The sequence below is a fragment of the Nocardiopsis baichengensis YIM 90130 genome (genome assembly GCF_000341205.1).
Taxonomy (GTDB): domain Bacteria; phylum Actinomycetota; class Actinomycetes; order Streptosporangiales; family Streptosporangiaceae; genus Nocardiopsis_A; species Nocardiopsis_A halophila.
In genome coordinates, this window is record NZ_ANAS01000022.1 from 112,918 (window position 1) to 169,359 (window position 56,442).

Here is a 56,442-nt window from a genome sequence, read left to right on the forward strand (position 1 = left end):
TCCGGGTCCCGCGACGGCGACGGCGACGGCGACGGGGGCGAGGGCGAGGGCGGCCGCCGGCGCTCGGTGCGCCTGTCCGAGCTGTTCGGGCGCAAGGAGGCCGGATGAAGGCCCCGAAGATGCGCTTCCTGCCCACCCTGCGCCTGGGATGGCTCTCGGCCCGCTCCTTCCTGCGCCACCCGCTGACCATCGCCGCGCTGTGCGCCCTGACGATCGTGCCGCTGCTGTACACCGGCATGTACCTGTGGGCGTTCTGGGACCCCTTCGGCAAGCTGAGCAACCTGCCGGTGGCGCTGGTCAACGAGGACGAGCCGGCGACCGCGGACGGCGAGACCGTCACCGCCGGGGACGACCTGACCGAGGAGCTGGTCGAGCGCGGCGACCTCGCCTGGCGGGTGACCGACGCCGACGACGCAGCCTCCGGGGTCGCCGACGGGCGCTACTACGCCTCGGTCACCATCCCCGAGGACTTCAGCGCCGACCTGGCCTCCCCCGCCGACACCGGGTCCGACCCCACGCGCGCGCGGCTGGAGGTCCACTACAACGACGCGACCAACTACATCGCCTCGGAACTGCTGTCGATGGGGCTCACCGAGATCGAGAAGGCGGTCGACGCCACCGCGATCTCCCGGTACCTGGACACGATGTTCGTCGGCTTCAACGAGATCCACTCCCGCACCGAGGAGGCCGCCGACGGGGCCGGCGAGCTGGCCGGCGGCGCCTCGGAGGCCAAGGACGGCTCCGGCCGCCTCTACGACGGGCTGACCGACGCCGAGGACGGGGCCGGGGACCTCGCCGACGGCGCCGCCTCCGCGGAGGAGGGGGCGGGCGACCTCGCCGACGGCGCGGCCACCGCCGAGGAGGGCGCCCAGGACCTGGCCCAGGGCGCCTCCACCGCCCACGACGGCGCCTCCGACCTGGAGTCCGGGCTGGGCGAGCTGCACTCGGGGGCGGCGGAGCTGGCCGAGGGCGCCGGCTCGGCCTCGGAGAGGGTCAACGCCAAGGCCGAGGAGGTCGATGCGCTCGCCGACGAGTGGATCCCGCTCGTCAAGGAGCACTCCCCCGAGATCGAGGAGGGCGCGGGGGACGTCGCCGACGCCGCCGACGCGCTCGCGGCCGCCCTGGACGAGTGGCCGGAGATCTGCCACAAGGACACCGCGCGGCTCAACGCCTTCGAGGAGGAGCTGGACGACCCGGCTCTGCACCCCGACATCCCGCCGGAGGTCCGGGAGACCCTCAAGGAGGCGATCGACCTCGCGCTGAAGGCGGACCGGTACGTGGAGGAGCACCGGGACCGCATCGACGCCGTCGCCTCGGACGCGCGCGACGTGCGGGACCTGGCCCGGGAGCTCCAGAATGAGGCCCCGCACCTGGCCGACGACGCCGAGGACGCCCGGAACCAGGTCGACGAGCTCGCCTCCGGGCTGGAGGAGCTGGCCTCCGGGGCACGCGGGCTGCGCGACGGACTGGCCACCGCCGAGGACGGCGCGGGCGACCTGAACGACGGGCTGGGCGACCTGGAGGACGGGGCCAACGACCTCTCCGGCGGCCTGGGCGACCTGCGGGAGGGCGCCGACGATCTGGACGCGGGCCTGGGCGACCTCGCGGGCGGGGCGGGGACGCTGGACGAGGGCGTCACCGAGCTGCGCATCGGCGCCGGCGACCTGGACGACGGGCTGGGCGACCTGGAGGACGGCTCGGACGAGCTGGCCGGGGGCCTCCAGGACGGGGCGGAGCAGATCCCCACCTTCGACGAGGACTCCCGCGAGGCCCGCGACGCGATGATGAGCTCGCCCACCCGGCTGGACTCCACCACCTCCAACCCCGTCGCCGACTACGGGACCGGGTTCGCCCCGTTCTTCCTGGGGCTGTCGCTGTGGGTGGGCGCCATGGTGGTGTACATGGTGCTGCCGACCGCCTCGGGCCGGGCGCTGGCCTCCACCGCCCCCTCCTGGCGGGTGGCGGTGGCCGGGTGGCTGCCCGGACTGGCGCTGGGCGCGGCGCAGGCGGTGGTCATGGTCGGCGCCCTGCACCTGCTGCTGGGGCTGGACGCGGTGGACTGGCCGGGGCTGATCGGCTTCCTGGTGCTGGTCGCCGCCGCCTACACCTCGATCGTGCACTGGGTGGACGTCCAGTTCGGGGCCCCGGGCAAGGTGATCGTGCTGGTGCTGCTGATCGTGCAGATCGTCTCGGCCGGAGGCACCTACCCGCTGCAGACCAGCCCGGGGCTCCTGCAGGCGATCGCCCCGTACATGCCGATGTACTGGGCGGTGACCGCGAGCCGCCACCTGATCAGCGGCGGGGACCCGCAGACGGTGCTGCACGCCTGCCTGGTGCTGGGCGCCTCCACCCTCGGCGGGCTGCTGCTGGGGTGGGCGGCGGTGGCCGGCAAGCGGGTGTGGAGCATGTCCCGGCTGCACCCGGCGCTGGAGATCTGAACGGTGAGGGGCCGGGTCCCACCACGGACTCCGGCCCCGCCGTACGGGCCCGAACGCGCCCGGCCGGGCCCCGTGCCGCCTGACGGCGCGGCCCCGTATTCCCCGCCGCCGGCTGCTCCCGACGCTATCGGCGCCGCCGGCCGGGCCGCATCGCCCCGGGAGCGTATCCCCGTCTACGACGAAAGGCGGTCCCCTGCTCGTCCAGGAGGAGGGCGGAGCGCCCGAGGCGTCATGGGGCACCTGTCATGGGCCCGGACGCGTGGCCCGGCGCGCACGCAGCGTCAGAGTGCGGCAGGGCACCTACCCGCGGCCCACCGGGTGTTCTAGCCTGTGCAGCGGTATCGCCTGACCCTGTGGAGCAGATCCGCCGTGGCCGACTTCTATCCTCTCCTGCCGATCGCCGCCGGCGTCGGGGTGCTCTACGCCTACTTCCGCCACGCCCTGTGGACCGGGCTGCTGCTGCGCAACGGCCTGCGGGCCGAAGGCGAGATCGTCGGATACGCCGAGTCCAACACCACCGCCCGGATGATCGTCCGGTTCACCACGCACCTGGGCGAGGAGGTCCACGCCCAGCACGAGAGCACGGGGTGGACCGCCTCCAAGCACGGCGACGCGGTGACGGTCACCTACCACCCCAACCGCCCCGAGGTCGCGCGCATCGTCGACGCGCCGTGGCTGAGCAACTGGGTGCACATCATGTTCGCCCTGGTCGGCATGGTCCTGGTCGGGGTCGGCTGCTTCCTGGGCTACCTGCACTGGATCGCCTGAGCCCGGCCGCGGCGCCCGCTCAGCGGTAGCGCACCGGAAGCCGCTTGACACCGTTGATCCAGGCCGAGCGGAACCGCTCGGGCGGGCCCTCGGCGCGCAGGCCGGGCATCCGGTCGGCGATCGCGTCGAAGATCAGGTCGATCTCCATCCGCGCCAGGTTGGCGCCCAGGCAGTAGTGCGCCCCGGTGCCGCCGAACCCCAGGTGGGGGTTGGGGTCGCGGCCGATGTCGAAGGAGAACGGGTCGGTGAAGACCTCCTCGTCGAAGTTGGCCGAGCTGTAGTAGAGCCCCACCCGGCTCCCCCGCGCGATCGGCGTCCCGCCGATCGCGGTGTCGGCGGTGGCGGTGCGCTGGAAGGCGATCACCGGGGTGGCCCAGCGCACGATCTCGTCGGAGGCGGTGGCCGGGCGCTCGGTGCAGAACCGCTCCCACTGCCCGGGGTGGTCCAGGAAGGCGAGCATGCCGTGGGTGATGGCGTTGCGGGTGGTCTCGTTGCCGGCGACGGCGAGCAGGATGACGAAGAACCCGAACTCGTCGTCGTCGAGCCCGCGCCCGTCCACGTCGGCCTGGACCAGCGCCGAGACGATGTCGCCGCGCGGCTCCTCGCGCCGCTCGGCGGCCATCGCCATGGCGTAGGCCAGGATCTCGGCCGAGGCCACCGCCGGGTCGAGGGCGTACTCGGGCTCGTCGTAGCCGAGCATCCCGTTGGACCAGGCGAACAGCCGCCCCCGGTCCCGCTGGGGCACGCCGAGCAGGTCGGCGATGGCCTGCAGGGGCAGTTCCATGGCCACGTCGGCGACGAAGTCGCCGACGCCCTTGCCGACCGCGCGGGCGACGATGCGGTCGGCGCGCTCCTTGAGGGCGTCGGCCATCCGCCCGATCGCGCGCGGGGTGAACCCGCGCTGCACGATCTTGCGGAGCTTGGTGTGCTCGGGCGGGTCGGTGTTGATGAGCAGGTGGCGCCGCTGGACGTCCATCGCGTCGGGGTCGATGCCCTCGAAGTAGCGGACGATGGCGGTATTGGCGTTGGTGGAGAAGAGCCGGGAGTCCACCGAGGCGGTGCGCACGTCCTCGTGGCGGCTGAGGATCCACAGGCCGCCGTCGTCGAAGCCGTGCCCGGGGGGCTGGGGGTTCCAGTACACCGGCCGGGTGCGGCGCAGCCCGGCGAACTCCTCGTGCGGCACGCGGGCGGCGATCAGGTCGGGGTCGGTGAAGTCGAACCCGTCGGGGACGGGGCGCGGGGGCGGTGCGGTCATGGCGGTGCGTCCTCTCGCGACTGGTGCGGGGCGGGACCGCGGCCTTCGGCGGCCGTCGCGCGCGCCCAGCGGTAGTCGGCCTTGCCGCTCGGCGAGCGCTGCACCCGCGGGACGACCCGGTACAGGCGGGGCGCCTTGTAGCCGGCCAGGCGGGCGCGGACGTGGGCGTCCAGGAGCTCGGGGGCGGGGGCGTGTCCCCCCTCGGGGGCCGAGACCACGGCGGCCACGCGCTCGCCGAAGCGCGCGTCGGGCAGGCCGACGACGACCGCGTCGCCGACGCCGGGGGCGCCCTTGAGGACGGCCTCGACCTCTTCGGGGTAGACCTTCTCCCCGCCGGTGTTGATGCAGACCGACCCGCGGCCGCGGAGCACCACGGTGCCGTCGGCCTCCACGGTGGCCATGTCGCCGGTGAGGGTGTGGCGGACGCCGTCGACCTCGACGAACACGGCCGCGGTCTTGTCGGGGTCGTTGAAGTAGCCCAGCGGGACGCGGCCCGCGCGCGCCACCGTTCCCACCTCGCCCGACCCCGGTTCCACGGGGCGCAGGCCGGCGTCGAGGACGGTGATGCGCTCGTCCTCGAACCGGTAGCGCAGCCCGGTCTCGGGGGTGGAGCCGGGCACGCCCCAGGCGACCAGGCCGGTCTCGGTGGAGCCGTAGTTGTCCATGATCATGCGGTCGGGCAGGGCCTTCTGCAGCCGTGCCCGCACCGATCCGGAGAGGATCGCTCCGGTGGAGCTGACGACGAGCAGCGAGGAGAGGTCGCGGCCCCCGCGCTCGACCTCCTCGGCCAGGGGTGCGGCCATGGCGTCGCCGACGATGTTGATCGTCATCACCCGCTCGCGCTCGACCGCGCTCAGCACCTCGGCGGCGTCGAAGGAGGGGACCAGCACCAGGGTGCCCCCGGCCCAGAAAGTGATGAAGGAGGCCAGCTGGGCGGCGCCGTGCATCAGGGGCGCGGCCGGCATCATCACCACGCCCTCGGTGGCCGCCGCCCGGTCCGCCACGTCCCCGGGGGCCGCCGCGGGCTCCCCTCCGGGGTTCCCGCCGCCGTGCCCGGCGAAGAACAGGTCCTCCTGGCGCCACATGACGCCCTTGGGCATGCCGGTGGTGCCGCCGGTGTAGATGATGTAGAGGTCGTCGCCCGAGCGGGCGGGGAACGGGGGCCCGTCCGGAGCGGCGTCCAGGAGCGCCTCGTAGCCGTCGGGCGCCCGCACGGTGCAGCGCAGCGACGGGGCGGCCGGGGCGGCCTCGGCCGCCCGGGCGTCGAAGGCGGCGTCGTGCACCAGGGCGGCGGGGTCGGCGTCGGCCAGCAGCGAGCGCAGCTCGCCGGCGACGTAGCGGTAGTTGACGTTGACCGGCACGGCCCGGATCTTCAGGGCCGCCAGCAGCGCCTCGACGTAGTGCGGGCCGTTGTAGAGGTACTGGGCGACCCGGTCGCCGGGGCGCACCCCGTTCGCGGCCAGGTGGCGGGCCAGCCGCCCCGCGCGCGCGTCCAGCTCGGCGTAGCTGCGGCGCTCGTCCCCGCAGACCAGCGCGGTGCGGTCGGGGACCCGGGCGGCGACGGCCTCGAACAGGTCGGCGAGGTTGAACTCCATCAGGGGCCCTCCGATCCGACGATCCACATGGCGAAGAACTGCGCGCCGGCCCCGTAGGCGTGGCCGAGGGCGGTGCGGGCGCCCTCCACCTGGTGGCCCTCGGCGCGGCCGCGCACCTGCTGGGCGGCCTCGGCGAAGCGGATCAGCCCGGAGGCGCCGATGGGGTTGGTGGACAGCACCCCGCCGGAGCGGTTCCAGGGGGTGTCGCCGTCCGGGGCGGTGGCGCCCTCCTCGGTCAGCCGCCAGCCCCGGCCCGGCTCGGCGAAGCCCAGGTTCTCCAGCCACATCGGCTCGTACCAGCTGAAGGGGACGTAGACCTCGGCGGTGTCGATGTCGCGGCGCGGGTCGGCCACCCCGGCCTGGGCGTAGACGTCGGCGGCGCAGTCGCGCCCGGCCCGGGGGTCCACCGCGTCGCGCCCGGCGAAGGCGATGGGCTCGCTGCGCACCGCCGCCCCGCGGATCCAGGCGGGCGGCCCGGGGGCGGCGCGGGCGGCGCCGGCGTCGCCGATGACCATGGCGCAGGCCCCGTCGGAGGAGGGGCAGGTCTCCAGGTAGCGCAGCGGCTCCCAGAGCATCGGGCTGGCGGCGACCGCCTCGGGGGTGATGCCGGGCATGCGCAGGTGGGCGTAGGGGTTGCCCAGGGCGTTGCGGCGGTCCTTGGCGGCGACGGCCCAGCCCACGTGCCCGGGGGCGCCGGAGCGCTCGATGTAGGCGCGGATGAAGGGGGCGAAGTAGCCGCCGGCGCCCACCACCAGCGAGGCGGAGAAGGGCTGGCCGACGGTGAGCGCCCAGGTGGCGTTGGACTCCGACTGCTTCTCCCAGGCCAGGGCGAGCACCCGGCGGAAGGCGCCGGAGCGCACGTGGCTCGCGGCGACGATGGCGGTGGACCCGCCGACCGACCCGGCGGTGTGCACGCGCAGCAGCGGCTTGCCGCGGGCGCCCAGGGCGTCGGCGAGGAACAGGTCGGGCATGGCCACGCCCTCGAACAGGTCGGGGGCCTTGCCCAGCACCACCGCGTCGATGTCGGCGAAGCCGAGCCCGGCGTCCTCCAGGGCGCGCAGGGCCGCCTCGCGCACCAGTCCGGGCATGGACACGTCGGTGCGCCTGCTGCGGTGGTGCGTCTGCCCGACGCCGATCACCGCGGCCGCTCGGCTCATCGCGGGCCTCCTTCCTCCGGGGCGGGCCCGGCCTCCAGGACCGCCACGAGGTTGTGCTGCAGGCAGGGGCCCTGGGCGGCGTGGGCGACGGCACGGTCGGCGCCGCCGCCGGCGACGCGGCGCGCGGCCTCGCCGATGCGGATCAGGCCGGTGGCCATGACGGGGTCGGCCGCCATGGGGCCGCCGGAGGGGTTGACGCCGGTCTCCTCCCCCAGCCCGAGCGCGGCGCGCAGCAGGACCTCCTCGTGCGGGTGGCGGGCGTGCAGTTCGGCGACCTGCACGGGGCCCTCGGCGACCCCGGCGGCGGCCGCGGCCTGCTCGGCGGAGGCGCAGCGGGACAGGTCGCGGGCGGCGGGGCTGTGCACGTCGATGCGGTGCTCCAGGCCCCGGATCCAGACGGGGCGGACGCCGCGCGCGCGGGCGATCCGGGTGGCGGCGGGGCCGGTGGCCAGCAGCACCGCCGCGGCGCCGTCGGCGGGCGGGGCGGTGTGCCCGGGGCGCAGGGGCAGGGGCGGAACCCGGCCGCCGGTCTCCGGCGGGCCCGCCCGCTCGGCGATGCGGGCCAGCTCCGCCTCGCCGGCCCGGCCGGCGTCGATGACGGCGCGCGCCTGCAGGGCGGCCAGGTCCTCGGCGTCCAGGCCCAGCGGCGCCAGGTAGTAGGGGTCCAGGGTCCGGGCGAGGATGTCGGGCAGCGATCCCTGCGTCGCCTTGCCGAAGCCGTAGGCCAGGGCGATCCCGCCTCCCGCTCCGTCGTCGTCCCCGTGGCGCAGGCGCAGCCAGGCCTCGTACAGCGCCCAGGCGGCGTCCATCTCGACGTGGCTCTCGCTGATCGGGGGCCAGGCGCCGAGCGCGTCGAGCGCGCCGACGAAGGAGAAGGGGGCGCCGGCGAGGTAGTCCAGGCTGCCCGAGACGGTGAAGCCGACCTCGGAGCGGTCGGTCCCGGCCTGCTCCAGCACGGCGGTCACCACCCGGTGCACCAGGGCGGGCTCGGGCGCGCCGGTCCCGCCGGGGTGCACGTCGCGGGCGTAGGCGACGACGGCCACGTCCGGGGCGGGGGCGCTCATCGCTCCTCCTGTTCCGGTGCCGGCTCCGGTGCCGGCTCCGGGGGCGGGTCCGGGGGCGGGTCCGGGACGAACCAGCGGATGCTCGGGCGCGTGCGGCTGCGCTCCTCGGGCGGCAGCCACTCGGCCCGCACCCGCATGCCCGGGCGCACCCGGGCCGGGTCGACACCGCTGACCAGGGCCAGCAGGTCGACGTCGGCGCCGTCGAGGCGGACGTATCCGGTGACGAAGGGGACCTCGGGGGCGCGCGGGTCGGGCACGTGGTTGACCGAGAAGGTGGTGAGCGTGCCGGTGGGCGGCAGCTCCACCTCCTCGGTGACGGGGGTGCCGTCGGCGGGGTCGACCTCGCGCGGCGGGACGTACACCGCGCCGCTGCGGGCCCGGCTGCCGAGGATGCGCCCCTCGGTCTGGGCGTCCAGGTACCGGGCCAGGGCGGGGTCGGCGCGCACCGTGTAGTCGAGGCGCCCGGTGTCGCGGACCTCGGTGACCTCGGGGCGGAAGCAGGCGATGTCGGTGACGGCGCCGGTGCGCTCGGCCTCCGGGCGCAGCCGGGGGCGGACCCGCAGGCCGGCGCGGAGCGCGCGGGGTGGTTCCGCGCCCGCCGCCTCCCCCATGTCCAGGGCGTGCAGCATCGCGGTGTCGGCCCCGTCCAGGAGCACGGCGGCCCAGGCGAAGGGGCGGTCGAAGGGGTGGCGGGGGCGGGGCTCGGCCACCCAGCACCAGGTCTGCACGGTCCCGGCGGGTCCGACCCCGGGGTGGTCGCCGGTGACCGGGGATCCGTCCAGCGGGTCGTACTCGGTGGGCGGGACGAGCACGCGGCCGGAGGCGGTGCGGACCCCGACGAGGCGGCCGTCGCGCAGCTCGGTGAGGAAGCGGCCGATGACGGGGCCGGTGCTGCGGGTGTAGCCGCCGGGGAAGGCGACGCCGTGCGTGCCGATGAGGGGTTCGGGGTCCGCCGGTCCGGGGGCGGCCGGTTCAGGGCCGGTCGGTTCAGGGTCGGTCGGTTCAGGGTCGGTCGGCATTCTTCTCACGGTTCTCCCAGTAGGGGTCCCTGAGGCGGCGCTTGGGGAGCTTGCCGTTGGGCTCGCGGGGCATCTGCGCGATGAAGTCGATGGAGCGCGGGTGCTTCATGCGCGCGAGGCGGCCCTGCAGGTGCTCCATGAGGCGCGCGGCGAGGGCGGGCCCCGGTTCGGAGCCCTCGGCGGGCTCTACGACGGCCTTGACCTGCTCTCCCCAGTCGTCGTCGGGGACGCCGAAGACGGCGGCGTCCATCACCTCGGAGTGGGTGAGCAGCTCCTTCTCGATCTCGGCGGGGTAGATGTTGGCGCCGCCGGAGATGATGACCTCGCTGGTGCGGTCGCTCAGGTAGAGGTGGCCGTCCTCGTCCAGGCGGCCGATGTCGCCGAGGGTGAAGAACCCGTCGAGGCGGGCCTCGTCGGTCTTGCGGCGGTCGCCCTTGTACTCGAAGTCGGGGCCGAGCATCCGCATGTAGACGGTGCCGGTCTCGCCGGGCGGGAGCGCCCGGCCGTCGGCGCCGACGATGCGCAGCTCGGTGATGGGCCAGGGCCGGCCCACCGACCCGGGGTGGGCGTGCCGGTCCTCGGGGCGCTGCACGGTGCCGCCGCCCTCGGTGGCGGCGTAGTACTCGAAGACGCACTCGCCCCACCAGGCGAACATGGCCTCGCGCACCTGCTCGGGGCAGGGGGCGGCGCCGTGCACCAGCCACCGCATGGAGGACACGTCGTAGCGGGCGCGCACCTGCTCGGGCAGATGGAGCAGGCGCTTGAAGTGGGTGGGCACCATGTGGGTGCTCGTGATGCGGTGGCGCTCGACCAGGCGCAGGAACTCCTCGGCGTCCCAGCCGTCCATGTACACCACGGTGTGGCCCATGTGCAGGGCGGTGGTGCTGAACTGGGTGACGGCGGTGTGGTAGGTCGGCGCGGTGACCAGGTGGGCGTTGCCGGGGCCGGGCTCGATGCCGAAGAACCCGAACAGGGCGGTGCCCAGCTCGGCGGCGTCGTCGGGGTCGAGCCCGCTGAGGGCGCGGCGCACGCCCTTGGGGCGGCCCGTGGTGCCCGAGGTGTAGTGCATGGTCTGGCCCGCGGTCCGGCCCTCGGGCAGGTGGTCGGGGCGGCCGCCGATGAACGCGTCGAAGGGGACGAAGCCGGGCACGTCGCCGAAGCCGATGCGCGCCTCCTTGGGAAGCGCCGCCTCCTCCGCGCCGCGCAGGCCCTCGGCGGCGAAGCGCTCGTGGACGAAGAACGCCTTGGCGCCGCTGTCGGCGGTGATGTAGCCGATCTCGGGTCCGGTCAGGTGCCAGTTCACGGGGGTGTAGTAGAGGCCGGCCTGGAGCGCGGCCAGGTAGAGGGTCAGGCCGTCCGACCCGTTGGGGGTCAGGCCGCAGATGCCGTCGCCGGTGCGCAGGCCCAGCGCGCGCAGGGCGTGCACGAGGCGGTTCGCGCGGGCCAGGAGGGCGCCGGCGGTGTGCTCGGCTCCGTCGGGGTCGACGCAGGCGAGGCGGTCGGGGTGGGCGCGGGCCGTTCTCCAGAAGCCGAGGGGGGCGGTGTCCGACATGGAGACCTCCGTCACACCGAAGCTCACTCCCCGGTAAGTAGAGCACGTTCTCTTTTTTGTGACTAGGCCGTGTTCTGCAGCGCATTTCCGATCTAGAATCAGTTCTCACCTCTGCCCCGACACACACCGTTGGAACAGCGCGCCGGCACGGCCGGCGGACCGGGAGGCGAGCGATGGAGGAGAGCACGCGGCTGGACCTGTCCACCCCCCACTGCGAGGTGCGGCGCCACGGCCCGGTGGTCACGGTGGAGATGCGCAGGCCCGAGGCGCGCAACGCGCTGTCCACGGACATGCTGGTGGGGATGGCCGACGCCTTCGCCTACATCGGCGCCGAACCGGGGGTGCGGGTCGGCGTGCTCACCGGCGCGGACGGGGTGTTCTGCGCGGGCGCGGACCTGAAGGGCATGGGGCGGCCGTCGCAGGACGCGCGGGTCAACGCCCGGGCGGCCGGGATCGCCGACTTCCACTGGAAGGGCCTGCTGCGCCAGGACCGCCCGCCCAAGCCCCTGGTGTCGGCGGTCGAGGGCCCGGCGGTGGCCGGGGGCACCGAGCTGGTGGTCGGCACCGACGTGCGCATCGCCGCCGAGGGGGCGGTGTTCGGCCTGTACGAGGCGCGCCGGGGGCTGTTCCCGATGGGCGGCTGCGCCGTCCGGGTCCCGCGGCAGATCCCCTACGCCCGCGCCATGGAGATGCTGCTGACCGGCCGCTCCTACACGGCGCGGGAGGCCGCGGACATCGGCCTGGTCACCCGCGTCGTCCCGGACGGGACGGCGCTGGAGGAGGCCCTGCGCACCGCCCGGGAGATCGCGGCGTGCGGCCCCCTGGCGGTCCAGGCCATCCTGCGCGTCCACCGCGAGACCGAGGGCCTTCCCGAACACGAGGCGCTCAAGGTCAGCGACGCCGCCGGCTGGGAGGTCCTGTCCTCCCAGGACGCCCGCGAGGGCGCCCGCGCCTTCACCGAGAGGCGCGAGCCGCGGTTCACGGGCGAATGAGCCCTGCCTTGAGCCCGGCAGTGCCCCCTACAGCCCCGACAAGGCGAGGATCAGGAGCAGCAGGGCGAAGCCGATGAGGACGTGCGTCGGCCACGCGGAGAACCTGCCGGACGGGCCGCGTGCAGCCACCGGACCTCCTCGGATCGATCGAAGGCGCCCAGCGTGCCCGCGCCCTGCGCGGGAGATTCCGGAGCGGTCGGCCATTGGCCGGTGGCGGCCGCGGGGAGGAGCCGGTCCCGGCCCTGTGCTCAGACGGCGCCCGCCCCGGACAGGGCCAGGATGAGGAGCAGGATCGCGAAGGCGATCAGCAGGTCCGTCGGCCAGGACGAGAACTTGCCGGAAGAGTCGCGTGCGGGCACCGGGGCTCCTTCTGTGTCGGGAAAGGAGCCAGGGTGCCCCGGGGACGCGGGGGAACTTCCCGGGGTGGTCGGTGATTGGCCGGGCGCGGCCACATGGGCCCGCCTCCACGCGTCCACAGCCTCAGGAAACCGTCAATGCGGGCATCCGACGCGCCGGTGACGATGGACCCGTGCCCGCCCCTCACCGGGTCGTCATCGCCGTCTTCCCCGGTGTCGACCTCCTCGACGCCACCGGCCCCGCCGAGGTCTTCGCGCTCGCCGACCGGGAGGCCGGCGGCCGGGGCCGCTACGAGGTGCTGCTGCCCGGCGCGGTGGAGGCCCTGCGCCGGGTGGTGCGCAGACGGACCGGGTCCGCCCCGGCGGCCTACCGGCGGAGCTTCCGCACGGCGCCCTGACCGGCCGCCCCGGTCGACGGCCGCCGCAGCCCGTCCGCCGGGGAACGGCGGCGGACGGGCGGGCAACGCGAACGCCCCGGCCGGAGCGCGGGGGTCAGCCCGAGGGCTGCTCGTCGACGACTACGTCGAAGTCCACGTTCGTGCCCTCGACCGCGGTCGCGGTGATGGTCACACCGAGGGTCTGGTCGCCCGCGGTGAGGTCGCAGCGGATGGAGGCACCGACCTCGGCCGGCAGGTCCTCGGGGCAGGTGAGGTCGTCAGGCGTCTGCCCGACCTCCTCTTCGAGGACCGCGGCGGCCTGCCGGGCGACCTCGTCCGCGGGGACGGCGCCGGCCTCCCCGCCGGAGTCGGGCGCGCCGGACTCCCCGCCGGTCCCCCCGCCCTCCTCGGCCCCCTGCTCCTGGCCCCGGCTCTCCTCGACCGGCTCCATGTCGCCGATGCTGGCGTTGAACGAGCAGCCGGCGGTGAGGAGCACGGCCAGCGCTCCCAGTCCGGTCGCCGCGGCGGCCTGTCTGCGCCCGGTTCCTCGCATCTCGTTCTCCCTGCTCTCACTCGTGGATGGGGTATCCAGCGTGAGACGCCGGGACCCCGCCTCGCGTTCCGTCCGCAGAGATCACGATCGGGCTGCTCATGGTGGTGCGCAGGGCGCGGCGGCACCGGGGCCGGCGTCGGCCCTCCCCGCGGACGGCTCTAAGGACCGCAGTAGACGACGACCCCCACAAGCCTGTTGTTCTCCTCCGGCGACAGGTTGGTCTCCGTCCAGCGCGGGACGTGGCCCCGCGGGGTCGGGCTGAGGAAGATCAGTCCGACGTCGTTGCCGTGGGTCTTCACCGACGACGCCTTGAGCGTCATGAAGTCGGGCACCGGGTGGTGCCCGCAGGACGGGACGTCCCAGCGCTCACCGCCGCCGTGCCATCCGGAGAAAACGCACACCTTGCCCCACGGGCAGTCGCTGTAGTCCGCCTGCGCGGGCGCCGCAGTGAGCGCGAGCGCCCCCGCCGCCATGGCCAGCGCCGCCACCGCGGCCCGGGCCTTCCTCGCCACCGTCTTCATTCGCCACCCCCGGTCGCTCGTCCCCGCCCGGCGCGTGCCCCGGTGGGTCGCGGCACCGGAACGGAGGTTTCCTCCATCCTGCGATGCGCGGGCGAAGGAGAACAACGTCCCCGGTCGGTCCGGTACCGGACCGACCCGGCCGTCAACCGATCGCCACGACGTGCGTGGCGGCCTGCTCGTGGCCGGACCCGGGTCAGCTGCCGACGCGCTGTTGCGGGGGGCCGGTGCGCAGGGAGGGGAAGTACCGGATCAGCTTCGTCGGCATGCGGCCCGTCACCGCCGCGGTCGTGGTGATCCTGGTGCCCGCGATCAGGTCCGCCGTGCCCGCCTGGTCCCGGCGGACCAGCTCCGGGGCGCCGTGCACCAGGGCCACCAGCAGCGCCCACGGCTGCAGGCCGAGCACGAACAGCACCACCACCGGGGTGTACAGCAGCGCGGCCCGCAGGGTCGTCCTCCACCGGGCCGCCGGGCCGGACTCCCCCGGGGACGAGACCGCCAGGCGCATGCTCGCGCGCCCCGGGGTGCCGCGGTCGGTGCGCAGCAGCGGCACCAGGAGGCCGCCCCCCACCGCCGCCGCGACCAGCGCGATCCGGTGCGCCTCGGGCGCGCGCACCAGGGTGATGGTCCCGGTGTCGACGAGCACGGCCACCGCCAGCAGCGTCCCGTTCCACCAGAGCACCAGGTCGAGCGCGTGCCCGCCCAGGCGGCGGGAGAGCCCCGGCGGCATGCTGTCCATGACGGCCCCCGGCCACGCGCGCGGCAGGAGCCGGACGGCGGCGCAGCCGATGAGCCACCCCGCGGCGCCCCCGGCCGCTCCGAGCAGCACGTCGTCCACGGCCGCCACCCGGTAGGCGCAGGGGTACAGCCCGAGCACGCCGGTGTACTGGACCGCCTCGACCACCAGGGCCAGCAGCGCCGCCAGGGCGGCCGTGAAGGGCAACCCGCGCCGGTAGCGGTACCGGAGCAGGGCGCCGACCAGCGCGAACACTCCGGACGCGGCCCCGGCGTGCAGGGCGGCGGTGCGCCAGGACCCGGGCAGTTCCCCCAGGGCGAGGGGGTGCGGCAGCGCCGGGGCGCCGCCGTCGATGGCGCACAGCCCGTCGGCGCCGCGCGGCAGCGGCCACACCGCCAGCAGCCCCACCGCCAGTCCGGCCGCCAGCACCGCCAGGGTGACCTGCCCCTGCCAGCCGGCGATGCGCCCGTAGCGCCCCAGGTGGACCCGGAAGAACAGGGCCGCCCCCACCGCCGCGGCGAACACGACGGCCGGCACGGCGGCCACGGCCCCTCCCGGTCCTGCGCCGAGAATCCCTCCCATAAGGCCCCAAGGCTAGCCGCGGCCGGTGCGGCCGCGCGGGCGAACGGCCGAACCCGGGGCGGAGGGGCCGCGCCGGGGCCGGAGGAGGGGTGCATCCGCGCACGTCTGTAACTATTCGATAATTCTTGGTCAGGCTACGAACGCGTAGCGCGGTCACCGCGATCCGGACAAACCACTCCATCGGTATCGCGGTTGCCCAGTTAAGGACCAAAGTCATCCCCGCCCCGACCCGCTCGTCAGGCCCAGGAGGCACCACCCCCTGCGATTCCGGCCCTTCCCGGGCGAGATACGATCCCTGGGCCGAATCCCCGCGCCTTCCTCCGCGTAGCGCGGACAGGTCGGCCCGGCCGGAGGGCGCCACGAGCGCGCCGGCAGCCGGTCCTCCACATCCGAAGCACCTGGAACGCCCCTTCGCCGTTCCACCGCGTCCATGTGTGCTCAAGGCACGGGCCATAGGAGAGCAGTGCAGGAAGCAGAGAAGCGGCGGGTCCCGAGCATCCGCACCCGGCTCCGCAGGATCGTCATGACCCCCACTGCGGCCCTGGTCGCGGTGTGGCTCGTCGTCAGCGGAGTGCTGTTCTACAACGCCGCCATGGAGCTCGCCCTCAGCAAGGGCAACGAGCGCTACCTGACGCCGTCCGCGGTCGCGCTCACCACGGTGATGAAGGAGCGCACGATCACCGTCGGCTACCTGGAGCACCCCGAGGAGCTCGGCGACGAGCTCGACGAGGCCCAGGCCGCCTCCGATGAGCACATGGGCACGATCATCGCCGACTACGACGAGCTCAAGGCGATCGCCCCGGATTCGGCCGCCGACCGCATCACCACGCTCCAGGACGCCTACGGGGGCATCGACCGGCTGCGCGCCGACGTGCGCGAGGGCGACGCCTCCCGCTCGGACGTCCTCGACTTCTTCAACGGGGTCACCGAGGCCGCCGCCGACGTCTTCGACGAGCTCTCCCGGACCGGCAACAACGTCGAGTCCATGGGTCCCGGCATCAGCGCCACCTCCACCTTCCGCGCGGTCGACCACCTGGGCCGCGCCGACGCCAGGCTGGTGAAGTCCTTCTCCGAGGACGAGCTCAACCACCCCGACATGCACGCCTTCGTCCGGGAGTTCGGCGCCTTCGACGCGCGCATGGAGGAGACCGCCCCCTACCTCGGCCCCGAGCAGCGCGCCCAGTACCGGGAGCTCACCGGGTCCGAGGAGTACGGGCGTCTGAAGGAGTACGTCGCCCAGATCATGGAGCGCCCCGCACAGACGGAGACCGACCCGATCACCGGCGAGGTCACCGAGCGCTTCCCCATGCCCGTCTCCAAGGCGGACTGGGACGAGGCCTACCTGGCCGTCTTCGACGAGATCACCGACATCGGCGCCAATGAGGCCCTGTACGCCGGCGGCATCCAGGCCAACGTCGCCTACCGCTCGCTGGCCTTCGCCGTGCTGGGCAGCGCCGGCGTGGCCGCCCTGGCGATCCTGACCGTGCTGACCGCCACCCGCTCCGCCCACCGGCTGGTCGACCGCCTGCACCGCCTGCGCGACGACACCGAGGAGCTGACCGGGCGCCGGCTGCCCGGCATCATGAGCCGGCTGCGCCGCCACGAGCCGGTCGACCTGGACGAGGAGCTCCCCGACCTGGTCGCCAACCAGCACGACGACGAGATCGGGCAGGTCGCCCGCTCGTTCGACGCCGCCCAGCGCACCGCCGTCGAGGCGGCGATCAACCAGTCCGAGCTGCGGCACGGCGTCAACCGGGTGTTCCTGAGCATCGCGCACCGCAGCCAGACCCTGATCCACCGCCAGCTGCGCCTGCTGGACCGGATGGAGCGCGACCAGGAGGACCCCGCCCAGCTCACCGAGCTGTTCAAGCTGGACCACCTGGCCACCCGGTCCCGCCGCAACGCCGAGAACCTGCTCATCCTCGGCGGCGAGAACCCGGGCCGCACCTGGCACCGGCCGATGCCGCTGGTGGACGTGCTGCGCGGGGCGATCTCCGAGTCCGGCGACTACTCGCGGGTGCAGCGCACCCACATCGCCCGGGTCGCGCTGATCGGCCCGGCGGTGGCCGACGTCATCCACCTGGTGGCCGAGCTGGTCGACAACGCCACCGCCTTCTCCCCGCCGCACACCCGGGTGATGCTCAGCAGCGAGCAGGTGCCCAACGGCGTGACCGTGGAGATCGAGGACCGCGGCCTGGGCATGCAGGACGAGGAGTTCGAGGCGGCCAACGCCCTGCTCGCCGACCCGCCCGAGTTCGACGTCATGCGGCTCAACGACAAGATGCGGCTGGGCCTGTTCGTGGTGTCGCGGCTGGCCAAGAAGCACGGCATCAAGGTGTGGCTGCGCTCCTCCCCCTACGGCGGGGTGCAGGCGATCGTGCTGCTGCCGCCGGAACTGGTCTCCGAGGCGCAGGCGCTGCCCGCGGGCGAGGTGCGCGTGGTGCGCGCGCCCGAGTCCGCCGACGGCGACCTGCTGGGCGGCTCCGAGAAGGCGCCCGCGCCCTCGCCCGCCGCGGAGGACCGCGAGCAGGGCGGCGGCGGGGAGCCGGCCGGGGACAGCGCGGAGGCGCCCGACCGCGCCCCGCTGGAGGTCCGGGCCGAGGAGCGCACCGACAAGGCGATCACCGCTCTGGCCGCTTTCGCCGCCGAGGACGAGGGCACGCCGAACGGCTCCGGCGGCTCGGGCGGCCCGAACGGCTCGGGCGGCCCGGGGGGCGGCGGGGACGCCGCCCGCGACGGCGGCCCCGCCACCACCCCTTCGGGCCTGCCCCGGCGCGGCGCCCGCCGCTCCTCCTCCGACCCGTCCGGCGCACCGCCTTTCGCGGCCGTCCCGGACTCGCGCGACACCCGCCCCGAGTCGGCCCCGGCGCCCGGTTCGGGCGAGCGCCCGGCGCTGCCCAAGCGGCGCCCGCAGACCAACCTCGCACCCCAGCTCGCCGACGACTGCCCCAACGACCCGAGCACGGGCCCCGGCGGGGGCGGCGCACCGGGGTCCGAATCCGCCCCACAGGATCCGGACCGCTCCGAACGGCTCCGCCGCAACATGTCCGCGTTCCAGCAGGGGACGCGCCGCGGCCGCGAGGAGAGCCGCGGAACCGACCGGGGCGCCGCCGGGGACGACACCACCGAGGACACTGAGAAGGACTCCTGACCTTGACGAACAACGCTGCGAAGGACTTGAACTGGCTCCTCGACGGGCTCGTCGAGCGCGCCGTGGGGGCCCGCTACGCGATCGTCCTGTCCGCCGACGGCCTGCTCATGGGCAGCTCGGCCGACCTGGCCAAGGACGACGCCGAGCAGCTGTCCGCGGTCGCCTCGGCCTTCCAGAGCCTGGCCCGGGGCACCGGAAAGCAGTTCAACGGCGGGGAGGTGCTGCAGACCGTCGTGGAGATGGAGCGCGCCTACCTGTTCGTCACCGGCGCGGGCAGCGGCGCCTGCCTGGCCGTGGTCTCCGAGGAGGGGTCCGACGTCGGCCTCATCGCCTACGAGATGAACGTCCTTGTCGAACAGGTCGGCCGGTTCCTCGACGCGGCCCCCCGCCAGGAGGGGCGGCCCGCGCCGGAGTCGGCCGGGTGACGGGAGGCACCATGCCCGATCCCCACGAGTGGAGCCCCGGCCCCGACGATGCCGGGTCGGTCGTCCGCCCCTACATCCTCACCGAGGGGCGGCAGCACGCCGACGGCGTCCAGCTGGACATGGTCAGCGTGGTCATCGCCGCGCGCGCCGAGGTGGACGAGATGGCCCTGGAGCCCGAGCAGCTGCGCATCCTGGAGCTGTGCCGCAGGGCCCAGTCGGTGGCCGAGGTCTCCGCGCACCTGGACATCCCCGTCGCCGTGGTGAAGGTGCTGCTCGGCGACCTCATCGGCCGGGGCTACGTCCTGGCCCGCGCCCCTTACACGAGCGAGAGCCCGGTGAGCCGGGACGTACTGCAGGCGGTACTCGATGGCATCCAACGACTCTGACAGCAGCGGCGAGCGCATCCCGGCCGCCATCAAGATCCTGGTCGCGGGCGGTTTCGGCGCGGGCAAGACCACCCTGGTCGGCTCGATCAGCGAGGTCGCCCCGCTGAGCACCGAGGAGCTGATGACCGAGGCCAGCCTGGGCGTGGACGACCTGTCCGGGGTGGAGAAGAAGAACACCACCACCGTCGCGCTGGACTTCGGCCGCATCACCATCAACGAGGACCTGGTGCTGTACCTGTTCGGCACGCCCGGCCAGCAGCGGTTCTGGTTCATGTGGGAGGAGCTGGCCACGGGCGCGCTGGGCGCGGTGGTGCTGGCCGACACCCGGCGGCTGGAGACCTGCTTCCCCGCGGTGGACTTCTTCGAGCGCCGGGGCGTGCCCTTCGTGGTGGCGGTGAACTGCTTCGAGGGAGCCCACCACTACGCGGCCGAGGAGGTGCGCTCGGCGCTGAGCATCCCGCCGGAGGTGCCGGTCCTGCTGTGCGACGCGCGCGACCGCTCCTCCAGCAAGGAGGTCCTGCTGACGCTGGTGCGGCACGTGGCCCAGCGCACCGCCGCCCCGGCCTGAGGCCGGCGCCGGCCGCGGTCGGCCCGCGGTCGGCCCGCGGCCGGCCGACCGCGGCGTGTCGGGGGCCGCAGGCCCTGTGGTGTGGGCGATCCCGCGCGGGGCGGAGTTCCTGGGCCGCGGGGCCGACGGGTAATGTTCCCTACCGATCGGTACCTACCGGTCACTCGGTGGGCGCCCCCGGCCCGCCCCGTCCCCACACCGCACCGGAGAGGCCCGATGAAACGGTTCGACTGGTACGACGAGATCCACCGCCTCGACGCCGAGGCCGACGCCCGCCGGATCACCTTCATCCTGGGCGCCCACGAGTTCCCCTGGGACATGTCGCAGGCCCTCGGGCTGGCGCTGTACCGGACCTACGCGGTGCCCAGCATCGGCGGGCTGCTGGGAGACACCGAGGAGTTCACCGACCGCACCCAGCACCGCTACGACGACACCGCGCTGCTGCTGGGGCAGATGCTGCAGCACGGCTTCGAGCCCGGGCGGGGCCGCGACGCCCTGCGGCGCATGAACCAGATGCACCGCAGCTACGACATCAGCAACGACGACTACCTGTACGTGCTGAGCACGTTCGTGGTGATGCCCCCGCGCTGGCTCAACGACTGGGGCTTCGGCTGGCGGCGGCTCAGCGAGCACGAGATCCGCGCCAACACCAACTACTACCGCGACCTCGGCCGCCACATGGGGATCAAGGAGATCCCCGGGACCTACGAAGAGTTCTGCACGCTCATGGACGGCTATGAGCGCGAGCACTTCGGCTACACCGAGGGCGGGCGCGCGGTCTCCGACAGCACCCTGGAGCTCATGCTCACCTTCTCCCCGCCGTGGCAGCGCCCGCTGATGAAGAAGTTCACCACGGCGCTGCTGGACGACCGGCTGACCGAGGCCTTCCGGTACGAGCCGGCGACCCCGTTCTGGAAGGGCGCGGTCCGGTTCGCCCTCAAGGCGCGGGCCAAGGTGGTGCGCTTCATGCCGCCGCGCGTGGAGCCGCGCACCGAGGAGGACAACCCGAACATCAAGAGCTACCCGGAGGGGTTCGACCCCAACCGCATCGGCACGTTCCCGACGAAGTGCCCGGTCCCGCACGACCTGAAGACGGTGGAGGTGTCGGGCAGCCGCGACCGCGTCCCGGCCCCGGGCGAGGCGCTGCCGCCGGAGCAGCGCGCGAGCGCGCGACAGGGCGCGCAGCAGGGCGAGCGGGGCTGAGCCCGGCGTGAGCGTACCCCCCGCCGCGGAGGCGGAGCGCCTCCGCGGTCCGGCGCTGCCCCGCTCCGTGCACGCCGGGTACGGGGTCGGCGCGGTCGCCACCCACGTGTTCTCGACCGTCCCGTCCCTGCTGCTGCTGATCTACCTGACCGACGCGCTGGCGGTGGCGCCGGCCCTGGCCGGGTTCGTGGTGGTGGCGCCCAAGGCGGTGGACATCGTCGCGAGCCCGTACATCGGCATGCGCTCGGACCGGACCGTGTCCCGGTGGGGGCCGCGGCGGCCCTGGATGCTGGCGGGGACCGCGGCGCTCCCGGTGTGCTTCGCCCTGCTGTTCGCCGGCCTCCCCCTCCAGGGCGCGCCGGCGGCGCTCTACGTGCTCGTGGTGTTCACCGCGGCCGCGCTCGCCGCGTCGGTGTTCCAGGTCCCCTACGCGGCGATGCCCGGGGAGATCACCGACGGCTACCACGAGCGGTCGGCGCTGCAGGGGTGGCGGACGGTCTTCGTCGGGGTGGCGCTGCTGCTGGGCGGTGCGCTGGCGCCGGTCCTCGTGGACAGCACCGGCCCCGGGCGCGCGATCGAGGGCTACCGCCTGATGGGCGTGGTGATGGCGGCCGTGGTGATGGCGGCCATGGCGGCGTGCGTGTACGGGACGCGCTCCGCGCCCCTGCGCCGCCGGGTGGGCCGGACCCGGGGGTTGGCGGACCAGTTCCGCTCGGCGCTGGGCAACCCGCACTTCCGGCGGCTGCTCCCGACGGCGTTCCTGCAGGTGGTGTCGTCCGGGACGATGATCGCGGGCGTGCCGTACGTGACCGGGCACGTGATGGGCGAGCCGGGCTACACCGCCCTGCTGGTGGTGTGCGTGACGGTGCCTCTGATCGCCACCATGCCGCTGTGGACGGCGGTCTCCCGGCGCCTGGACAAGCGTCCGACGCTCGCCCTGGCAGGGGCCTTCTTCATCGCCGGCGCCATCGGGCTGTACTTCATCCCGGTGATGGGCGGACTGCCGTGGGCGATCGCGATGTCGGTGGTCGTGGGCACGGGCAACGCGGGGTGCACCATGCTGCCCTACTCGATGCTGACCGACTGCATCGCCGCCACGCGCGCCGTGAGCGGGAGGCACCAGGCCGGAGTGCTCGCCGGGATCTGGTCGTCGATGGAGGCCCTCGGCGCGGCGCTGGGCGCGCAACTGCTGAGCGCGGCGCTGGCGGCGAGCGGGTACCGCCAGTCGGCGGCGGGCGAGGCGGTGGAGCAGACCGACCGCGCCCTGCAGGGCATGCTCATCGGGAGCACCCTGGTCCCCGCCGCGGTGATGCTGGGGTCGGTCCTGCTGCTGCGCCTGTACCGGCTGGACGCCGCCGAGATGGCGAGACTGACGGCGGCCGAGGCGTAGGAGGGCCCGTGTCCGCCGGAGCGGTGGATTCCGGCGCCCCGAACCCGTGTTGATCTCGGGGAAGTCGGCCTTATAAGTGCCCTCTTAAGGCCGACTTCCCCGAGATCAACGACAGAGGGGGGCGCCGCGTTCCTCTCCTCGGAGGACGGACCGGACCAGGGTCTGCACGCCGCTCTTCAGCCGGTCGTCGGGCCAGTCCGCGAGGTGGTCCACCAGGTCGCTGCGGACCGCCGCGAGCAGCGCGTGGGCGAGGAAGTCGGCCGCCTCGGGCCCCCGCGTCGCGGCGATCAGGGCCGCGAGCCGGGCGTGCAGGCCGCCGTAGGCGGCGTTGGTGTAGGGGCTGCCTCCGCCGAGGGACTCCAGTGCGCGGGAGAGCGCCCGGTTCTCGATCTTGAACCGGAGGAGCGCGTCCATGGTGCGCGCGACCGCGTCGACGGCGCCCTCGTCGCCGCCCTCCTCCTCCAGTTCCGCGGTCATCCGTTCGGTCCGCAGCTCGTACAGCGCGCGGATCAGCCCCGCGCGGTCGCCGAAGCGCCGGAACAGTGTTCCCTTGCCGACGCCGGCCGCGGCGGCGACGTCGTCCATCGACACCCCGGCCGGGTCGTCGGCCGTGTCGAAGAGCCGGCCGGCGGCCTGCAGCACGGCCTCGCGGTTGCGCGCGGCGTCTGCCCGCACGGAGCACCCCCTTGCTAAGCGGACCAGCGGTCCGTTACGTTAAGCGGACCGATGGTCCGAATTCTAGCGGGCCACCGCCGTCTCCGTCTCCCCTGGAAGGGCACACCCATGCCGACCCACGCACCCGGCCGCCCCGAAGCGGTGTTCCGGCAGGGCCTGGCGTTCCTGCGCGCCAAGGACATGCCGGGCTTCATCGGCCTGTTCGCCGACGACGCCGTCGTGGAGTTCCCGTTCGCCCCGCCCGGCCGGCCCCGCCGCCTGGACGGGCGCGGCGCCGTGCACGACTACCTGATCGACTACCCGGACACCTTCGACGTGCACCGGGTCGACGTCGACACCGTCCACCGCACCGCCGACCCGGAGGTGATCGTGGCCGAGTTCTCGGCCCAGGGGACCGTCGTCGCCACCGGCGAGCCGTACGAGTCGCCCTACGTCGCCGTGCTGACGGTGCGGGACGGCCGCATCGCGCACTACCGGGACTACTGGAACCCCCTGCTCGCCCTGGCCGCGGACGGGGGTGCGGAGGCATGAGCGTCCTCGTCACCGGAGGCACCGGGACCACGGGCGCCCGCGTCGCCCGGAAGCTGGCCGAGCGGGGGCGCCCGCACCGCGTCGCCAGCCGGCACCCCGTCGGCGACCGGGTCGCCTTCGACTGGTACGACCCCTCCACCCACGCCGGGGCGCTGTCCGGCACGACCGCGCTCTACCTGGTCGCCCCGGTCGGTGAGCCCGACCCGGAGCCGTTCATGGCCCCGTTCCTGGAGCGCGCCGCGGAGGCCGGGGTGCGCCGGGCCGTGCTGCTGAGCGGGTCCCCGATCACGCCGGGGACACCGGGCCTGGGCCGCGTGCACACCCGGCTCGGCGAGGTCTTCGGGGAGTGGGCGGTCCTGCGCCCGACCTGGTTCGCGGACAACTTCACCGGCGACCACCTCCAGGCCCGCCTGGCCCGCGAGCAGGGCGAGATCGTCAGCGCGACCGGGACGGGACGGGTGCCGTTCGTCGCGGCCGAGGACATCGCCGAGGTCGCGGTGGCCGCCCTCACCGACACCGTTCCGCACAACACGGACCACATCGTCACGGGGCCGGAACCGGTGGGCTACGACGCGGTCGCCGAGATGCTCGGAGGGGTGCTGGGGCGGCCGGTGCGGCACCGGTCGCTGACCGAGGACGCGCTCGCCGGGCGGTGGACCGCGGAGGGCATGCCCCCGGAGTTCGCGCGGCTGCTCGCCGGCCTGGACACCGCGATCGCGGCGGGCGCGGAGGACCGCACGACCAGCACCGTGCAGGACACTACCGGCCGGCCGCCGCGGACGCTGGAGGAGGCGCTGGCCGAGGGGGTCAGACCGCTCCGCTCTCCAGAGTGAGCAGGTCCGCCCGGGGCGGGGCAGGGGCGGGTCGGGGGCGGGTCGCGTCGGGGCAGGAGCGCCGCCGGGCCGCGCGAAGGGGTCACCCGGGGCCGGTGGCCGTGTCTCCGGCGGCCTCTCCCTCGGCGGCGCGGTTCAGGTGCTCCAGGGCCTCCCCGAACTCCTCCATGAGCTCGTAGACCACCTGGGAGCAGGGCTTCACGCGGTCGAGGGTCCCGACGATCTGGCCCACCGGCGACGGCGTCAGGGTCGGGTGGCGCACCCGCCCGACCCGGCGCAGGGCGTCGGCGATGAGCATGAACTGCAGGGGCATGGGCAGCGGCCCCGGCGACTCCTCGCCCTCCCAGGCCTGTGTCCAGGTGTTGCGCAGCATGCGGGCGGGCTTGCCGGTCATGGAGCGGGAGCGGACGGTGTCGGTCGAGGAGGCGTGGAGGATCTGCTCCAGGGCGCCCGGCGGCGTGTCGGCCTCCTCCGTGGCCAGCCAGACCGACCCGGTCCACACCCCCTCGGCGCCCAGGGCCATGCCCGCGGCCATCTGGCGGCCCCGGCCCACGCCCCCGGCGGCCAGGACCGGGACGGGGGCGGCCTCGTCCACGACCTCGGGGACCAGCACCATCGTGGACACCTCGCCGGTGTGGCCCCCGGCCTCGGTGCCCTGGGCGACGACGACGTCCACCCCCACGTCGCACTGCTTGCGGGCGTGCCGCCGGGAGCTGGCCAGGCCGGCGACCTTCACGCCGTGCCGGTGGGCCTGCTCGACGACGTCGGGGGGCGGGGCGCCGAGGGCGTTGGCCAGCAGGGCGATGGGGTGTTTGAGGGCCACCTCGACCTGGGGGCGGGCGGTGGCGTCGGTCCAGCCGAGGAGGAAGTGCCCGGCGTCGGCGCCGGCCGCCTCGGGGACGCCGTGCTCGGCGAGGAGGTCGTCCACGAAGCGCCGGTGGGCGTCGGGGATGAGCGCGCGCAGCCGCTCCTGCAGCTCCTCGCCGGAGCCGGCGCCCATCTCGGCGCCTGCGGAGGAGGAGGGCATGACCACGTCGACGCCGTAGGGGCGGCCGCCGGTGTGCGCGTCGATCCAGGCGAGCTCGGTCTCCAGCTCCTCGGGGGTGAAGTACAGGGCACCGAGAACGCCCATGCCGCCGGCCCGGCTCACCGCGGCGACGACGTCCCGGCAGTGGCTGAAGGCGAAGACGGGCAGCTCGATGCCGAACATCTCGGTGACACGTGTGCGCATGCCGCCATGAGAACACGAGAATGAAACACGTTCTAGACCCGTTGTTCGCCTTTTCAGGAGGTGGTTTGAGGAGGTTCACAGAACCCGTTATGGCGCGATGCGCGCCGTGCACCGAGAGCGCCGTCCGGGCCCGCGGGACGTCCCCTGAAGTCGCGGAGGAAGGGACGAGCGGAGGGAGGGGGGAATCAGGAGCGCCGAGGGTCACCTCCGACAGACCTCACCGCCCCTCGCCGCTCGTCGGTGCTCGTCGGTGCGGAGTGGCCGCGGTGAGCACCGGAGCGACGCCCCGGCCACCGCGGACGTCCGTCGTGCCAGGCCGGGGCGTCTCGGAGTTGCTCGGGTCGGCCGCGTTCAGCGGGGCAGGCGGCGCCACATCGAGCGCGGCAGCAGACGCATCCCGGTGAAGACGTAGCGCAGCACCGAGGGCACCCACACGACCTCGCGCCCGGTCCGCAGCCCTTCGGTGACGGCGGCCGCGACCTGCTCCGTGGTGGCGGGGAACGGGGCGGCGGACACGTGCCGCGACATCTTGGTGGGCACGTATCCCGGGCGCACCACCATCACGCGGGCGCCGGTGCCGTGCAGGGCGTCGCCCAGCCCTTGGGCCAGCCCGTCGAGCCCGGCCTTGGCGGCGCCGTAGACGAGGTTGGCCCGGCGCACCCGCACACCGGCCACCGAGGAGACCACGACCAGAGTGCCGTGCCCCTGCTCGCGCAGCCGGGCGGCGACGGCGAGGTCGGCCGAGACGTGGCCGGTGAAGGTGGCCGCGGCGGCGTCGGCGGCCGAGGCCGGGTCGGCCTCGAAGGCGGCCTGGTCGCCGAGCACCCCGAAGGCGTCCACCACCACGTCCAGGTCGCCGGCCAGCTCCACGGCGGAGGCGACGGCGCCCTCGTGCCCGGCGGTGTCGGCGGCGTCGAAGTCGAGCGGGTGCACCTGCGCGGCCCCGGCCGCGCGCAGCCGGTCGGCCTGCTCCTTCACCCCTCCGGCCCCCTCGTCGGAGGCGCCCCGGGCGGCGAGCACCACCGTGCGCGCCCCGCCCCGCACGAGCCGCTCGGCGATGGCGACCCCGATCTCGCTGCGCCCGCCCAGGAGGAGAACGGTGTCCACGGCTCCGACGGCGTTCCGCATGTCAGTCCTCTCCGAAAACGACCTCGCGCGCCCCGACTTGGAGACAGAAGCCTCCCAGAGGCCGCCGCCTACGCGGAACCCAGGGCCGCCTTGGGGAAAGGGATGCGCTCGGAGTCCTCCCACTTCCTTCGCTCCCCCTCAGGTGGCGGGGGGACCAGGGGGAACGTACGGGTGGGCGCACGCCGATCGCATCACGGGGAGGAAGGAGGGCCGGCTCCGGACCTGCCCCGTCGAGCACCGACCCGCTCACGGACCGAGAGGACGGCGGGCCATCGGGGCGCTAGGAGGTGAGGCAGCGACGACGGAGCAGGGCGGTTCCCCGACCGCTCCGCTCGACCGCCAGGGGCCCGGCGGCCGAGCGGCAGCGCCGAGGAACGGGCCGCCTTCTCGTCGCCTTCTTCCTGTGCCCCCGGGCTCCGACGGACGACACGTTCGGGGAGCGTGCTCCCCTGGCCCCGGCCCTGTGTGCGGGGCGGCATGTGCCGACTACCCCGCTCCCGGCACCCAGTGGTAGCGGCGCTCCGGGCGGCCCGCCGTGCCGTACTTCAGGCGGACGACCGCCTTGCCCTCCTGGGCGAAGTGCTCCAGGTACCTGCGCGCGCTCACCCGGGACAGGCCGGTCAGGGCCGCGCACTCGGAGGCCGACAGGTCGCCCTCGGCCTTCTCCAGCTCGGAGCGGACCAGCGCCGCCGATTCCGGGGTCAGCCCCTTCGGCATCGGCGGGGCCTTCGCCGGGGCCGCCGGCGCCGTGCCGGTCCCGGGCGCTCCGAAGACGCGGTCCAGGTCCTCCTGGGCCGCCTCGCCGCCGCCCAGCGCCCCCCGGACCTCCTGGTAGGCGACCAGGCGCTCGCGCAGCGTCTCGGGCGTGAACGGCTTGACGATGTAGTGCACCGCCCCGCCGTGCCGGGCCCGGCGGACCGTCTCGGCGTCCCGGGCCGCGGTGATCATCAGGACGTCGACCTGCGGCCCGTCCCCGGCCCGCAGGCGCCGCAGCACCTCGGTCCCGCCGATGTCGGGCAGGTACACGTCCAGCAGCACCAGGTCCGGGCGCAGGTCCCGCACCCGCTCCAGCGCCTCGCCGCCCGTGCGGGCCTCCCCCACCACGGTGAAGCCCGGCACCCGCTCCACCAGCCTGCGGTGGACCTGGGCCACCATGAAGTCGTCGTCCACGACGAGCGTGCGGATCACCCGCGGCCTCCTTCCTCCTCGGACTCGGGCGCGTCCGTCCCGGCCGCCGGCAGCACGGCGGTGAACTCGGCCCCCTCCACCCGGACCGAGCCGCCGCGACGCTCGCACACCATCCGGATCAGCGCCAGCCCCACCCCCCGGCGGCCGCCCCCGCCCTTGGTGCTGAACCCGCGCCGGAACACCTCCTCGGCCAGCTCCGGGGACACGCCGGGGCCCGAGTCGCGCACCCGCACGCGCACCCCCTGCGCGGTCTCGTCCAGCTCCACCTCCACCCGGCCCTCCTCCTGCCCGCGCACCGCCTCCAGCGCGTTGTCCACCAGGTTGCCGACCACGGTGACCAGGTCGGCCGAGAGCTCGCCGTCCTGCTGGGACAGCCCGGTACCGGACGCCACCTCCAGCCGGCCGCCCTGCTCGGCGGCGAGGCTGGCCTTGGCGATGAGCAGCGCCGCCACCGACGGGTCGGCCACCCGCGCCGCCACGTCCTCGGTCAGCCGGGTGCGGGCGCCGCCGACCCGGGCGATGTACTCGGCCGCCTCGCCGTAGGCCTCCAGCCCGAGCAGCCCGCCGATCACGTGCAGCTGGTTGCTGAACTCGTGCGCCTGGGCGCGCAGCGCCTCGGTGGCCGTGCGGGTGGCGTCCAGCTCGCCGCGCATGGCCACCAGGTCGGTGTGGTCGCGCAGGGTGGTCACCGACCCCTCGGCGCCCTGCTGCCCCAGCGGCATGCAGTTCACCGTCACCAGCCGCCCGTTGATCAGCACCACCCGGTCCGGGGCCTGCTCCCGCTCGGTGAGGGCGGCGGCGGTGTCGGCGTCCACGCCCAGCTCCTCCAGGGCGCGGCCGGCCGCGCCCTCGGGCAGGCGCAGCAGCTCGGCGGCCGGGGCGTTCACCAGCGCCACCCTGCCCTGGGCGTCCACCCCCAGCACACCCTCCCGGATGCCGTGCAGCATGGCCTCGCGGTGCCGGGCCAGCCCGGCGATCTCGCCCGGCTCCATGCCCAGGGTCTGGCGCTTGACCCTGCGGGCCAGCAGCAGCGACCCGACCACCCCCAGGAACGAGGCCACGCCCAGGTAGACCAGCAGGTCGGGGGCGGACCCGGCGAGGCTGGCCGCCGGCCCGGGAACGTCCCGCCCGGCCAGCGCGAACCCGAGGACGGTGCCGTCGTCGGCGATCACCGGGGCGTGCGCCACCACAGCGCGGCCGCCGTCCATCTCGGCCACGCCGATCCAGGACCTGCCGGAGAGCACCCGGCTCTCCCCCAGGTCCAGGGGCCGGTCCGGGGCGCCGGCGCCCCCGGTCCCGGAGCCGCCCGCCCCCATCGCGGTCAGGGGCCGGCCCCGCGCGTCGGCGAAGAGCAGGTGGTCGGCGCCGGCCAGGGAGCGCAGGTTCTCCGCGGTCGGCTGCAGGATCCCGGCCCGGTCCGGGTCGGACAGGCCCACCCGCACCGCGTCGGTGGACGCCGCCGCCTCGGCGACGGTGAGCATGCGGCGCCCCTCCTCGGCGCGGAACCGGGCGTCGGCCTGGGCCAGGGACACCCCCGAGACGGCGATGAGCAGGGCCACCACGATCAGCAGCTGGAGGAGCAGGAACTGCCCCGCGAGCGTGAGCCTGGCGCGCACGGTCCCCTCCTCGATCGCCGCCGACGGTGTGCGCGCCATCGTCGCATGTCACAGAGGCGGGGCGCCGTCCGGCTCCGGGGCGGGCACCCGGCCGTGAACACAACGACCGGAACATCCACTACGACCACTGCCCCCGCAACCGACACAATCCTTTTCCACCGGATTTCGCGCTGTTTACATGTGTGTCACCTCACGCGGGCCTGTGGCCCGCGCACCATTTCCCGCACCCCGTACATGGAGACAGCATGTTCCGCGCACGCCCTGTCGCCATGGCCGCCGCGCTGGCCTCGGTCGCGCTGCTGGCCGCCGCGTGTGGCTCCGGCGGCGGACAGGAGGACGGCGGCGGCCCCTGGAAGCCCGACCGCCCGATCGAGATCATCGCCCCCGCGGCCACCGGCGGCGGCTGGGACACCCTGGCCCGCACCTCCGGCCGCGTACTGGAGCAGGGCGGCCTGGTCGACGAGCCCGTCCAGGTGGTGAACAAGCCGGGCGGCGGCGGCTCGATCGGCTGGGCCTACGTCGCCCAGACCCCCGACACCCCCACCCGCCTGTTCGTCACCAGCCCCCCGATCAGCCTCGTCCCGCTGATGGGCGGGTCGGTCTACGACCACGAGGACTTCACGCCCATCGCGCGCCTGGCCACCGAGTACATGGTCTACCTGGTCCCGGACGACTCCCCCATCGGGTCGTGGGGGGAGATGGCGGACCTGCTGAAGGAGGACCCGCGGCAGGTGAGCATCGCCGGCGGCTCCTCCCCCGGGAGCATGGACCACGTCGGGCTCGCCGGGGCGGTGAACGCCGCGGGGATCGACCCGACGTCCATCAACTACGTGCCCTTCGACGGCGGCGGCGAGGCGATGACCCAGGCGGTCGGCGGCCACGTCGACGCCGTGGTCACCGGCGCCTCCGAGGCGGCGGGGCTGGTGGAGTCCGGGGACCTGCGCCCGCTGGCGGTCTCCGGCGCCGAGCGGGCGACCACGCTGCCGGACACCCCCACCCTCCAGGAGGAGGGGGTGGACTTCACCTTCGACATCTGGCGGGGCGTCATGGGCCCACCGGACATGACCGAGGAACAGGTCGCCTACTACGAGGGCCTGTTCTCCGACATGACCGAAGAGGAGTCCTGGAAGAAGCAGACCAAGGGGCTCGGCTGGACCGACTCCTACATGGGGAGCGAGGAGTTCGGCGTCTTCCTGGACGAGTCCAGCCGCGACTCGGCCGACATCCTCACCCGGATCGGACTGATCGAGGACGGGGAGGGCCGATGAAGCCGTTCACCTTCTCCAACCGCGTGCTGGGCGCGGCGGTGGGCGCGATCGCGCTGGTGTACCTGTACCTGGCCTTCACCCTGGAGGAGTTCACGGCGGTGAGCGTGCCGGTGCAGCCGGCGACGCTGCCCAAGTGGCTCGGCGCGGTGCTGCTGGTGCTGGCCGCGGTGCTGTTCTTCCAGAAGGACGACGCGGCCGGCGGCGAGACCGACGAGGACGCGGCCGAGGCCGCCACGGCCGGCGGGCCCGCGCCCGCCGGGCCGGGCGGCGGGGCCCCCGCGCGCCCCGCCGCCCGGCCCCGCCTGGGCCGGCTGGCCGACCCGCGCAAGGAGCTGGCCCTGTTCGCGGCCTCCATGGCCCTGTACATCGTGCTGCTGGAGCCGCTGGGGTTCCTGCTGTCCACCACGGCCTACATCGCCGCGACCACCTGGTACCTGGGCTACCGGCGGCACTGGGCGAACGCGCTGGTCGCCGTGGGCGTGTCGGCGCTGCTCTACTTCGCCATGTCGGACTTCCTCCGGGTCGCCCTGCCGACCGGTCCGCTGCCGTTCTGATCCGAGGAGTCGAAAGTGGAAGCCCTCCAGCAGATCGGGGCCGGGTTCGGCGTCGCCTTCTCCCCCGAGAACCTGCTCTTCGTCTTCATCGGCGTGCTCGCCGGGACCGTCATCGGCATCCTGCCGGGCCTGGGCCCGATGAGCGCGATCGCGCTGATGATCCCCATCGCCTTCGGCATGGACCCCACCACCGCCATCATCATGCTGGCCGGGGTCTACTACGGGGCGATCTTCGGCGGCTCGACGTCGTCGATCCTGCTCAACGCGCCCGGCGTGGCCGGGACGGTGGCGACCTCGTTCGACGGCTACCCGATGGCGCGCAAGGGCGCCGCCGGCAAGGCCCTGGCGATCGCCGCCGTCGCCTCGTTCACCGGCGGCACCATCGGCGTGGTGCTGCTGATGCTCATCGCCCCGGCGCTGTCGTCGTTCGCGGTCAGCTTCGGCCCCGCCGACTACTTCGCGCTGATGGTGCTGGGCCTGACCGCGGTGGTCACCCTGGGCGGGCGCAACATCACCAAGGGCCTGATCGCCGCCGTGGTAGGGGTGATGGTCTCCCTGGTGGGGATCGACTCCCAGACCGCGACCCTGCGCTTCACCTTCGGCATGCCCGAGCTGTACGAGGGGATCAAGTTCCTCATCGTGGCCCTGGGCCTGTTCGCGCTGGCCGAGGTGTTCGCGATGCTGGCCCGCCGGGGCGCCGGCGGGGCCGACGGCACGATGACCTCGCTCCGGCTGAACCGCCGCGAGCTGGGCCGGATCGCCGCGCCGACCGGGCGCGGGTCCGTCCTGGGCTTCTTCACCGGGGTGCTGCCCGGCGCGGGGGCGACGGTGGCCTCGTTCCTGTCGTACTCGATGGAGAAGCGCATCGCCAAGGACGGCGACACCTTCGGCACCGGCAACCCCAAGGGGGTGGCGGCGCCCGAGGCCGGGAACAACGCGGCCGCGGTGGGCTCGTTCGTGCCGATGCTCACCCTGGGCGTGCCGGGGTCGGGCACCACGGCGATCCTGCTGGGGGCGCTCCTGGTGCTCGGCGTGACGCCGGGGCCGATGATGCTCTCGGACCGCCCGGAGATGTTCTGGGGCCTGGTGGCCAGCATGTACGTGGGCAACATCGTGCTGCTGATCCTCAACCTGCCGCTGATCCCGCTGTTCGCCAAGGTCCTCAAGACCCCGCGGGCGGTACTGATCCCGCTGGTCGTGGTGTTCTGCGTGGTCGGCGTCTACGGACTGAGCTTCTCGGTGTTCGACCTGTGGCTGCTGCTGGGCTTCGGCGTCGTGGGCTACCTGATGCGGCAGAACGGGTTCCCCGCCGCGCCGATGATCCTGGGGCTGATCCTGGGCAGCATGATGGAGCGCTCGATGCGCCAGGCGCTGCAGATCTCCTACGGTGACTGGACCACGTTCGTGACCTCGCCGTACTCGGCGGCGCTGCTGGGGCTGACCGCGGTGGTGCTGGTCTGGCCGCTGGTCAAGCGCCTGCGCGGGAGCCGCGACACCGGGTCCGGGTCCGGGTCCGAGGCCGGCCGCCGGGAGGAGGACGCGGGCAGCCGGACCCCCTGAGCCGAACAAGGAGCGAGCGCATGCCGGGCGGCCCCCGATCACCGCGACCCGTCCTCGCGGCCGGGGCCGCCCTCGTGCTGTGCGCGGCCGCCGCGCTGACCGCGCTGGCGGTGTGGGGGCCCGAGCCGCGGCCGCCGGAGCTGCGCCTGGTGGTGCCCAACCCGCCGGGCGGCGGCTACGACACCACGGCGCGCGCGGTGGCCGAGGCCCTCGGACCCGGGGCGGGGGCACCGGACCGGGCCGAGGTGTTCAACCTGCCGGGCGGGGCGGGCACCTCGGCGCTGTCGCGCACGGTGCACGAGAAGGGCAACGGCGGGCTGCTGCTGCAGATGGGGCTGGGCCTGGTGGCCGGGGCCCAGGTCCAGGGCTCGGAGTACACGGTCGCCGGCACCACGCCGATCGCCCGCCTGCTGGAGGAGCCGGAGGTGGTGCTGGTCCCCGCCGACTCGCCCTACACCGGCTTCGAGCAGCTGGCCCGGGACTGGCGCGACCCGGACACCGTGCTGCGCCTGGGCGGCGGCTCCACCCGGGGCGGCCCGGACCACCTGGCGCTGCTGCTGATCGGCGAGGAGCTGGGGCTGGACCCCGGCGAGCTGGGGTACGTGCGGCACGACGGCGGGGGCGACGCGCTGGCGGCCCTGCTGCGCCACGAGGTGGACGTGGCGGCGGCCGGGGCGGGCGAGTACCGCCACGCGATCGCCGCGGGCGAGCTGCGCCCCCTGGCGGTCACCGGCGCCGGGCGCGTCCCGGGCATCGACGCCCCGACACTGCGCGAGCTGGGCCTGGACCTGGAGTTCACCAACTGGCGGGGGCTGGTGGCCCCGCCGGGCATCACCGAGCAGCGGCGGCGGGAGCTGATCGCCATGGTCGCCGCCATGCGCACGGGCCCCCGCTGGCAGAAGGCCCTGGAGGAGAACCACTGGACCGACGCCTACCTGGAGGGGGACCGGTTCGGCCGCTTCCTCCAGGAGGAAGAGGACGCGGTACGGGAACTCCTCCGGCGCCAGGGGCTGGACTAGGGCGTGTTCCTCGGCTCAGGCCCTGGGCGGATTCCGGACTCCGCCCACGCCGGGCCGGGATGTCGACCACCATGTACGGCAGATGCGGGAAGGGGCCGTGCTGACGGACAGCGCGACCGGGAGTGCAAGGACACCGAAAGGGGCAGGCGCATGAAGGCCGTGACCTATGACGAGTTCCGTGCGAACGACGCCGCCACGTTGGAATCCGTTGTCGAGGACCGTGAAGAGGCCGTCATCACGAGGCCCGGCCACGAGCCCGTCGTCCTGGTCGCCCTATCCGAGTACGAGGCCTTGCTGGAGACCGCTCGCCTCCTGCGGGGCCCGGGGAACGCGTACCGGTCGCCGCAAGCGGAGAGCCGGAACCCGACAGGGGAACAGGAGGGGGCCTGACCGAATGTGCGGGTCGCTCCCCTGTCGGCCCCGGACGGTACGGTTCGTTCGAGCGCGCGGACGACGGTCCTGCGCACCGCCCTCTCAGGAGAGGCCCCGTGCTCTCCCCTCCCCCTCGACGCCCTCGGGAGCGGCGCCGAGGGGGCCTAAGCGCCGCCGTAGGCGGCGTGCCGGGGCGGGCCGGTCACGGTGAAGGTGTGCACGGACAGGCCGCCCGGCGTCGTCGCGTGTTCGACGAGGCGCAGGCCGGCCGGGGCGCCCCCGTCCGGGAAGAGGCGGCGGCCCTGCCCCACCACGACGGGGGCGATCACCAGGCGCAGGGTGTCGATCAGGCCGGCGGCCAGCAGGGACCCGGCCAGCCGGGCGCTGCCGTGGATCTGCAGTTCCCGGCCCGGACGCCGCTTCAGCTCCGCCACCTGTTCGGCCGCATCGCCGGAGAGCACGGTGGTCGGGTCCCATCCGCCCTGGTCGAGGGTGCGGGAGGCGACGTACTTCGGAAGGCCGTTCATGGTGGCCGCGAGCGGGTGGTCGGTCATCTGCGGCCAGTCGCGTGCGAAGTTCTCATAGGTCCGGCGCCCGAACAGGAGCGCGTCCGCCTCGCCGAGCCAGGTTCCGGCCAGGCGCTCGAACTCCCCGTCCACGTGGGGCACGAACCAGCCGCCCTCGGTGAACCCTCCGGTGGTGTCCTCGTCCGGGGCACCGGGCCCCTGGGCGACGCCGTCGAGCGTCAGGAACTCCTGCAGTACCAGCTTCATCGAGCACCTCTCCTGTCCCGGGACGGGGTCTGTACGTTCCCGTTCCCCTCTCGGGCCAGACTCCCCTCCCCCTGAGACACTCCGCTGTGACACTCCGCTGAGGCGCCCCAGGACGAACGGCTCCGGCCGCCCGGACGGTCAGAGGCCGTAGATCCCCTCGGTGACCGCTCGCGGCGGGCCCGCGGCGCCGTCGCGGGCGTCCCAGTCCCAGAACTCCACGACGTTGCCGTCCGGGTCGGTCACGTAGGCCGACCGCGCCCGGCCGCCGAACTCCACCTCGTCGACCGTGTGGCCCCGGGCACGGATGCGCTCCACGACCCCCGCGTAGTCCTCCTCGCCGACGTGCACGGCGTAGTGGACGTGCACGCCGCCGCGCCCGCGCGAGATGCCGATCTGCGGACGCCAGAGCCCGATCCGCGTCGGCCCGGCCAGCACCCACACCGCCTCGCGGCCGTTCCACTGCGGCCCCGACCACCGCTCGATGACGGGGAAGTCCAGCACGTCGACGTAGAAGCGCTCGGCGGCCTCCAGGTCCCCGACCTCCAGCACGAGCTCGTTCACGCCGTTGACCGGTGCAGGCATGGCTCCGCCTCCGTCCCCCCGCCGCCGCGGGCGACGGGAATATAGGCAATTCACTATTTAGTGATCCGACTATATAGGAGGCGCGCCATACGCGATAGCCTGGATCCGTGACCGCCGCCGCACCCGCACCCGCACCCGCCGACGCCGCCTCCGACGCCGCGCCCGCGGAGGACGGCGGCCTCGCCGTCCAGCGCTTCCGCGCGCTCGGGCACCCGGTGCGCCTCGGCATCGTCCGCCGCCTCGCGCGCACGCCCGACACCTGCGCGTGCGACTTCACCGAGGTCTTCGACGTCAGCCAGCCCACCGTCAGCCAGCACCTCAAGGTGCTGCGCGAGGCGGGCCTGGTGACGTCCGCGCGGCGCGGGAACCAGATCTGCTACTCCCTCGCCCCGGAGGCCGTGGCGGACCTGCGCGCGCTCCTCGGCGGCCTGCTCGCCGAGGACGGCGGGCCCGGCGTCACGACCGCGCCGCCCCCGGCAGGGTGAGGATCCGCGCCCCGTCCCCGGTGATGGCGATCGTGTGCTCGCTGTGCGCCGTGCGGCACCCGGTCGCGCTCCGGAGGGTCCACCCGTCGGCGTCGGTGACGAGGTCGGCGGTGTCCGCCATGACCCACGGCTCCAGCGCCAGCATCAGGCCGGGGCGCAGCTTGTAGCCGCGGCCGGGCCGCCCGGTGTTCGCGATGTGCGGGTCCTGGTGCATCGTCGAGCCGATGCCGTGCCCCCCGAACTCGGTGTTGACCGGGTAGCCGGCCTCCCTGAGGACCGTACCGATGGCGTGGGAGAGGTCGCCGGTACGGGCGCCGGGCACGGCGGCGGCGATCCCCGCGGCCAGCGCGCGCTCGGTCGCGGCGATCATCTCCACGCTCTCCGGGGGCCTCGCCTCCCCCACGAGGAAGCTGATGGCCGAGTCGGCGGCGACACCCCCCTTGGACACCGCGAGGTCGAGGGTCAGCAGGTCGCCGTCGGCCAGGGTGCGGTCCCGGGGCCGCCCGTGGAGGACGGCGTCGTTGACCCCCGTGCAGATGTAGTGGCCGAACGGGCCGCGCCCGAAGGACGGCTCGTAGTCGACATAGCAGGACTGCGCCCCCGCCTCGGTGATCATCTCTTCCGCCCACCGGTCGATCTCCAGCAGGTTCGTCCCGACCCCGGTGCGCCCCCTCAGCGTCTGCAGGATGTCGGCGACCAGGGCGCCCGCCTCCCCGGCCCGGGCCAGCTTCGCGGAGTTCAGGATCTCGATCATGCGGGGCCTCCCCTGTAGCGGATAATAATACCGGCCATACTATCCCGGTACAGGAATCGAAGGCACCGCCCCCTCACCGCAGGGCCCGCCCCCGCTCTCACGACCAGGCGCCGCGCCGCCGCTCCAGACCGTCGAGGATCAGGTCGAGCCCGGTGTCGAACTCCTCGGCGTAGGCATAGCCCGGCTTCAGGGCGAGCTCGGTGATCATCTCCGCCAGGTGCGGATACTCCTCGGCGGACATCCCCTCGAGGATGGCTCCCCCCACCTGCTCGACGCCGGCGGACTCCGTGAAGGGCAGGCCGAGCTGCTGGATCGTGAACCCGTAGATGTAGCCGTCCAGCACCGAGAGCGCGTGCGCCGCCCCGGCGACCGAGAAGCCCGCCGCGCGCAGGCACCCGATCACCGCGTCGTGGTGGCGCAGGGTCGCGGGCCCGGGGCGGGTCCGCGAGTCCATCAGCCCGGTCGCCCACGGATGGCGGGCCAGCGCGTCGCGCATCGAGGCCGCCCGGCCCCGCATCGCCGCGCGCCAGTCGCCGCCGCCCTCCGGGGGCTCGATCTCGGCGAAGACGAGGTCCACCATCCCGTCCAGGACCAGCTCCTTGCTGCGGAAGTGGTGGTAGAGCGACATCACCTCGACGCCGAGCCGCTTGGCGATGCCCCGCATGCCCACTCCGGCGCCCCCGGGCCGGCGGGCCCCGACGAGCAGGCCCTGCTGTTCGCCGGCATGTACCAGGACGGCTTCCTGCTCTCCCAGACCTTCTTCGGCCTGTGGCTGCTCCCCCTGGGCTACCTGGTCGCCCGGTCCGGCCTCTTCCCCAAGGCGCTGGGCGTCCTGCTGGTCATCGGGTGCGCAGGCCACCTCACGGACGTCCTCACCCGCCTGGCGGCCCCCGGCATCGGGGAGGCGGTCTCCCCGTTCGCCATGGTCCCCGCCGCGGTCGCGGAGATCTCGTTCATCGTGTGGCTGCTGGTCAAGGGCGCACGGCACCGCGAGCCGGAGGCGCCGGCCGCGGACACGGCCGCTCCGGCCGAACGCCCGTCCGTTCCGGAGCCGTAGGCGCCGCGGGGGCCGACCCGGGGGCCGGCCCCCGCGGACGGGTCAGTGCTCGTGGTCGCCGTGCCCGTCGTGGCCGCTCGGGGCCGGCTGCTCGGCGGGGGCGGAGGGGTGCTCCGCGCCCGCGGACGGGCCGGGGTCGGGGGCGCCGTGGCCGTGGCCGTCCTCAGAGTGGGCGCCCTGCTCCGCTCCGGACTCCGCGTGGCCGTGGTCGCCCGCCGCGCCGACCGCGGCGGCGGTGGCGAAGGTGACGGCCACAGCGGCGACCGCGGCCGCGCCGAACGCCGCCGCCCCGGCCTCCGGCCGCGAGGTGCGCCACAGCAGCGCCCACACCGCGGCCAGGACCAGCACGACCTGGAGCGCGGCGGCGACGAGGTCCGTGGTCCCCGCCGCCTCGGGGACGCCGGCGTGCGGTCCGACGGGCATGCCGTAGAGGCGGCTGTACCCCCACACGGCCAGGATGCCCAGGTTGGCGGCGGCACCGGCGACCAGCGGCGCCCTACCGCCCCAGCGCAGCACGGCCACGCCCCACAGGGCCTGGAAAACGCCGATCAGGGCGAAGAAGACGCCGGAGGCCGGCCATTCACCGGCGTGGACGGGCGCCATGACGATGTGGATCTGGGCCGCGCCCAGGGACGCCGCGGCGGCGACATAGCGCCCGGCATGGCTACCGCGCTTCCGGGCGCGGCGGGACTGACTCATGGAGGACTCCCGGTTCTCTCCGGTACTGGGGACGGGCGCGGCCGTCCGGCCGCGCCGTGGTGCTCCTGCCGCCGCGTTCGGTCCGCTCGGACCGCAGGGGCGGCGGTGGGACATCTAGACCCGCAGCACCGAGAGCCGGGCCAGCCGCAGCCGTGTGCGCAGGAAGCGGAGCGCCGCTCCGCGCCTTCGCAGCAGCGCGGCCGGGAGCGGGCGCGGCGGCCTCAGGGGGCCGGGGCCGCTCGGCGGCAGGGCCGCCAGGAGCAGCAGGAGGAGCAGGGACACCGGCGCCACCGAGGCGGCGACGCCGAGGCAGTCGGCGTGGGCGTGCGGAGAGGAGGCGTCCGTGGGCGCACCCCGCTCCTCCCCTGCGCCGCCCGGGTGGTGAGCATCGCCGGCCTTTCCGGGGACCACCGCCAACGAGTGGACGCCGTGCCCGTGCCCGTCCTGGCCGTGGGCCCCGGCCGGGGAGGACGCCAGTGCGGCGTCGGGATGGCCGTGGGTCAGCGCGCCGCCCACGCCGTGGACGGCGGCCACCGGCCCGAGCACCCATGCCAGGACGAACAGCGGCCACACGTACGCCACGGCCTGGCGACGGAACGAGGAGGTGAACGGCATCTTCCCTCGGTCGCTGAGCAGAGGAGGGGGACCGGTCCACGGGCACCGGGGCGGACCGGCCGCCGACCCTACCGGTTACCGCCGCACCTGCATAGATGCGGACATTCCAACGCAAGAGCGGGTGAGCATCAGCGTATACGGCCGTTGCGGGCGCCGGGCGCGAATCGCCCGATCGAGCGCAAGCCGGGGACCCGTACCGGAAGGGCCGGACCGCCCGGGGATCACGGCGTGGTGCCGCTCCGCCCGGAGGCGTTCCTTCCGACGGTCACCGCCGAGGGGCGCTCAGCCCGGCCGGAGGGGCCGGTTCACGCGGTCCCGACGCTCCCGGCCCGCTGACCGGCGCTCACCCGAGCGGGAGGGTGCGGCCGCCCCCGGCGGCCATTGCCGCGGGCGGGGGTGGCGGCGCCGGGCGCCCCCTACAACTCCAGGCGGCGCGACAGGTCCGACACCAGGACGCGGTCCGGGTCGACCTTCTCGCGGATCCTCTTCCACTCGTCCATGCGGGGGTACATGGCGTGGACCGTCCGGGCGGAGGCGCGCGAGTCCTTGGCCAGGTAGAGCGCTCCCCCGGCTTCGAGGACCTCCTCGTCGAACCCGTCGAGGAGGGCGGCGAGGCCGGGCAGGGAGGCCGGGAGGTCGAGCGCCAGGGTCCACCCCGGACGCGGGAAGGACAGCGGCCCCGGGGTCCCCTCTCCGAAGCGTTTGAGGACGGCCAGGAAGGACGGCGCTCCGGCGGCCGAGAGGCGGGCGACGATGGAGCGCAGGGTGTCCTCGGCCCCGAACGGGACCACGAACTGGTACTGCACCAGCCCCGAGGGGCCGTAGACGCGGTTCCAGTCCCGCACCGCGTCCAACGGGTGGAAGAACGACCCCAGGGGCTGGATGTCGTCCCTTCCGCGCTTAGGGGCCTTGGCGTAGTAGGCGGTGTTGAACGCCCGGACGCTCCAGGTGTTCAGCAGGCCGGAGGGCACGGCTTTCGGCGCGGTGAACAGGGCCTGCGGGGCGAAGGCGAGGGGGCGGCGGCGCATGCGGGGCGGGAGCTCGTCGGCGCGGGCGTGGTGCGCCCGGGTGAGCACGCCCCGGCCCGTCGCGGCCCCGCGCGCCAGCAGGTCCACCCAGCACACCGTGTGGTGGTACCGGTCGTCGGTGGCGGCCATCAGCTCCAGCGCCTCGTCCAGGTCGCCGGTGCGGTCGGTGTCCACCCGCATCATCGCCGTCTCCACCCGCGGGACCGCGAACCGCGCCTCGGTGACGACGCCGGTCAGCCCCATCCCGCCGACCGTGGCCCAGAACAGCTCCGGGTCCCGGTCCGGCCCGCACACCCGCTCGGCGCCGTCCGGGGTGAGCAGCCTCAGCTCCCGCACGTGGGCGCCGAAGGAGGAGTCGCGGTGGTGGTTCTTGCCGTGGATGTCGGCGGCGACCGCCCCGCCCACCGTCACCTGCCGGGTCCCCGGCGTCACCGGGAGGAACCGGCCGTGCGGGAGCAGCCGGGCCATCAGGTCGGCGAGCGGCGTGCCCGAGGAGGCGGTGACGGTTCCCGAGGCCTGGTCCAGCCGGTACCCCGGGGCCAGTTCGGCGCAGTCCAGCACCAGGCCGCCCGCGCTCTGGGCGGCGTCGCCGTAGGAGCGCCCGAGCCCGCGGGCGATGGCCCCGCGCGCAGCGGGCCCGGCCCCGCGCAGCACCGCCGCCGCCTCCTCGGCGGTGCGCGGGCGCACCACGGTCGCCGCGGTGGGCGCGGTCCGCCCCCACCCGGTCAGCAGCCGGCGTCGGGTCCGCACGGGTCGGCCTCCTGCCCTCGCGTCGGTTCCGGGCCCCCCGGGCGCGCGGCGCTCATCCGGCGTACACGCCCAGGCCGACCAGGGCGGCCAGGCCGAGCAGGCACAGCTGCAGGGGCCGGTCGCGCAGCGCGACCTCCTCGGGCTCCTCGCCCACCCCGCGGTCGACCAGCAGGTGGTAGCGGAGCACGAAGACGATGAACGGAACGATACTCGCCGCGTGGAACGGCGGGACGCCGCCCTCCCCCTGCCCCTCCAGCGCCCACAGGCAGTAGGTGACGATCATGGCGGCCGAGGCCATGGTGCGGATCTGCACCAGGTAGGAGCGGCTGTAGCCGCGCAGCGCGGTCCGCCCGTCGCCCGCATGGGGATTGCGCAGCTCGGCCTCGCGCTTGCCCACCACCACCAGCAGCGCCGCGAGCGAGACCACGATCAGGAACCAGCTGGTGAAGGGCACCCCCACGGCCACGCCGCCGGCGAGCGCGCGCAGCACGTGGCACCCGGCGACCGCGACGATGTCGGCGATGGTGACCCGCTTGAGGACGAGCGTGTAGGCCGTGGTCAGGACCAGGTAGCCGAGGAGCACCGCGAGCAGCGCGAACCGGCCGGTCGCCACGGCGGCGGCCGCGGCGGCCGCCAGGGAGGCGGTGAGCGCCGCGGCGCCGGCGGCCAGCGCCAGCGGCACCGGGACCGCGCCGGAGGCGACCGGGCGGTGCCGCTTGCGCTCGTGCGCCCGGTCGGCCTCGGCGTCCAGGACGTCGTTGAGCAGGTAGGTCCCGCTCGCGGCCAGGCAGAAGGCGGCGAAGGCCACCAGCGACCAGGCCAGGGCCGCGGGCTCGCCCAGCACCCCCGCCGCCCCGGGGGCGGCGAAGACCAGCAGGTTCTTCAGCCACTGCTTGGGGCGGCAGGCCCGCAGCAGCGCCCGCGCCGTGCCGGTGCCCCGGCCCGCCTCGGGGGCCGCCGGGGCCCACGCGTCCGTCCCGGCCGCGTCCACCGGCCGCCTACCCGTGCCGGGCCGGCGCGCCCCGGCCGCCGCCCAGCAGCCACAGCAGGACGCCCGCCCCGATCAGGACCGCCCCGGCGCCGACCAGCACCAGCGGCAGGACCGTGCGCAGCAGCGGCAGCATGGTCAGGGCCTGCTCGGCGTTCTCGATGTTGGCGTCCACCGTCTCGTCGGTCATGCGCATGTCGCCGTCGAAGAGCACCAGCCGCTCCTCGCCGTCGACGAAGGCGCCGCGGTGCTGGTCCTCGGTGACCATGATGGGCGCGCCGCTGGTCGGCTCGATCCAGTAGGTGCGGGTGACGCTGTACATCTCGTCGGTCACCACGTCGCCGTCGCCCTCCATGTCCAGCAGCGACCGGGGCATCTCCCGCTCGCCGACCTTGGTGGGCTCGATCTCCTGGACGAACTTGTAGGTGGCGACGCCCTCGATCTCCTCCTCGCCCGCGAACTCCATCGGTTCGGTCTCCATGGCGGTGGCGTCGAAGAACTCGTAGTCCTTCTTCTCCGTGAGGAAGGGGAACTTGAAGGCCTGGCCGCTCTGGGCGGTCGGCTCCTCGTCGACCGAGGCGTCGCAGCAGTCCACGACCTCGCCGGTCTCCCGGTCGTGGCCGGCGCGCCGCGAGGAGGACTGGATGGCGAAGTCCCGCTCGATGTCCTCGATCCAGGTGAACTGGTCCCAGACCACCGTGTCGGAGTCGCTGGCGGCCACGTCCGCCCGCAGGGTCGTGTAGGCCTCGACCGTCGCACCCTCCACCTGCTCCAGCTCCTCGGCGCTGAAGTAGGTCACGTTCTCACCGCGGACCACCTTCTCGCTGTAGTAGTCCATCGGGGTTTTCATCACGGCGCCGGCCATCCAGAATCGCAGGAGGGGGGCCAGCACCAGACTGAAGACCCCCAATGCGATGCAGACGACTGCGACGGTGCGGCGCATGAGCCCTCCCGGGCGGAATGGGTCAGATCTGGAACTTGCTTCAGTTTCGGGTAGAGTACTCTCCAGTAGTGGCCAGCGTCACCAGGGCGTGTCCGAATGTTTATAACAGGTTCTAGTCTGACGCAGACCCGGGTGCGCGGGTGAGTGCGGCGGCGCCGGAGCAGGAGAACCACCGGCCCCCAGCGCCCCTCCCCCAGGTCCGCGGGCACAACGCACCGCTGGACGGGATCCGCGCGATCGCCGCACTGATGGTGCTCGTCTTCCACGTCGCCGTGGAGACCGGGGCGGCGCTCGCACCGGGCGTGCGCGGCGCCCTGCTGTCCGCCGCCGAGCTGGCGGTCCCGCTGTTCTTCGGCCTGTCCGGGCTGCTGCTGTACCGCCCGTGGGTACGCGCCTGCCTGGACGGCTCCCGCGGCCCCGACGTCCGCGTCTACCTGTGGAAGCGCGCCCTGCGGGTACTGCCGGCCTATTGGATCGTGGCCGTGGCGGCGCTGCTGCTGTGGTCGCGCGAGCGGCTCGGCTCGGTCGGCACCTGGTTCGAGGTCCTCACGCTGACCTTCACCTACGACACCGACCCCTGGTGGGTGGGCACCGGCCCCTACGGCCTCGGCCAGATGTGGAGCCTGTGCGTGGAGGTCAGCTTCTACGCGCTGCTGCCGCTCATCGCCCTGGTCCTGGGGCGCTACGCGATGCGCGGGCGCGACGCCGACGAGCGCGCGCGGCGGCTGCTCATCGGCCTGGGGGCACTGGCGGCCCTGGGGCTGCTGGCGCTGGTCCCGCAGTTCTATCCGGAGCCGCGGCCCTACATGCACGCCTGGCTCCCCCGCACTCTGGGCCTCTTCGCGGTCGGCATGGCCCTGGCGGTGCTCACCGAGTGGGCCTGGCGGGAGAAGGGGGCGGACGGCCCGGTGCGCCGCCTGTGCCGCACCCTGCACGCCAACACCACCCTGTGCTGGATCCTCGCCGCGATCCTCTACGCCCTGAACGCCACCCCCGCGGGCGGTCCGCGCTTCGTGGGCGTGGACGGGCTCTGGATCTCGGTGTTCGCGACCCTGACCGCCATGGGCTTCGCCTTCTTCTTCATCGCCCCGGTGGCGGTGCTGCCCGCACCGGGGGCCGCCCCGCGCCCGTACCGGTGGCGCCGGGGCGCCTGGCTGGAGACGCTGCTCTCGCACCGCGTGAGCCTCTACCTGGGCAAGGTCTCCTACGGCATCTTCCTGTGGCAGTTCGTGGTGCTCTACCTGTGGCGGGACTTCACCGGCCAGGAGATCTTCACCGGGTCGTTCTGGCTGGACATGGTCCCGGTGACGGCGGGGACGGTCCTGCTGGCCCACCTCACCCACCGCTGGGTGGAGGAGCCGAGCCGGCGCCTGGTGGGATGGGTCCGCCCGGCCGGGGCGCCGCGGCGCCCCAAGCCGAGCCTGACCGGAGCGCCGCGGCACCGGCGGCCTCAGTCGCCGGAGTCCTCCTCCTCGGAGCCGTCGCCCTCGCCGTCCTCACCGCCGTCCTCGGACCCCTCGTCCCCGTCCTCCTCCTGAGCGCCCCACGGGTCGCCGCCGGTCACCGGCTCCATCGGCCCGTAGGTCACCCACGTCATGCACAGGGCCTCCTCGTCCGTGCCGAGCGAGAGCTGCCCGCCGGCGCCCTGCAGCGGCAGGTACCAGGCCCCGCCGTCGGGCGCCGCCGGGAGGGTGGTCGTCTCCCAGGTGTCGCCGATGACCGCGTGCAGCTGGGTGTCGGTCTCGGAGGTGTACTGGACGCCGAGCACCATCGTCGGCCCGCCGAAGGTGCTCACCTCCCACATCGTCTGGCCGCCGAAGGTGACGATGCACTCCTCGTCCTCGGGCGGCCCGAAGACCGCGCTCTCCTCAGGTGAGGGGCGGGCCCCGACCAGGTACCCGGCGTCGTTGAACACCATGGCGGTGTCGGACGGGCGCGGATCGCGGATCCGGTCGGCCACCCCGTCGGGGGCCACCGGCGCGAGCACGTTCGAGCTCAGGCGCCGGTCGCCGTTCCAGGGCAGCACGATGTCCTCGGGGACGGGCCGCGGGTAGATCCCGGCGTCGGCCGGAACGCCGGTCATCGAGGCCCGCACGGTGTCCATGTACCACCGCACCCGGTCCCCGGAGAGGGTGTCGGCGAAGGCGTAGGTCGAGTAGCCGCCGACCCCGACGAACAGCGCCGTGGCCGTCGCGGCGGCGAAGGCGGCCTGCCGCGTCCGCTCCGGCGGCGGGCTCCTGCGGTAGACGCTCTCGGCCTCGGCCTCCTCCTTGGTCGGCAGGTAGGCCAGGGCCAGCACGATGGCGAAGACCAGCGCCGCGTCGGCCACGTAGCGCGGGTCGTACCCCACCATCGCCTCGTAGCGCCCGCGCGCCAGGAGCGTGGGCAGCACGTCGACCACCACGAGGTACCCGGCCAGCAGCGCCCATGCGCGCCAGGCCCGGCGCCGCGCCAGCAGGCTGGCGGCGACCAGGAGCAGCAGGACCGCCCAGGCGGCCGCCACCACCCAGGCGGCGGGCTCCAGCAGGCCGCCGGAGGGCGTGATGGGCCCCCACTCCAGCGGGCCGCCGACCGCACCGGCCGGGAAGGTCTCGCCGAGCAGCCGCTGCGCCATCGACAGCGAGGTCTGCCCCTCGGGCCGCCCCGCGCCCTCGCCGCCGGCGGTGTCCTGCAGCGACAGGTAGATCAGCCCGTGGCCGACGCTCAGCAGCGCCATCCCGACCCAGAAGGGCATGTCCCGGTCGAGCGTCCGCCACAGCACCCCGGGCAGCCGGCCCTGCACCACGAACGCCGCGGCCACGGCGAACAGCAGCGGCGGCAGGAACAGCGCCTTGACGGAGAAGGCCATGCCCAGCACCACGGCGCCGGCGGCCATCCAGCCGAAGCGCGCCTCGCCGCTGCGCAGGTAGCGCACCGTCCACAGCAGCGCCAGCACGATCGCCAGCTGGAAGGGGACGGCGTTGAGCGCCGCCGACCACCAGGCGAGCACGGGGACGGTCAGCGGCGCGAAGAGGAAGACCGCCAGCGGCGGCAGGATGCCCCACCGGCGGCCGAAGAGCACCCACAGCAGCCGGAACAGCCCGGCCGCCGCTCCGGCCTGGATGGCCAGCATGACCCCGGCGGTCAGGCCCCAGTTGTAGGGGGCGAGGGCCGTCTGGACGTAGGCCAGCAGCTTGGCCCCGGGCATGAAGTGGCCCTTGTGCAGGTCGGTGAGGTACTCGACGGTCAGCCCGCCGGAGCCGGCCCCGCCGACGAACAGGAAGTCGTCCTCGATGAAGTAGGCGTCGCGGAGCACGTAGGCCTTGAGGAGCAGGGAGACGACGGCCAGGGCCCCGCCGATGAGGACGATCCGGTCCCGCAGCCCTCGGGAGAGCGCCTCGGAGACCCGGCGCCCGAGCGGCGGTCCGCCGTCGGCGCCCTCGGGGCCCTGCCTGCCCTCTGCGCTCTCCGCGGCGACCCGGCCGTCCGCGCCCGGACCGCCGCGGGGCGCCGGCCTCGGCTCGTCGGGCGCTTCCTCGCTCGCACGCATGCCGCTCACTTCCCCGGCCCGGGGGCCGACCGGTTGACGTCAACGCGTAAGGGAGTGAAACAATACAACACGTTCCACCCTCTTCTTTGATGATCATCCCTGGTACAGAGGCGATACCAGCCGGTAACCAGGGACGGGAGAGAACAGGATCCACACGGCCGGCGGAGCCCGCCGCCCCGCGACGGAAGGACGCCCGCGTGAGCCTGGACGAGGTCCGCCGGGACTGGACCCGGCTCGGCGCCGACGAACCCCTGTGGGCCGTCTGCGTCGACCCGGACAAGCGCGGCGGCCGCTGGGACGCCGAGGAGTTCCTCGCCACCGGCGAGGAGGAGGTCGCCGCCGCGCTCGCCCGCCTGGAGGAGCTGGGCGCCGCCCCCTCCCCCGGCCGCGCGCTGGACTTCGGCTGCGGCGCCGGGCGCCTCTCCAACGCCCTGGCCCGGCGGTTCTCCTCGGTGACGGGCGTGGACATCTCCGCCCCGATGCTGGAGCGCGCCCGCGAGCTGGACCGCAGCGGCGGCCGCATCGAGTTCCTGCTCAACACGGGGCCGGACCTGCACGGCCTGCCCGACGCCTCGGTCGACCTGGTCTACACCGACCTGGTGCTGCAGCACCTGCCCCCGGAGGCGGCCGCCGGCTACCTGCGCGAGTTCGCCCGGGTGGCGCGCCCCGGGGCCGCCCTGGTCCTGGGGGTGCCCGAGCGGGAGCGCCCCACCTTCAAGGGGATGGTGTTCCGCTACGCGCCCTGGCCGCTGATCCGGCTGGCCCAGCGGGCGGTGCTGCGCTACCCGGCACCGATGCGCATGCACACCTGGACCGCCGAGCGCATCGGCGCGGAGCTGGCGGCCGGTGCGCGGGCCGCCGGCCGCCCGGCGCCGCGCATCGTCGCCTCCGACGAGTACTGGGGCGGCGACCACTGGCGCCACCTGAGGCACTTCGCGACCGTGCCCGGGGAGCCCGGCGGCCCCGTCGGGGAGGAGCCGGCGTGAGCGCGCTGCCGCCGTTCCGGGCCACCCTGGGGCGCTCGGTGGCGCTGTTCTCGGCGTTCCGCAAGGAGCAGACCGACCCCGACCTGTTCTACGGCACGCTCGCCCGGGACACCGTCGCCCAGCTGCTCCGGTACACGCCGCTGGACGGCGCCGTGGTGGTCGACGTGGGAGGCGGCCCCGGCTACTTCGCCGACGAGCTGAGGTCCCAGGGCGCGCGGTGCGTGTGCGTGGACGCCGACGCCGGGGAGATGCGCCTGCGGGGCGGGGAGCTCCCGGACACGGCCCTGCTGGGGAGCGCGCTGGAGATGCCGCTGCGGACCGGATCGGTGGACGTGTGCTTCTCCTCCAACGTCCTGGAGCACGTCCCCGACCCCCGGCGCATGGCCGATGAGATGGTGCGGGTGACCCGGCCCGGCGGAACCGTGTACCTGTCCTACACCCTGTGGCGCTCCCCGTGGGGCGGGCACGAGACCTCCCCCTGGCACTTCCTGGGCGGCCGGTACGCGGCCGAGCGCTTCGCCCGCAGGCACGGCCGCCGCCCCAAGAACGACTTCGGGACGACCATGTTCGCCGTCTCGGCGGCCGAGATGCTGGACTGGCTCCGCGGCAGGGACGACGTGGACGCCGTGGACGTCCTGCCGCGCTACCTGCCGTCATGGATGAAGCCGGTCGTGTCCGTTCCGGGTGTGCGCGAGGTCGTCACCTGGAACCTCCTCCTCGTCCTGCGCAAGCGGGGCTGAGCGCCGCGCCCCCGCGGCGCCCGCCGGCGCGGTGTCCGCCGGCTCCCCCTCCTGTTCCGGCCGCTCTCCCTCTTCTTCCTCCTCCTCGGCGCGGCGGGCGGCGCGCAGCGCCAGCAGCGGGGCGGAGGCGAGCACCAGGCCGCCCAGCGCCCCCAGGCCCGCCGGCGCCCACGTGCGCACCGCCCGCAGCGTGGTGCGCCGCCCGGCGGCGTCCTCGGCGAAGGCCGCCACCTGGGCGGGCGCGGTCTCCAGGTCGGCGTCCAGGAACAGCCGCTCCCCCCGGCCGTCCTCGGTGCGCAGCGTCTCGCGGCGGGACTCCTCGGCGGCCACCAGGCGCCCGGAGACCGGCTCGATCCAGTAGGTGCGCTCCAGCTCCAGCCAACGGGACGCCTCGACGGTGCCCGAGCGCTCCAGCCCCAGCGCGTCCGCGGGCACCGGGCGGGAGGAGTCGGGCACCTGGGTATCGGGCACCGTCTGGGTGTACCGGCGCACCGGCACCCCCGCCACCTCCTCCCCGCCCTGGTAGCGCATGGGCGGGGCGGAGCGCGCCTCGGCGACGTAGAGCGGCCGGTCGCCGGCGTCGGCCCCGGCCGGCCAGTAGAGCACCAGCCCGGCCTGGCGCACCGCCCGGTCGCCGCCCACGTGCTCGCCGCAGCAGTTCACCGCCCGGCCGGTGGCCCGGTCGACCACCACGCGGCGGTCCATGTGCCCGATCATCGCCGAGCCGCTGGAGGTGTCCACCGACATCCGCCAGGTCGCCCAGTCCGGGTTGCCGGCCGCCGCGCCGCCGGAGATCTCGGTGGTGCGCTGCACCTTCCGGTCCTCCACCGTCTCCCAGGTGGAGGTGTCCAGGTAGTCGGCCTGCTCGTCGACCAGGCGCAGCTGCAGGTCGGTGCGGGGCTCGATGAGCGCCAGGCGGTCGTAGGCGTAGAAGCGCAGCATCAGCGCCGCGGTCAGCAGGAACACCCCCGCCGCCACCGCCAGCACGGCGCCGTTGCGGGCCAGCGCGGCGCCGGTGCGCCGCCGCGGCCCCTCCGGGCGCCACCCGGGGGCGGTCATGCCCGCACCTCCTCGACCTCGCGGCCGGTGTCCGGGCCTGGGCCCCGGGACCCGCCGCCGGAGCCGCCGCCGGGGCCGTCGGCGCCCGTGTCCGCCTCGCCGCCGCCGGTCCCGGACGCGGGGCGGCCCGGGTCCGCGCCGGAGGCCCCGCCGCCGTGCCCGCCGCCGTCGTCGTCCATCCCCGAGGTGCGCGGGGCCTCCCCCAGGGCCAGCACCAGGCGGGCCAGCGCGGGCAGGCACAGCAGCTGGGCGACCCACCCGCGCAGCGGTTCGCTGAGCAGCCCGCTGACGTCGTGGAAGGGCATGTACATGGACAGATAGGTCCCGGCCGCCGTGCACACCCCGGCCGCCGTCAGGAAGGCCAGGATCGTCCAGGGGCCCGCCGCCCAGCGCAGCAGCGCGCCGCCGAGGGTGGGGCGGCCCGGCTTGGCGTGCTTGAGGGCCTTGGACGGCGCACGGCCCAGCCACCACACCGCCAGCAGGACCCCGCCCATCACCGCGGCCCCGGCGGCGCCGGCCACCCAGGCCCCGTAGAGCGGGCCGAGCACCGCCAGGGGCGCGCGCCGGATGCGCGCGGGGACCGCGTCGGGAAGGGCCGCCGCCCGCTCGGCCCGCTCAGCCCGATCGGCGCGCTCGGCGCGCTCGGCGGCCGGTGGTCGGCCCCTGCGGCGGAACCGCGCCGGCAGGGGGAGGCGCCCCTTGACGGCGAGCACGCCGACCAGCAGCGCGAGCACCGCCCCGATGCCCAGCGCCGCGTGGTAGGCCCGGTCAGGCGTATAGGTCATGGTGACCGTCCCCGAGGCGCCCTCGGGCAGCTTCCAGGCCTGCTTCCAGCCGTCCAGGCGGACCGGCTCCAGGGGCTCGCCGCCGCCCAGGACCGCCTCCCAGCCCTCGTTGAAGTTCTCGTTGACCACCAGGTAGCTGTCCTCGCCGACGCTGACGTCGACGCTGCGCTCGCTGCGGCCCCAGCCGTTGACCGCGGCGACCCCGTCGGCCTCGACCTCCGACCGGTCGGCGCCGTCCGGTCCGACCAGGACCGAGCGCACGTGGTACTGGCGCCCCGGCTCCACCCGGACCGTGTTCTCCCCCTCCTCCAGGGCGACCGCGTCGCAGCTCTCGAAGCCCAGCGGGCGCCCGGCCAGCTTGTCCTCCAGCGTCCCTGAGGAGATGCGGGTGTCCACGCGCTCGCCGTTGACCCGCAGCACCGGGCCCAGCCCGCAGGCGGTGCGGGCGGAGCCCTCCCCGACCGGCTCCAGCGGTTCGACGTCGGGCAGGGCAATGCGGGCGATCTCCAGCGGCTGGCCCTCGGGCGGGTCGAAGGACAGGGTCAGCTCGTCGGCCTCGACCGGGTCGAAGCCCACCCAGCCGTCGCCGTCCAGCCAGGCCTCGCGGACCGTGGTCCCGGTGTCCACCGTCATCCGGACCGGCCGGCCCACCGCGTCGGGGCGGGGGAACTCCACCTTCAGGCCGCCGATCTCCCGCTCGGCGCCCAGGTCGACCTCCAGCGAGGGGCTCTCCTCCTGCGGGTCGGGGTACCAGACGGTGGCGTCGTCGCCGTCGAAGGCGTTGCGCCCGATGGCCGCCGGGTGCCCGACCGAGGTGGAGGAGGAGGTCACCCGCGGGTACCCCCCGGCCCGGTTGGCCGCGTTCTCCAGGTCGCGCGGGTCGACGGCCACGACCCGCCCGGTGACGGCGCCGGGCTCGCCGGCCGCCTCGGGCCCGGCCTCGAAGGTGCGGCTCATGCCCAGCGCGTCCTCGCCCTGCACCTCCAGGGCCGGGTCGCACACCCACACCCGGGAGCCCTCCATGCAACCGGGCACCGTGCCCATGGAGCCGGTGAAGAAGAAGGACGAGGCCCCCTCCTCGGGCACGGGCACCGACAGCGACCGGGACGGCTCCAGGCCGGGGATCTCGACGGAGGTGATGCCCACCCGGGTGCCGAAGCGGTACTCGGGTTCGTAGGCCAGCTCGTCGACGCGGATGCGCAGCCGCTCGGTCTCCCCTTCCGGGGCGGTGAACTCCTGCGGCCCGTCGTCGTCGGCCACGGCGGCGGTGGTGCGGCCCGCGTCGGTGATCAGGCTGACGCGCGAGGGCGGCGGTTCGCCGGGGATGGGCTCGAAGGCGACGGTGAAGGTGCCGACCTCGCGCGGCTCCTCGAAGCGGATCTCCAGCCACTGCCTCTCGGCCCCGCTGAAGGAGCTGGAGCGCCAGGAGGTGCCGGGGGCCTCGTCCAGGGCGGCGAAGGGGCTGCGCCCCGGGTCGCGGGTGCCCGGGCTCGCGCCCGCCCCGGACTCGGTGGAGGAGGCGGTGACCGCGGCGATGCCGGAGTCCTCGGCGACCGCGGTGTAGCCGTCCCAGGCCGGGTCGGCGATGTCCGGGGCGGGGGCGCCCCGCTCCAGCTCCTCGTCGGCGGTGAGGGTGGCGCTGACGTTGCGCCGCACGTCGGAGTAGACGATCTCGCGGCGGCGGGCCGTGTCGGCGGCGACGGTGTCCTCGGGGGCGATGTCCTCGGCGCCGGGGTCGTCGCCGATGACCACCGGCCGGTCGCCGGGGAGCGCCCCCTGCTCGGCCAGGTCCAGCAGCGCCTCGGGGCCGCCGGTCACCCGCAGCGCGCCGTCGGCGGGCACCGTGCCCACGGCAGGGGCGGCGCCGCGCACCTCGTAGACCTCCAGCGCCTGGTAGGGCTGGTCGTACCAGCGCGAGGCGGGCTGCAGCTCCTCGGACCCGACGGCCGGCCCGAAGGAGGCGCGGCGGACGATGCCCGGGGAGTCGCCCAGGGCCTGGTGCACGCGCGCGGGCCAGGCCCCGTTGTTGCCGCTGCGCTCCAGGTCGTTGCGGACGAGCAGGTGGGTGACGCCCATCCGGGCCAGCGCGTCGGCCAGGCCCGGCGAGCCCCGGCCCGAGGAGATGCGCTGGTCGATCTCCTGGGTGAGGCGGGAGACCCCGGCCGACCCCCAGGGGATGATCTGCTGGTTGGTCCACGCGCTCTCCAGCAGCGGCTGCATGGGCTCGTCCATGGGGCGGCCCCACTGGTACTCGCCGCGGGCCGAGCCGGGCACCGCCATGGTCATGCCGCCGGTGGAGTGCTCGTCGATCCACCGGGTGGCGTCGTGCCAGTAGGCGGGGATGCGCTCGAAGCCGCCGCGGGTGGCGATGCCGACCGTGGCCACCGGGGTGAGCGTCGCGGCGAAGGCGACCGCGCACGCCCCGGCGGCCGCCCGGTAGGCGGTGCCGGGAGGCAGGGCGAGCGCGCGCAGCACCCCGCCGCGGCGCGCGGCGGCGGCCGCGCCCACCGCCGACGGCAGCTGCGCCAGGCCCAGGACCAGCGGCAGCCGGATCAGCGCGTCGAACTTGTGGATGTTGCGGAACGGCGCCAGCACGCCGTCCAGCAGGTCCTGCACGACGGGGCCGAGCGGCCCGGACAGCTGGCCGGTGTAGCCGGCCACGACGATCGCGGTCCCGGCCAGCACCGAGGTGAGCAGGAACGGCCGCTCGGGGGTGCGCCGCCCGATCAGCCCGGCCAGGCCCAGCCCGGCCACCACCGCGGTGGCCGCCACCAGCCACGGCTCGGTGGACAGCTCCGCCCCGGCCGGCAGGGCGGGCTGGTCGGTGTCGGGGACGTAGCCCATCCAGTTGGAGGCGCCGCGCAGGGCGTTGGTGAGCGAGGTGATGCCGGTGGTGGTGGCCGCGTCCTCGGTGTAGGGCATGAAGGACCACACGTAGCGGCCCATGATCAGCAGCGGGACCATCCACCAGAACGAGGCGCAGAACAGCGCGAAGAGCCACCAGGCCAGCAGCCGCCGCTTGCGCGGCCCCGGGGCGCGGGTGAGCAGGTAGATCAGCGGGACCACGAGGACGGCCAGCTCGGAGGCGGCGTTGGTGCCGCCGCAGAGCAGGAACGCCAGCGCCGAGAGCATGGCCGCGCGCATCGGCTCCGCGCCCTGCCGGGTTCCGTGGATCAGCGGCAGCAGGATCCACGGCAGCAGCAGCATCGGCTGCAGCTCGGCGGAGTTGTAGGAGATGAGGGTGAGCACCCGGGGCGCCAGGGCGTAGGCCGCGCCGGCCGCCATGCGGGTGTGCAGGGTGCCGATGCCCAGCGCCTCGGCGACCTTGACGGTGCCCAGGAACGCCGCGCACAGCAGCACCGCCATCCAGGTGCGCTGGACCAGCCACTCGGGCATGTCCAGCGCGATGAGCACGGCGTGGAAGGGGCCGTTGGGGAAGAAGTAGCCGTAGGCCTGGTTCTGCAGCTGCCCGAAGTAGGAGGGGTCCCACAGGTACAGGGCGCGTTCCAGGAAGCCGGTGGGGTTGATCGTCAGGTCGATCTTGGTGTCACCGACGATCATCGGCGGGTCCAGGCTCAGCGCGGCCCCGGTCAGCAGCAGGCAGACCGCCAGCAGCTTGAGCCTGCGGACCAGGGCCCCGTCGGTGCCCGCCTTGCCGTCGGTGAAGGTCACGTGCCTGCCTCTTGCCCCGCCTGTTCCCCGGGGGCACGGACGCGCCCCGCGCCGTCGATCTCCTCCGCGACGAGCCGCGCCATCGCGGCGCCGCTCGCCTGCCAGGTGAAGCGGGCGGCCCACTCCCGGCAGGCCCGCCGCACCCGGGCGGCCCGCTCCGGGTCGCTCAGCTCGGCCAGCGCCTTGCCCACGACCCGGCCCAGGTCCTCGCCCTCGCGCACCAGCCACCCGGTCTCACCGTCGCGCACCGAGTCGCGCAGGCCGTCGACATCGTAGGCCACCGTGGGGACGCCGAGCGCCGCCGCCTCGATCACGGTCAGCCCCCACCCCTCGAACTCCGAGGCGGTGACGTGCAGCAGCGCCCCGGCCAGCACCGCGTTCTTGTCGTCCTCGGGCAGGAACCCGTGCAGCCGGACGGCGTCGTGCAGCCCCTCCTCCTCGATCCGCGCGGCGATCGGGTCGGCCTCGGGGCCGCGGCCGACGATGTGCACCCGCAGCCCGGGGTGCTCCTCGCGCAGCGCCACGGCGGCGTCGACGATGCGCGCCACACGCTTCTGCACCACCAGGCGGCCGACGCTGACCAGGGCGGGGGCGCCCATGTCGGCGGCGGGGTGGCCGGGGGTGCGGGCCGGGGAGCCGGCCACCGGCTGCAGCGGGGGGCGGCCGTTGTGGATGACCGTGATGGGGGCGCGCCACCCCAGCTTCTCGCGCATCGCGCGGCGGGAGGACTCCGAGACGGTGACGGTGGTGCAGCACCGGTAGACCAGCGAGGCCAGCGTCGACTCGATGAACCGCCCCAGCCAGGCCACCGGGCGGCTGAAGTAGGCGTTGAACTGCAGGTCGTGCACGTGGTGGACGATGCTGACGACGCGGGTGCGCCGGGGCAGCACCAGGCGGGAGAAGAACGGGATGCCGTTCATGCAGTCCAGGGCGGCGTGGAACTCCCGGCGCCAGAGCAGCAGCCACAGCAGCACCAGCGGGTAGACGGTGAACTTGCCGCCCATCCGGCGGATGACGACGCCGTCGCGGGTCTCCACCCGGGGCTGGCCCGGCTCGCGGCTGGTGAGGAAGGTGAGAACGGCGCCGCGGCCGACCAGGTGGCGGCTGATCCGCCAGGCGTACTCCTCGGCCCCTCCGGCCGCGGACTGCCAGGGGCAGCGCCAGTTGACCACCACGATCCGGCGGCCGTCCAGACGGGGGCCGAGCTCGGCCTCCTCGGCCTCCTCGGCGCGCTCCCGGTCCTCGGCGCCGGCTGCGGGGGCCGGGCGCGGGTCGGGCACGGCCTCGGGGGCCATGGTCACCGGGGGACCGTAGGCGAAGTCGGGGACGAGCGGGGGGTACTGCTCGGGGTGGACCACGTGCTCTCCTGTTCCGCCCGCTCCTCCGCCCGCTCCCCGTCGAACACGTGTCCACCGACCGTGACGCGTCTGTCACCAGGGGTAAGGGATCGAAGGGTCGGAAGGGGAGGTGGGAGCGCGGTGCACAGAACGGCGGCGAGGGTGCGGGGGCGGCGGCGCGGCCCGCAGGAGGGCCGCACCGCCGGCCGGCGCCTAGCGGTCGCCGTAGTTGTACAGGGACTCGTTGACCGGCTCGGCGGACGACGAGGCGTTGGTGGCGACGGTGGTGCCGACCAGGGCCAGCCCGCCCGCCAGTGCCGCACCGATGACGCAGGCGGCGAGGATCTTGATCACGAGGGGTTCTCCTTCCGCGGCTCCGTCCCCTCAGGCCGGGGCCAACGCATGGAAACGAGATTAGAACTCGATGCAACCAGGGACCAGACGATGGACCCAACTGTAACCAACCAGCCGGTAACTTCCAAGACCGACAGATCCTCTTTTACCGCGTCTACATGCTCATCCGGCACACGGTAAAGGGCGAGCGAGGGGCCCTCGTGGACCGTCTCCGAGGCCTCGACGAGTGACAAGAACCTGTTCTCACTCAGGTGGCGGGGGCCGCTGTCGGCCGCATCCGGCGCCGCGCGCTCGACGAGCACGTACCGCACGCCCAGCGCGCCGGCGCCCGGCGCGTCGGCGCCGCCGGGCCGGGCCGCCAGCCCGGCGACCGCGCGGGCGGCGGGGTCCTCCCCCTCGGCGGCGCGGACCGCGCCGCCGTCGGCCACCCGGAGGTCATCGTTCCACACGGCGGGCCGCTCGAACAGCTTCACGGCAGGATCGAGGACCACGCCGCCGGGCCCGCCGGCGCCGTCCGCACCATCGGCCCCACCGGCGCCGCGGGGGCCGAGGACGCCGAGGCCGCGGTAGGCGCTCCAGGGCAGGACGAGCACCGATCCGGGCCGGGGGTCGCCGTCGACCAGGCGCTGCACCCGCGTCCACTCGGCCGGGTACTCCACCGGTGCGAGCCGGCCGGCCGCACCCCAGGCCAGGCCGGGCAGCAGCACCGGGGGCGCGAGCAGCAGCAGGGCGGCGGCCGCCGCCCCGGCGCGGTCGGGGCGGGCCGCGCCGGCGGCGCTGTGCACCAGCCACGCCGCGGCGCCGCCCAGGCCCGCCGCCTGGAGCAGGGCGAGCGGGGCGGTGTACAGCTGGCCGTCGCGCAGCGCCCCGAAGCCGGGCCAGGCCTCGATGAGCAGGCGCAGCAGGTCGCGCCCCGGGGCGGCGGTGCCGAGCAGGGCGACGGCGGTCCCGGCGATCGCGGCGGCGGTCAGCCCGGGCCCGGCGGGGCCCAGGGAGCCGCGGCGCAGCAGCAGGAGCCAGCCGGCCAGGGCCGCCAGGGCCAGCGCCAGGCGGCAGGCGGCGAAGAAGGGGTGGCCGAGCCCGTCGGGCACGGCCTGGGCGTTCCAGACCCCGCCGAGCAGCAGGAGCGACCCGGCCGCACCGAAGGGGGTGTCGGCCCGGGCGGCGAACAGGTCCACCGCCCCGGGGTCGGTGCGGGCGCCCCCGCCGGCCGCCGAGAGGGCGGGGACCAGCCACGGCAGGGAGA

General features: G+C 74.8%; 52 protein-coding genes (2 of these 52 cut by a window edge). 23 read left to right on the plus strand and 29 right to left on the minus strand.

From position 1 onward, the window contains the following. The 3 genes from C892_RS0118620 to C892_RS0118630 form a co-directional block, all read left to right on the plus strand. Positions 1-108: the 3' portion of an ABC transporter ATP-binding protein gene (locus tag C892_RS0118620; protein WP_017558403.1), read on the plus strand. The gene continues 666 nt to the left of window position 1, outside the view; the window shows 108 of its 774 coding nt (coding positions 667-774); its start codon lies beyond the left edge, outside the window; the stop codon is at positions 106-108. Next, on the plus strand, positions 105-2,438 hold the full coding sequence (locus tag C892_RS0118625; protein WP_017558404.1) for a YhgE/Pip family protein: 2,334 nt from the start codon (positions 105-107) through the stop codon (positions 2,436-2,438). Before C892_RS0118620 ends, C892_RS0118625 begins: the two co-directional genes overlap by 4 nt. A gap of 369 nt (positions 2,439-2,807) precedes the next feature. Next, a complete protein-coding gene (locus tag C892_RS0118630) occupies positions 2,808-3,206 on the plus strand; it encodes a DUF3592 domain-containing protein (RefSeq protein ID WP_017538400.1) in 399 nt (132 codons plus the stop codon). A gap of 19 nt (positions 3,207-3,225) precedes the next feature. On the opposite strand, the gene C892_RS0118635 is transcribed toward C892_RS0118630, so the two are convergent. The 6 genes from C892_RS0118635 to C892_RS0118660 are packed head-to-tail and all read right to left on the minus strand — an operon-like array spanning position 3,226 to position 10,848. Beyond that, positions 3,226-4,461 carry a cytochrome P450 gene (locus C892_RS0118635; RefSeq protein ID WP_017558405.1) on the minus strand — a complete coding sequence of 412 codons (1,236 nt, stop codon included), beginning with the start codon at positions 4,459-4,461 and terminating at the stop codon, positions 3,226-3,228. Continuing rightward, complete coding sequence (locus tag C892_RS0118640) at positions 4,458-6,056, minus strand: acyl-CoA synthetase (RefSeq protein WP_017558406.1); 1,599 nt, start codon at positions 6,054-6,056, stop codon at positions 4,458-4,460. Before C892_RS0118640 ends, C892_RS0118635 begins: the two co-directional genes overlap by 4 nt. Further along, positions 6,056-7,213: a thiolase family protein gene (locus C892_RS0118645; protein ID WP_017558407.1), complete on the minus strand. Its 1,158-nt coding sequence runs from the start codon at positions 7,211-7,213 to the stop codon at positions 6,056-6,058. The genes C892_RS0118640 and C892_RS0118645 overlap by 1 nt, the downstream gene beginning before the upstream one ends. Beyond that, positions 7,210-8,277, minus strand: coding sequence for a thiolase family protein (locus C892_RS0118650; protein WP_017558408.1), 1,068 nt, complete (start codon positions 8,275-8,277; stop codon positions 7,210-7,212). The genes C892_RS0118645 and C892_RS0118650 overlap by 4 nt, the downstream gene beginning before the upstream one ends. Continuing rightward, a complete protein-coding gene (locus C892_RS0118655) occupies positions 8,274-9,296 on the minus strand; it encodes a Zn-ribbon domain-containing OB-fold protein (RefSeq protein WP_017558409.1) in 1,023 nt (340 codons plus the stop codon). The genes C892_RS0118650 and C892_RS0118655 overlap by 4 nt, the downstream gene beginning before the upstream one ends. Beyond that, positions 9,280-10,848 carry an acyl-CoA synthetase gene (locus tag C892_RS0118660; RefSeq protein WP_193374789.1) on the minus strand — a complete coding sequence of 523 codons (1,569 nt, stop codon included), beginning with the start codon at positions 10,846-10,848 and terminating at the stop codon, positions 9,280-9,282. Before C892_RS0118660 ends, C892_RS0118655 begins: the two co-directional genes overlap by 17 nt. Before the next feature lie 173 nt (positions 10,849-11,021). Between C892_RS0118660 and C892_RS0118665 the strand changes: the two genes are divergently transcribed. Together C892_RS0118665 and C892_RS32320 are read left to right on the plus strand one after the other, a co-directional pair. Beyond that, positions 11,022-11,840 (plus strand): crotonase/enoyl-CoA hydratase family protein, encoded by an 819-nt coding sequence (locus C892_RS0118665; RefSeq protein ID WP_017558411.1) that lies wholly within the window; start codon positions 11,022-11,024, stop codon positions 11,838-11,840. Positions 11,841-12,369: 529 nt separating this feature from the next. After that, the gene (locus C892_RS32320) at positions 12,370-12,594 is read left to right on the plus strand and encodes a hypothetical protein (RefSeq protein ID WP_017558413.1); all 225 of its coding nucleotides are present in this window, start codon (positions 12,370-12,372) and stop codon (positions 12,592-12,594) included. A 94-nt stretch (positions 12,595-12,688) separates the two neighbouring features. Here the strand turns inward: C892_RS32320 and C892_RS0118685 are convergent, their stop codons facing one another. The 3 genes from C892_RS0118685 to C892_RS0118695 form a co-directional block, all read right to left on the minus strand. Further along, positions 12,689-13,126 carry a DUF4333 domain-containing protein gene (locus C892_RS0118685; protein WP_017558414.1) on the minus strand — a complete coding sequence of 146 codons (438 nt, stop codon included), beginning with the start codon at positions 13,124-13,126 and terminating at the stop codon, positions 12,689-12,691. A gap of 158 nt (positions 13,127-13,284) precedes the next feature. Next, positions 13,285-13,647 (minus strand): peptidase inhibitor family I36 protein, encoded by a 363-nt coding sequence (locus C892_RS29170; protein WP_017558415.1) that lies wholly within the window; start codon positions 13,645-13,647, stop codon positions 13,285-13,287. A 193-nt stretch (positions 13,648-13,840) separates the two neighbouring features. Next, positions 13,841-14,926, minus strand: a complete 1,086-nt coding sequence (locus C892_RS0118695) for a VanZ family protein (RefSeq protein ID WP_017558416.1) — start codon at positions 14,924-14,926, stop codon at positions 13,841-13,843. 499 nt (positions 14,927-15,425) lie between these two features. On the opposite strand from C892_RS0118695, the gene C892_RS29175 reads away from it, so the two are divergent. The 6 genes from C892_RS29175 (at position 15,426) to C892_RS29180 (ending at position 22,085) form a co-directional block, all read left to right on the plus strand. Continuing rightward, positions 15,426-18,113, plus strand: coding sequence for a sensor histidine kinase (locus tag C892_RS29175; protein ID WP_193374790.1), 2,688 nt, complete (start codon positions 15,426-15,428; stop codon positions 18,111-18,113). 26 nt (positions 18,114-18,139) lie between these two features. Next, entirely contained in the window at positions 18,140-18,538 is a 399-nt protein-coding gene (locus C892_RS0118705; protein WP_017538415.1) for a roadblock/LC7 domain-containing protein, read from the plus strand. Between the two features lie 11 nt (positions 18,539-18,549). Beyond that, positions 18,550-18,924: a DUF742 domain-containing protein gene (locus C892_RS0118710; RefSeq protein ID WP_239647436.1), complete on the plus strand. Its 375-nt coding sequence runs from the start codon at positions 18,550-18,552 to the stop codon at positions 18,922-18,924. After that, positions 18,905-19,492, plus strand: coding sequence for a GTP-binding protein (locus C892_RS0118715; RefSeq protein WP_017538417.1), 588 nt, complete (start codon positions 18,905-18,907; stop codon positions 19,490-19,492). Before C892_RS0118710 ends, C892_RS0118715 begins: the two co-directional genes overlap by 20 nt. 216 nt (positions 19,493-19,708) lie before the next feature. Then, positions 19,709-20,695 (plus strand): oxygenase MpaB family protein, encoded by a 987-nt coding sequence (locus tag C892_RS0118720; protein WP_017558418.1) that lies wholly within the window; start codon positions 19,709-19,711, stop codon positions 20,693-20,695. Positions 20,696-20,702: 7 nt separating this feature from the next. Further along, positions 20,703-22,085, plus strand: coding sequence for an MFS transporter (locus tag C892_RS29180; RefSeq protein ID WP_017558419.1), 1,383 nt, complete (start codon positions 20,703-20,705; stop codon positions 22,083-22,085). A gap of 105 nt (positions 22,086-22,190) precedes the next feature. Here the strand turns inward: C892_RS29180 and C892_RS0118730 are convergent, their stop codons facing one another. Next, on the minus strand, positions 22,191-22,760 hold the full coding sequence (locus tag C892_RS0118730) for a TetR/AcrR family transcriptional regulator (protein WP_017558420.1): 570 nt from the start codon (positions 22,758-22,760) through the stop codon (positions 22,191-22,193). A 108-nt stretch (positions 22,761-22,868) separates the two neighbouring features. Between C892_RS0118730 and C892_RS0118735 the strand changes: the two genes are divergently transcribed. Together C892_RS0118735 and C892_RS0118740 are read left to right on the plus strand one after the other, a co-directional pair. Beyond that, a complete protein-coding gene (locus tag C892_RS0118735; RefSeq protein WP_017558421.1) occupies positions 22,869-23,291 on the plus strand; it encodes a nuclear transport factor 2 family protein in 423 nt (140 codons plus the stop codon). Further along, positions 23,288-24,124, plus strand: coding sequence for a Rossmann-fold NAD(P)-binding domain-containing protein (locus C892_RS0118740; protein WP_017558422.1), 837 nt, complete (start codon positions 23,288-23,290; stop codon positions 24,122-24,124). The genes C892_RS0118735 and C892_RS0118740 overlap by 4 nt, the downstream gene beginning before the upstream one ends. 82 nt (positions 24,125-24,206) lie before the next feature. On the opposite strand, the gene C892_RS0118745 is transcribed toward C892_RS0118740, so the two are convergent. The 4 genes from C892_RS0118745 to C892_RS0118760 all read right to left on the minus strand — a co-directional run bounded on the left by C892_RS0118745 (position 24,207) and on the right by C892_RS0118760 (position 29,326). Next, positions 24,207-25,355, minus strand: a complete 1,149-nt coding sequence (locus tag C892_RS0118745) for an NAD(P)H-dependent flavin oxidoreductase (protein WP_017558423.1) — start codon at positions 25,353-25,355, stop codon at positions 24,207-24,209. Between the two features lie 351 nt (positions 25,356-25,706). Continuing rightward, positions 25,707-26,483 (minus strand): decaprenylphospho-beta-D-erythro-pentofuranosid-2-ulose 2-reductase, encoded by a 777-nt coding sequence (locus C892_RS0118750; protein WP_017558424.1) that lies wholly within the window; start codon positions 26,481-26,483, stop codon positions 25,707-25,709. Positions 26,484-26,969: 486 nt separating this feature from the next. Further along, positions 26,970-27,671, minus strand: coding sequence for a response regulator (locus C892_RS0118755; RefSeq protein WP_017558425.1), 702 nt, complete (start codon positions 27,669-27,671; stop codon positions 26,970-26,972). Next, complete coding sequence (locus C892_RS0118760) at positions 27,668-29,326, minus strand: sensor histidine kinase (protein WP_017558426.1); 1,659 nt, start codon at positions 29,324-29,326, stop codon at positions 27,668-27,670. Before C892_RS0118760 ends, C892_RS0118755 begins: the two co-directional genes overlap by 4 nt. Positions 29,327-29,532: 206 nt before the next feature. Here C892_RS0118760 and C892_RS0118765 point away from each other — a divergent pair, with 206 nt between their 5' ends. From C892_RS0118765 to C892_RS29185, 5 genes are all read left to right on the plus strand, one after another. Continuing rightward, complete coding sequence (locus tag C892_RS0118765; protein WP_239647437.1) at positions 29,533-30,555, plus strand: Bug family tripartite tricarboxylate transporter substrate binding protein; 1,023 nt, start codon at positions 29,533-29,535, stop codon at positions 30,553-30,555. Beyond that, positions 30,552-31,109 (plus strand): tripartite tricarboxylate transporter TctB family protein, encoded by a 558-nt coding sequence (locus C892_RS0118770; RefSeq protein ID WP_017558428.1) that lies wholly within the window; start codon positions 30,552-30,554, stop codon positions 31,107-31,109. The genes C892_RS0118765 and C892_RS0118770 overlap by 4 nt, the downstream gene beginning before the upstream one ends. A 15-nt stretch (positions 31,110-31,124) precedes the next feature. Further along, positions 31,125-32,669 carry a tripartite tricarboxylate transporter permease gene (locus C892_RS0118775; protein WP_017558429.1) on the plus strand — a complete coding sequence of 515 codons (1,545 nt, stop codon included), beginning with the start codon at positions 31,125-31,127 and terminating at the stop codon, positions 32,667-32,669. Between the two features lie 20 nt (positions 32,670-32,689). Next, positions 32,690-33,688, plus strand: coding sequence for a tripartite tricarboxylate transporter substrate binding protein (locus tag C892_RS0118780; RefSeq protein ID WP_017558430.1), 999 nt, complete (start codon positions 32,690-32,692; stop codon positions 33,686-33,688). Positions 33,689-33,838: 150 nt separating this feature from the next. Then, a complete protein-coding gene (locus C892_RS29185; protein WP_017558431.1) occupies positions 33,839-34,078 on the plus strand; it encodes a type II toxin-antitoxin system Phd/YefM family antitoxin in 240 nt (79 codons plus the stop codon). Between the two features lie 146 nt (positions 34,079-34,224). On the opposite strand, the gene C892_RS0118790 is transcribed toward C892_RS29185, so the two are convergent. Together C892_RS0118790 and C892_RS0118795 are read right to left on the minus strand one after the other, a co-directional pair. Next, on the minus strand, positions 34,225-34,833 hold the full coding sequence (locus C892_RS0118790) for a dihydrofolate reductase family protein (protein WP_017558432.1): 609 nt from the start codon (positions 34,831-34,833) through the stop codon (positions 34,225-34,227). Positions 34,834-34,971: 138 nt separating this feature from the next. Beyond that, the gene (locus tag C892_RS0118795; protein ID WP_017558433.1) at positions 34,972-35,415 is read right to left on the minus strand and encodes a VOC family protein; all 444 of its coding nucleotides are present in this window, start codon (positions 35,413-35,415) and stop codon (positions 34,972-34,974) included. 107 nt (positions 35,416-35,522) lie between these two features. On the opposite strand from C892_RS0118795, the gene C892_RS0118800 reads away from it, so the two are divergent. Next, the gene (locus C892_RS0118800; protein WP_017538435.1) at positions 35,523-35,900 is read left to right on the plus strand and encodes an ArsR/SmtB family transcription factor; all 378 of its coding nucleotides are present in this window, start codon (positions 35,523-35,525) and stop codon (positions 35,898-35,900) included. Here C892_RS0118800 and map read toward each other — a convergent pair. Together map and C892_RS29190 are read right to left on the minus strand one after the other, a co-directional pair. Then, entirely contained in the window at positions 35,872-36,654 is a 783-nt protein-coding gene (gene map / locus C892_RS0118805) for a type I methionyl aminopeptidase (RefSeq protein ID WP_017558434.1), read from the minus strand. The genes C892_RS0118800 and map overlap by 29 nt on opposite strands. Before the next feature lie 97 nt (positions 36,655-36,751). Next, complete coding sequence (locus C892_RS29190; RefSeq protein WP_017558435.1) at positions 36,752-37,318, minus strand: TetR/AcrR family transcriptional regulator C-terminal domain-containing protein; 567 nt, start codon at positions 37,316-37,318, stop codon at positions 36,752-36,754. A 60-nt stretch (positions 37,319-37,378) separates the two neighbouring features. On the opposite strand from C892_RS29190, the gene C892_RS29195 reads away from it, so the two are divergent. Then, positions 37,379-37,711 (plus strand): DUF4386 domain-containing protein, encoded by a 333-nt coding sequence (locus C892_RS29195; RefSeq protein WP_017558436.1) that lies wholly within the window; start codon positions 37,379-37,381, stop codon positions 37,709-37,711. Positions 37,712-37,753: 42 nt separating this feature from the next. Here C892_RS29195 and C892_RS32635 read toward each other — a convergent pair whose 3' ends face one another. From C892_RS32635 to C892_RS0118840, 5 genes are all read right to left on the minus strand, one after another. Next, positions 37,754-38,410 (minus strand): hypothetical protein, encoded by a 657-nt coding sequence (locus C892_RS32635; protein ID WP_017558437.1) that lies wholly within the window; start codon positions 38,408-38,410, stop codon positions 37,754-37,756. 114 nt (positions 38,411-38,524) lie between these two features. Beyond that, entirely contained in the window at positions 38,525-39,025 is a 501-nt protein-coding gene (locus C892_RS0118825; protein ID WP_017558438.1) for a hypothetical protein, read from the minus strand. A gap of 416 nt (positions 39,026-39,441) precedes the next feature. Further along, positions 39,442-40,803, minus strand: a complete 1,362-nt coding sequence (locus tag C892_RS0118830; RefSeq protein WP_017558439.1) for an FAD-binding oxidoreductase — start codon at positions 40,801-40,803, stop codon at positions 39,442-39,444. Positions 40,804-40,855: 52 nt separating this feature from the next. Beyond that, positions 40,856-41,794 (minus strand): decaprenyl-phosphate phosphoribosyltransferase, encoded by a 939-nt coding sequence (locus tag C892_RS0118835; protein WP_017558440.1) that lies wholly within the window; start codon positions 41,792-41,794, stop codon positions 40,856-40,858. Between the two features lie 7 nt (positions 41,795-41,801). Next, positions 41,802-42,734 carry a cell envelope lipid trafficking protein PgfA gene (locus tag C892_RS0118840; protein ID WP_026124481.1) on the minus strand — a complete coding sequence of 311 codons (933 nt, stop codon included), beginning with the start codon at positions 42,732-42,734 and terminating at the stop codon, positions 41,802-41,804. Positions 42,735-42,874: 140 nt separating this feature from the next. On the opposite strand from C892_RS0118840, the gene C892_RS0118845 reads away from it, so the two are divergent. Continuing rightward, the gene (locus C892_RS0118845; RefSeq protein ID WP_017558441.1) at positions 42,875-44,272 is read left to right on the plus strand and encodes an acyltransferase family protein; all 1,398 of its coding nucleotides are present in this window, start codon (positions 42,875-42,877) and stop codon (positions 44,270-44,272) included. On the opposite strand, the gene C892_RS0118850 is transcribed toward C892_RS0118845, so the two are convergent. Then, positions 44,185-46,263, minus strand: coding sequence for a glycosyltransferase family protein (locus C892_RS0118850; RefSeq protein ID WP_017558442.1), 2,079 nt, complete (start codon positions 46,261-46,263; stop codon positions 44,185-44,187). The two genes, C892_RS0118845 and C892_RS0118850, sit on opposite strands and share 88 nt — an antisense overlap. 197 nt (positions 46,264-46,460) lie before the next feature. Here C892_RS0118850 and C892_RS0118855 point away from each other — a divergent pair, with 197 nt between their 5' ends. Together C892_RS0118855 and C892_RS0118860 are read left to right on the plus strand one after the other, a co-directional pair. Beyond that, positions 46,461-47,249 (plus strand): class I SAM-dependent methyltransferase, encoded by a 789-nt coding sequence (locus tag C892_RS0118855; protein WP_017558443.1) that lies wholly within the window; start codon positions 46,461-46,463, stop codon positions 47,247-47,249. Then, entirely contained in the window at positions 47,246-47,989 is a 744-nt protein-coding gene (locus tag C892_RS0118860) for a class I SAM-dependent methyltransferase (protein ID WP_017558444.1), read from the plus strand. The genes C892_RS0118855 and C892_RS0118860 overlap by 4 nt, the downstream gene beginning before the upstream one ends. Here C892_RS0118860 and C892_RS0118865 read toward each other — a convergent pair. The 5 genes from C892_RS0118865 to C892_RS0118885 all read right to left on the minus strand — a co-directional run. Then, positions 47,903-49,048: a cell envelope lipid trafficking protein PgfA gene (locus C892_RS0118865; RefSeq protein WP_017558445.1), complete on the minus strand. Its 1,146-nt coding sequence runs from the start codon at positions 49,046-49,048 to the stop codon at positions 47,903-47,905. The two genes, C892_RS0118860 and C892_RS0118865, sit on opposite strands and share 87 nt — an antisense overlap. Further along, complete coding sequence (locus tag C892_RS0118870; protein WP_017558446.1) at positions 49,045-53,505, minus strand: alpha-(1->3)-arabinofuranosyltransferase; 4,461 nt, start codon at positions 53,503-53,505, stop codon at positions 49,045-49,047. The genes C892_RS0118865 and C892_RS0118870 overlap by 4 nt, the downstream gene beginning before the upstream one ends. Further along, positions 53,502-54,863, minus strand: coding sequence for a glycosyltransferase family 4 protein (locus C892_RS0118875; protein ID WP_017558447.1), 1,362 nt, complete (start codon positions 54,861-54,863; stop codon positions 53,502-53,504). Before C892_RS0118875 ends, C892_RS0118870 begins: the two co-directional genes overlap by 4 nt. A 192-nt stretch (positions 54,864-55,055) precedes the next feature. Continuing rightward, entirely contained in the window at positions 55,056-55,196 is a 141-nt protein-coding gene (locus C892_RS31860; RefSeq protein ID WP_017538451.1) for a hypothetical protein, read from the minus strand. Then, positions 55,193-56,442, minus strand: the 3' portion of a protein-coding gene (locus C892_RS0118885; protein ID WP_017558448.1) for an MmpA family trehalose lipid delivery protein. It continues 637 nt past the right edge of the window; only the last 1,250 of its 1,887 coding nucleotides appear in the window; its start codon lies beyond the right edge, outside the window; its stop codon occupies positions 55,193-55,195. Before C892_RS0118885 ends, C892_RS31860 begins: the two co-directional genes overlap by 4 nt.

Bases quoted from the DNA above. Each gene is read 5' to 3' on its own strand.
- C892_RS0118625 (WP_017558404.1), top strand. From the start codon at position 105: ATGAAGGCCCCGAAGATGCGCTTCCTGCCCACCCTGCGCCTGGGATGG.
- C892_RS0118635 (WP_017558405.1), bottom strand. From the start codon at position 4,461: ATGACCGCACCGCCCCCGCGCCCCGTCCCCGACGGGTTCGACTTCACC.
- C892_RS0118640 (WP_017558406.1), bottom strand. From the start codon at position 6,056: ATGGAGTTCAACCTCGCCGACCTGTTCGAGGCCGTCGCCGCCCGGGTC.
- C892_RS0118645 (WP_017558407.1), bottom strand. From the start codon at position 7,213: ATGAGCCGAGCGGCCGCGGTGATCGGCGTCGGGCAGACGCACCACCGC.
- C892_RS0118650 (WP_017558408.1), bottom strand. From the start codon at position 8,277: ATGAGCGCCCCCGCCCCGGACGTGGCCGTCGTCGCCTACGCCCGCGAC.
- C892_RS0118655 (WP_017558409.1), bottom strand. From the start codon at position 9,296: ATGCCGACCGACCCTGAACCGACCGACCCTGAACCGACCGGCCCTGAA.
- C892_RS0118660 (WP_193374789.1), bottom strand. From the start codon at position 10,848: ATGTCGGACACCGCCCCCCTCGGCTTCTGGAGAACGGCCCGCGCCCAC.
- C892_RS0118665 (WP_017558411.1), top strand. From the start codon at position 11,022: ATGGAGGAGAGCACGCGGCTGGACCTGTCCACCCCCCACTGCGAGGTG.
- C892_RS0118685 (WP_017558414.1), bottom strand. From the start codon at position 13,126: ATGCGAGGAACCGGGCGCAGACAGGCCGCCGCGGCGACCGGACTGGGA.
- C892_RS29170 (WP_017558415.1), bottom strand. From the start codon at position 13,647: ATGAAGACGGTGGCGAGGAAGGCCCGGGCCGCGGTGGCGGCGCTGGCC.
- C892_RS0118710 (WP_239647436.1), top strand. From the start codon at position 18,550: ATGCCCGATCCCCACGAGTGGAGCCCCGGCCCCGACGATGCCGGGTCG.
- C892_RS0118715 (WP_017538417.1), top strand. From the start codon at position 18,905: ATGGCATCCAACGACTCTGACAGCAGCGGCGAGCGCATCCCGGCCGCC.
- C892_RS0118720 (WP_017558418.1), top strand. From the start codon at position 19,709: ATGAAACGGTTCGACTGGTACGACGAGATCCACCGCCTCGACGCCGAG.
- C892_RS0118735 (WP_017558421.1), top strand. From the start codon at position 22,869: ATGCCGACCCACGCACCCGGCCGCCCCGAAGCGGTGTTCCGGCAGGGC.
- C892_RS0118740 (WP_017558422.1), top strand. From the start codon at position 23,288: ATGAGCGTCCTCGTCACCGGAGGCACCGGGACCACGGGCGCCCGCGTC.
- C892_RS0118745 (WP_017558423.1), bottom strand. From the start codon at position 25,355: ATGCGCACACGTGTCACCGAGATGTTCGGCATCGAGCTGCCCGTCTTC.
- C892_RS0118750 (WP_017558424.1), bottom strand. From the start codon at position 26,483: ATGCGGAACGCCGTCGGAGCCGTGGACACCGTTCTCCTCCTGGGCGGG.
- C892_RS0118760 (WP_017558426.1), bottom strand. From the start codon at position 29,326: ATGGCGCGCACACCGTCGGCGGCGATCGAGGAGGGGACCGTGCGCGCC.
- C892_RS0118765 (WP_239647437.1), top strand. From the start codon at position 29,533: ATGTTCCGCGCACGCCCTGTCGCCATGGCCGCCGCGCTGGCCTCGGTC.
- C892_RS0118770 (WP_017558428.1), top strand. From the start codon at position 30,552: ATGAAGCCGTTCACCTTCTCCAACCGCGTGCTGGGCGCGGCGGTGGGC.
- C892_RS0118780 (WP_017558430.1), top strand. From the start codon at position 32,690: ATGCCGGGCGGCCCCCGATCACCGCGACCCGTCCTCGCGGCCGGGGCC.
- C892_RS29185 (WP_017558431.1), top strand. From the start codon at position 33,839: ATGAAGGCCGTGACCTATGACGAGTTCCGTGCGAACGACGCCGCCACG.
- C892_RS0118790 (WP_017558432.1), bottom strand. From the start codon at position 34,833: ATGAAGCTGGTACTGCAGGAGTTCCTGACGCTCGACGGCGTCGCCCAG.
- C892_RS0118795 (WP_017558433.1), bottom strand. From the start codon at position 35,415: ATGCCTGCACCGGTCAACGGCGTGAACGAGCTCGTGCTGGAGGTCGGG.
- map (WP_017558434.1), bottom strand. From the start codon at position 36,654: ATGATCGAGATCCTGAACTCCGCGAAGCTGGCCCGGGCCGGGGAGGCG.
- C892_RS29190 (WP_017558435.1), bottom strand. From the start codon at position 37,318: ATGCGGGGCATCGCCAAGCGGCTCGGCGTCGAGGTGATGTCGCTCTAC.
- C892_RS29195 (WP_017558436.1), top strand. From the start codon at position 37,379: ATGTACCAGGACGGCTTCCTGCTCTCCCAGACCTTCTTCGGCCTGTGG.
- C892_RS32635 (WP_017558437.1), bottom strand. From the start codon at position 38,410: ATGAGTCAGTCCCGCCGCGCCCGGAAGCGCGGTAGCCATGCCGGGCGC.
- C892_RS0118825 (WP_017558438.1), bottom strand. From the start codon at position 39,025: ATGCCGTTCACCTCCTCGTTCCGTCGCCAGGCCGTGGCGTACGTGTGG.
- C892_RS0118840 (WP_026124481.1), bottom strand. From the start codon at position 42,734: ATGCGCCGCACCGTCGCAGTCGTCTGCATCGCATTGGGGGTCTTCAGT.
- C892_RS0118850 (WP_017558442.1), bottom strand. From the start codon at position 46,263: ATGCGTGCGAGCGAGGAAGCGCCCGACGAGCCGAGGCCGGCGCCCCGC.
- C892_RS0118865 (WP_017558445.1), bottom strand. From the start codon at position 49,048: ATGACCGCCCCCGGGTGGCGCCCGGAGGGGCCGCGGCGGCGCACCGGC.